Raw genomic sequence first — 55,781 nt, forward strand, 5'->3', positions numbered from 1 at the left:
CCTCACACACCGCCTTGCCGCGGGATGGAGCAGCCCGGTAGCTCGTCAGGCTCATAACCTGAAGGTCGCAGGTTCAAATCCTGCTCCCGCACCCACAAATACCTCACACCCGGACGTGAGGCTCTGATCGACACCAAGCCCCATGGCCTCCAGCCGTGGGGCTTTCTGCTTTCCGGGCCTGGCTCAGCGCCAGCAAGGTTCGGCACACTTCCATCTGCATCGCCTGGTGCAACTCGGCTAACCGCTATCGGCCTCGGCGGTGTCGGAGCGAAACCCAATCATGGACGCGGCGGCGTCGACCGCCAGTCGGGCTGGTTCTCGCTCCGACGAATCTTGCACGGGACCCTGTTCCGTCTCGATCGCAGGCGTACAGCCTCGACTGCGGCTCCATCACCGCGCCGGACAGGCCGCATTTTCGTGCGCCTACAACACCTCTTAACGGTGTTCAATCTAAAGTTATCACTTTAAAGAGGTGGGGCCGAACCATGAGGCGCTGCTTTTCTCTTCTGCCGTCAACCCGCGACCGGCGCGGGGTAGCCGCCATCGAGTTCGCCATGGTGGCGCCGCTGCTGATCCTGATGATGCTCGGCATGGTGCTGTACGGCGGCTGGTTCTGGATGGCCCACTCCGTCCAGTCACTGGCTTCCGAAGGCGCAAGGGCCGCCATCGCCGGCCTGGACCCGACCGAGAGAGAAGCCCTGGCCCGCGGCTTCGTCGGCGCTCAGGTCGGCGATCTCGGCTTGCACCCCGACCGCGCCTCGGTCGAGGTGCAAAGCACCGCCAGCGTGATCCGCGTTCACGTCGTCTATGACGCCAGCGACCATCCGCTGATGGCTCTGGCGGCCATCGTCCCCCCGCCGCCGCGCACGATTCGACGGACCGCCGTCGTCCGTCTGGGCGGGTACTGAGATGACGGCCCGGCGCTGGCTTGGCGATGAAAAGGGCGGCGTCGCCATCATGACGGCGGCCTTCGCCGGCTTGATATGCGTGCTCGCGGCCCTGGCGGTCGACCTGGGCTCCGTCTCGCTGAAGGCGCGGCAGATTCAAGGGACGGCGGACCTGTCCGCCCTGGCCGCCGCCCGCGATCTGGCCCGGGCCGAGACGGCCGCCCGCGCCACGGCCTCAGCCAATCTGACTGACTTGCAGGCCCTCACCGTGACCCGGGGCGGCTATGTCGCCGATGCCCGCATCAAGCCCGAGGACCGCTTCCGCCCCGGCGTCAGCGAGCCCAATGCCGCAAGGGTCGAGGTGACCGCGCCCGCCCCGCTCTTCTTCGGGCGCTGGATCCTGAACCGCCCCAACGTGACCGTGCGAAGGGCCGCGACCGCCGCCATCCCGGGCGGTCAGCCCCAGGCCATGTTCTCGATCGGCTCGCGGCTCGCCAGCCTGGACGGGGGCCTGGCCAACGCCCTGTTGTCGGGCCTGCTGGGCAGCAATGTCTCACTGACCGTGATGGACTACCGCGCCCTGGCCGGAGCCCAGGTCAACCTCCTGCAGTTCTCCGACGCTTTGGCGGCGGATCTGGGCGTGACGGCCGGCGACTACGACGCCCTGCTGCAACACGAGGTCACGGCGGGCCGGGCCCTGAAGGTGCTGGAGTCCATTGCAGGATCCGACACGAAATCAGTCCTCGGCAAACTGACCCGCACGCCCGTCGACGCCAGACTGAAGCTGAAAGACCTGATCGGAGTTGAGGCCGACGCCCGGCAGGGCCTGCGCGAGGCGCTGAACGCCGAGGTTTCCGCCCTGGACCTGATCATGGCCACGCTGGAGACCGCCAACGGCGACCGTCAGGTGGCGCTGGACCTGGGCGCCCGCGCAGGACTGGCCAGCGTGGACGTCATGCTGGCCATCGGCGAACGCCCGAACAAGTCCCCTTGGCTGACCATAACCGGCAAGGACGACCCCATCATCCGCACCGCTCAAGCCCGCGTCTATCTGAAAGCGACGACGGCCCAGGCCCTGTCCGGCCTGGCCCAGGTCAAGCTGCCGGTGCTGATCGAGGCGGCCGCGTCGGAGGCTCGCCTGAAACGCATCAATTGCGAGGGGGCGAGAACAGTCACCCTGGCGGTGCGCCCCGGCGTGGCGCGAGCGCGCATTGGAACCATCGACGAAGCGAAACTGAAAAATTTCAAGGCGCCGCTGGCCAGCTCGCCCGCGACCCTGGTGTCGGTTCTGGGTCTGGTCACGATCAAGGCCCAGGCCGATGTGGAGATCGCCGACCTCAGCTGGCAGGATGTCACGTTCAGCGCCTCGGACATCTCGCACCAGACGGTCAGGTCGGTACGCGCGCGCAGCTTCGTCAACGGCCTGATCGTCAGCCTGCTGCAAAGGCTGGACGTCGATGTCGACGTCATCGGCCTGGGTCTGGGGCTCGGCGATCTGGCCAAGGCGCTCGGCGCCCTGCTGACGCCGCTAGGACCCGCGCTCGACGGCCTGGTTCAGCCTCTGCTCGACCTGCTGGGGCTGAAGCTGGGCGAGGCCGATGTGCGGGTGCACGGCGTCCAGTGTCCGACCCAGGGTCGGACGCCGGTTCTGGTGGGGTGAAAGAGGGGCGCCCGCGCCCCTCGGCCTGTAAGCGTCAGCCCTCGACTGAACGCAGGCCCGAGACCGAGGCCTGCTGCACCACCGGGCGGCGCTGGCCCCCGGCGGCGATGATGCGATCGATGCGGGCCTTCTCGGCGCGGAAGGCGGCGAGATCAGCCCCCGCCAGGACGGTGCCTTCCTGGGTCTTGATGCCGGACGGATTGATCCGTTGGCCGTTGCGCCAGATCTCATAGTGAAGGTGCGGACCGGTCGAGGCGCCGGTCGAGCCGACGTAGGCGACGACCTGACCTTGTGACACGCGCTGGCCGGCGCGGATGCCCGAGCCGTAGCGCGACAGGTGGCCGTAGCCGCTTTCCAGGCCGTTGGCGTGACGGATACGCAGCCAGTTGCCGTAACCGCCCCAACGACGGGCCTCGACGACCACGCCGTCGGCGGGCGCCACGACGGGCGTGCCGGTGGTGGCGGCGAAGTCCATGCCCTGGTGCATCTTGCGATAACCCGAGATGGGGTGGGTGCGGACGCCGAAGTTGGAGCTGACGCGACGGAAGCTGGTCAGCGGGGTGCGCATCATGGCGGTGCGCGTATTCTTGCCGGTGGCGTCGAAATACTCCGCCGTCTTCGCGCCGGGGCGCTGATAGCGGTAGAAGGCGTGGCCCTTGAGCTCGGCGTAGAGCAGATCGCCGGTTTCCACCGTGCGGCCCGCCTCGGTCACCGAGCGGTCGAAGACCAGGGTGAATTCATCCGAGGCCTTCACGTCGCGCTGCATGTCGAACTTGTGCGCAAACAGCTGGCTGGCGCGACGGACGACCGCCGAGGTGGCGCCCAGTTCACGGGCGCTGGCTGACAGCGAACGCTGGACCTTGTCGTTGGCGACGACGGTTTCGTGCGTCACCTTTTCGTCGAGGGCGCGCAGACGCAGCGCGCCGTCGAAGCTGCGCGACACGGTCAGCTGGCTCGCCGGGCCGGTGCGCATGGTCAGGCCGATCAGGCGGGCGTCGCCCCGACCGCCGCGCGGCTTGGAGACGGCGGTCTCGAACTTCAGGCCGGCGCGCATGTCCTTGAGGTCGAAGGCGCTGGCGATGGTGGCGGCGACGGCGCTGGCTTCATCGGCGCCGATACCGGTGCGGCGCACGGCCTGCTCGAAGGTTTCGCCGCGGCGAATTTGCACGGGGATGGCCTCAGGGGCCGTCAGACCGGTCGGCGCGCCGGCGGCGGCGTAGGCCTGGGTCTCGAGATAGGCCATCTGTTCCGACGTCAGCGCGGGAACTTCCTCGGCGCGAACCGGTTCATAGGCTTGACCCGCCACAAGGGCGATGGCCACTGCGGCGGCGGTCGTCAGGAGATGCGGCGCAAGCCGCATCGGCTGGCGGCGCGGATCGAACTGAGCCATCGGTCCCCGGCAATCGACGACGCCCTACTGGCGCCAAACCATTCGAATCATGGATCGCGCCCCGGCAGCCCCGAAAACGCGAAGCGAGCGATATAGCCCGTCCGTCCCATCTTGGGAAGCGCGTAGGTTACAATTGGTTAACTTGGGCGAGGCGACGTCAAGTATTCCGCTGTTTTTCCTGAATCATCGGCGCAGAAGCGCCCTTTTCTCGCCTTGCTTGACTGAACAGTGACTGAAGCGCCACGCCCCAGTGTTGATGCGGCCACAACTGTTGTCCGCGAGCAATCTGTGGCGTTGTCACCCCATCCTTCCGCCGACGTACGCGAGCGCCTTTGACCGACGAAACGCCCGTCCTCCAGTCCGACCCCGCGCCGGGGTCCAAGCCGCCGACCCGCCGCCCGCGTTCGGCCGTCCGGACGGCGCTGATCATTCTGTTGATCGGCCTGCTGCTCCTAGTCGTTCTGGCCGCCGCCCTCTACCTGAACCGGCGCGCCGCCGCCCGCGAGCTTCTGACCGGCTGGCTGGACCGCAAGGGCATCGATGCGGATGTCGAGGTGGAGCGACTCGAAGTCGACGGCTTCGTCGGCAAGATCAGCTTAGGCGACCCGCGCGACCCCGACTTCAAGGTCGAACGGGTCGAGGTCGACTACGCCCTGGGCATGCCCTGGTCCCAGACCGGGCTGGGCGTCACCCCCAGCCGCATCCGCCTGGTTCGCCCCTTGGCGCGCGCCAGCTGGAAGGACGGCAAGTTTTCGCTCGGCTCGCTGGATCCTCTGATCGAAGAGTTCATGGCCAAGCCGCCGCGCCCGGATCAGCGCGCGCCCCTGGTCATCGTCGAGGGCGGCCGCGCTCGCATCGACACCGAATACGGCCCCCTGCAGGTTCTGGCCGACGCCTGCATCGACGACAGCAAGCTGATGCGGCTTAGCGCTCGCCTGCCCGCCGCTTCGTTGAAGAGCGGCGACACCGAAGCGCGCGGCCTGAGCGCCGTCGTCGACCTGACCACTGTCGGCGACCGCGTGGCGCTGAAGCTCGAAGCCGCCGCCGAACACTTCGCCGCGCAGGACACTGAAGGCGCCAATGCGCGCCTGAACCTGACCGGCGACCTGCCCTATCCCGACCTGAAAAGGCGTCGCGGCGACGGACGCGCCGTCATCGCCGCCAGCCTGAACGCCGACGTCCTGAAGGCGGGCGGCGTTGAGGGGCGCAAGACCGAGGCCGCGCTGGACTTCGACGGCCGGACCGAGGGCTGGATCGAGACCTTCCAGATCATCGGCAAGGGCCAGACGCGCGTGCGCGCCCGGCAAGTGACCGGCGAAGGCATGACGGCGCGCGGCGCCGACCTCGCCCTTGGCCGCGCCGACGTCACGGTCAAGCGCGGCCAGCGCGGACTGGAATGGCGCGTCGCCTCGCCCGTCGCGATCCGGCTGGACAGCGGCAAGGCGGCGGGAACCCGCCTGACCCAGGCCGTTCTGTCGTCGAACGGCCTGACGGCGGGCGGACGCGACGCGGCCTTCGAGGTGCAGGGGCCGCTGGCCCTGACGGCCGGACAGCTGTCCACCGGCGACCTCAGCCTGAACGAGGCGCGCGGACGGCTGGATCTGGATCTGGTGCGTGACGGCGTGACGCGCATGACCGCCGCCGGGGCACTGTCCGCCGCGCGCGCCGCCTGGCCTGGCCTCGGCTCCCCGGCGAAGGACGACCTGCCCGAGATGGCCGAGCTGAAGCGAGCCCTGGGCGCTTTCGCGCTCGACGCCCCGGGGGTCAGGCTGGCCGCCGGCAGCGCCGGGACCGAGCTGGTCCTGACGCGCCCGATCACGGCGCGCCCGGCCAACGGCGGCCTGCTGACCCTGAGCCCCGCCCAGACGCCCCTGTTCGCGGCTGAGGCCGGACAATCGGGCGGCGGCGCCCTGAGCATCACCTCTCAACGCGGCGGCGGCCTGCCCCAGGCCCGGATCGCCGTTTCGTCGTGGAGCCTGACGCCCGGGGGCTTCCGCGCCGCGCTGGACGGCCAGGCCGCGATGGACTTCGGCCCGGCGCGCGCCATCGCCCTGTCGACGAAGGGCGAGCTGGCCTCCAGCGGCGGCCGACTGACCTATATGGCGAGCGACTGCATCCCGCTCAGCGTCGGGCGGCTGGAGCTGGGCGAGAACGACGTGACCGACGTCGCCGGCCGTTTCTGCCCCGCAGACGCCCCGCTGATCACCGTCGCGAACGGGAGCTGGCGCGCGCAGGGCGCCCTGGCCGGCGTCGAGGCGACCGCGCCCTTCCTGGCCATGCGCTTCTCGGACGCCCAGGGCCGGCTGGTCGTGGACGGCAAGCCCGCCGGCCTGTCGATGACCGCCAGCGTGACGCGCGCCCAGGTCGCCGACGCCACCGCCCCGCAACGCTTCCTGCCGCTGACGGCGGTCGGCGAGGCGCGGCTCGCCGACGACGTCTGGAGCGGCGGCTTCGACCTGAACCGCCTGGAATACGCCGTCGGCCGCATCGAACTGCGCCACGACGGCAAGGCAGAGGCGGGCGGCGTGACCATCAGCGCGCCCAACCTGGCCTTCAGCCAGTACGGCCTGCAGCCCGACGACCTCAGCCCCCTGGCGGGCGACTACCTGAAGTCGCCGGTCGAGGGCGCGGCCGGGTTCGAGGGCCGCTTTGACTGGACCCCGACCACCACGTCCAGCTCCGGCGTCGCCACCATCACCGAGCTCGACTTCACCAGCCCGGCCGGCAAGGTGCAGGGCCTGAAGGGCCGCGTCGAGTTCACCAGCCTGACCCCGCTGATCACCGCCCCCGACCAGGTGCTGACGGTCGACCGGCTGGAGACGGTCACCCCGCTGACCGATCTGGTGCTGCGCTTCGCCCTGGACGAAAAGGCCCTGGCCCTGGCCGGCGGTCAGATTCAGGCGGCGGGCGGCCGCATCAGCATCGAGCCGTTCAGCATCCCCCTGACGCCCGGCGAGACCTGGGGCGGGGTGATCCTGGTCGAACAGGTGCAACTGAACGAGTTGATGAAGAGCGCCAACCTGCAGGACAAGGCCGAGCTGGACGCCGTGGTTTCAGGCCGCTTGCCCTTCACCTACGCCCCCGACCTCGGCTGGCGCGTCAGCGGCGGGGTTCTGAACGCGGTGCGACCGGGTCGGCTGTCGATCCAGCCCGAGGTCTTCGACGACCTGGCGGCCGGAGGCGCCGCCGCCGACGGCGCGGCCCTGCCGCCCAACACCATGCAAGACCTCGCCTATCAGGCCATGCAGGACCTGGCGATCAGCGACCTGACCGCCGAGGTCAATAGCCTGGACGAGGGCAGGCTGGGGGTCCGCTTCCGCATTAACGGCCGCCACGATCCGCCCGAGCGCGAACAACTGCGCCTCAGCTGGATGGAGCTGATCCGCCGCGACTTCCTCAACAAGAAGTTGAACCTGCCTTCGGACACGCCCATTGACCTGACGCTGGACACGACGTGGAACGCCAACCAGATCGTTTCGGACCTGATGGAATACGCCCGTCGCGGCGAAGCGCCGGAGATCAAGCCTTGAGATACGGCGCCGCTTTGTTCAGAACCCGTTCACGCACCGGGGCGTTAGATCGCCACGACTTCAACCGCCGCCCTCGGAGACCGGCCTCATGATCAGCAAGCGTCAGATCGCCCTGCTCGGCCTCGCCGCCGTCAGCGCCGCCGCGTGCGCGCCCACGGTGAACATCAAATTCAGCGAACCGCTGCAGATCTACGCCAAGCTGGACGCCGACATCCGCATCAAGCTCGACCAGGAACTGCAGAACCTCCTGCGCGAAAACCCCAACCTGTTCTGACCGGAAGAAAGGGGCTGAACATGATCAATCGCAAACTCTTCGTCGCCGTCGCCGCCGTCGCCGCCCTGGGCGCCGCCGCAGGCGCGGCCGTCGCCCAGACCGCCTCGCAAAAAGCCCTGGTCGATCAGGCCAAGGCCGCCGGCTCTGTGGGCGAGCAGGCCGATGGCTACCTGGGCGTCCGCACCTCGGTGAACGCCGACACCCAGGCCGCCGTCAGCGCCACCAACGCCGGCCGCCGTCAGGCCTACGCCCGCAGCGCCGCCGACGCCGGCACCTCGGCCGACGTGGCCGGGGCCCGGATGTTCGAAACTCAGCTGCTGCCGCGCATCAGCTCGGGCCAGTGGTACAAGAACGCCGCGGGCCAATGGGTCCAGCGCTGATCTGATGCAATGAAAACGCCCCGGGTCGAAGGTCGGACAGGACGGTTCCTGCTGGCCCTCGGCCTGGCGGTGGCGATCGCCGCCGTCGCCGTGCTCGGCCTGGCCGCCTACTGGCGACTGATCGGCGGCGGACCGATGTCCGTTCACGGCTGGATCGCCATGGGGCTCGGCGTGCTGTGCACCGTCGGCCTGGCCTGGTTGTTGATGAGCCTGGCTTTCCGCTCGGATCGCGAAGGCTGGGACGACCGGGTGGACAATCATCTGGACCCCGGCCGCGACAAGGCCGAAGACGACGATCTCACCTATTGATGCTCCCGGAGCCCGTCATGCGTTTCGCCCTGCTGTTCTCCGCCCTTTCCTGCGCCGCCGCCCTGACGGCCTGTTCCCAGCCCGCCGAGAAGGCTCCGCCCCCTGTGGCCGAGCCGCGCGCCCTGGCCGGGGTCGATCTGGACCAGCCGCTGCGGGTGCTGGGCACGGAACCCTTCTGGGCCGTCGAGATCACGCCGGCGGGCTTGATCTATTCGGGCGTCGACCGCCCCGAGCAGAAGGTCGCCAACCCCGGCCCGGTGCTGCAGGGCACGGTGGCGACCTGGACCGCCGAGACCGCGGCCAAGACCCCGCTGGTGGTCACCCTGATGGCCACTGACTGCTCTGACGGCATGAGCGACCGGACCTATCCCCTGACCGCCAAGGTCGAGATCGGCGGCGAGAGCCTGGCCGGCTGCGCCGCCGCCGTCGCGGCGATCGAGAAGGCTGGCGAATCCGGCCGCGTCGAATAGGGGGTCTGGCGCCGGAATTGCTGCACGGGCCCCGAGCCGCTTAACGCTTCCCAAAGCGGCGCTATCTCATGGTGGCCGCATGACCCCCGTCCAGACGCCTGTCGATCTTCGTCCGCTGACCGCCCTGCGGTTCATGGCGGCCCTGTGGGTCGCGCTCTACACCTTCTGGCCCAATCTAGACGTCGGCTTCCTGCCGAACCTGGCGGCCAAGGGCTATCTGGGCGTCGAGCTCTTCTTCGTCCTGTCGGGCTTCATCCTCAGCCACGTCTATCTGCACGCCTTCGCCGAGAAACGCTTTTCTTATCGCGGCTTCCTGTGGGCGCGGATCGCTCGGGTCTATCCGCTGCACGTCTTCACCCTTTTGGGCGTGATGGCGCTCGGGCTGGCGGCGGTGGCCGTGGGTCTGAGCATCGACGCCAGCATCCTCAGCTGGAAGAGCCTGCCCGCCCATCTGCTGATGCTGCACGCCTGGGGCTTCGCCGGCGAGGCGGGATGGAATCACCCCTCCTGGTCGATCTCGGCCGAGTGGTTCGCCTATCTGGCCTTCCCTCTGTTCGTCCTGGCGGCCTGGCCGCTGCGCAAGCGGCCGTGGGTGGCCACGGCAGGGGCGGCGGTCTTCCTGATGGGCCTCTATGCCGCCTTCGAGCAACTTGCCGGCTTCCCCCTGACCGAGGCCACCTTCCGCTGGGGGGCGCTGCGCATCGTGCCCTGTTTCGCCTACGGCTGCGCCCTCTATCTGGTCTATCGCCGCGCGCCCCTGCCTCGCGCCGGCCTGCTGGCCCTGAGCGCCGCCGTCGTCATGGTCGCCTCGGCCTCGGTCCTGGCCTGGGACGCCGTCACGGTTCTGGCCGCCGGCCTGCTGATCCTGGCCCTGGCCTCCATCCCTGAAGGTCAGGCCGGCTGGCTGGGCTCGAAGCCCGCCGTCTATCTCGGCGAGATCAGTTACTCGGTCTATATGGTCTGCGCGCCCTGGCAGATCCTGGCGGTCAACCTGGCCGCCCGGGCGACCGGCGCAGACGACAAGCGTCTTCACGTTCTTGTGTGGTTGGGGGTCATTCTGGGCCTGATCGTCGCGGCGGCCGCCACCTACCACCTGATTGAACGCCCGGCGCGCAAGGCTTTGCGCGGGATGGCCGACCGACGCCGCCCGCCTGTGGATCAGGCGACGAAACAGTCGGAAACGGTTCTTCAACCTTCGGACACTATCGTCTAAGGCTTGGTCCGCGTTTTGGTCGGGAGCACGCCAGATGATGAAACGGCTCACAGCCGCCGCAGTTGCGGCGACCCTTGGTTTCTTTGCGATCGGCCCTGCGCCGGCCAAGGCTGATGATCCCTACTGGCAGTGCGTGACCTTCGCCCGCATGTTCTCGGGCATCAATATCTTCGGCGACGCCTGGACCTGGTGGCGTCAGGCGGTCGACAAGTTCCGCACCGGCCGCGCCCCGGAAACCGGCTCGGTGCTGGTCTTCCAGCCCACCGGCCGCATGGACAAGGGCCATGTCGCCGTCGTCTCCGACATCCTGACCGACCGCGTCATCCGCGTGACCCACGCCAACTGGGGCGGCAGCCGCGGCAAGGTTGAAGAGAACGTCACCGTCGTGGATGTGTCGGCGGCCGGCGACTGGAGCCGGGTCAAGGTCTGGTACAACCCGATCAACGCCCTGGGCACCACCGTCTATCCGACCTACGGCTTCGTCTACAAAGGCGCCCGCGACGCCTTCGACAACGGTCGCCAGATGGCCGCTGCCGCAGCCAGCGAGCCCCGCGCCGCCAACTGACTTTTCCATCGCCTCCGGGCTGGCTCTTCGGGCCTGATGCGGCGATAGGTGGCGGATGACCGACGCAAGTAACGACATTCGCGGCCACGCTATCGAGGCCGCCAAGCACGAGCCGACCGGCATCACCTACGCCGGCTATCTATCGCTCGACGACCTGCTGAGCGCCCAACATCCGCGCTCGGACCAGCATGACGAGATGCTGTTCGTCATCATCCACCAGACCAAGGAACTGTGGCTCAAGCAGATCCTGCACGAGATGGCCCTGGCCCAGAGCCTTGTCCGCGCTGGCGATCTGGTGCCCGCCTACAAGAGCCTGGCCCGCGTCAGCCGCATCCAGTCGGTCATGACCCAGAGCTGGGACATCCTGGCCACCATGACCCCCTCCGACTATCTGAAGTTCCGCGGCGACCTGGGCGCCAGCTCGGGCTTCCAGAGCGACCAGTTCCGCCGCCTGGAGACCATGCTGGGCCTCAAGGACCCGCGCTTCCTGCGCTTCCATGTCGAACGGCCCGAGGCCCATGCGGCCCTGGTGGCGGCCATGGAGGCCCCCAGTCTCTATGACGACGCCCTGCGCCAATTGTCTCTGGCCGGCCTGCCGGTGCCCGCCGAGGTGCTGAACCGCGACGTCAGCCAGACCTATGAGCCGTCCGAGGGCGTCGAGGCCGCCTGGCTGGAGGTCTATCGCGACACCGAGCGCTGGTGGCCGCTGTACCAACTCGCCGAGAAGCTGGTTGATCTGGACGACGCCCTGCTGACCTGGCGCCACAAGCACGTGGTGACGGTCGAGCGCATCATTGGCCGTCGTCAGGGCACGGGCGGCACCGACGGCGTCGGCTATCTGGTCGAGACGCTGAAACGCCGCTGCTTCCCCGAACTCTGGTCGTTGCGCACCAAGCTTTAACCGAGCAACCTTCGCTGCTGGCGCGGGTTTCACCTGCGTCAGCCATGGAGGTTTCTGGTGAGCAGCCCCAACAGTCATGACATCAAGGTTTTGAACCATCTGGCCGTCGGTGTCGTCGACAGCGCCGACGGCTATGCCGAGGCGGCGGCCGAGACGGATGATCCCCGCTATCGCGACCTCTTCCTGCGCCGCAGCGACGAGCGGCGTCGGGTGGCGGCCGATCTGCAAGCGGCGGTGCGCGGCATGGGCGGCCAGTCCGAGGACGAGGGCTCCATCCTGGCCAAGGCGCAGCGCGCCTTCATGGACATCAGGCACGCTCTGATGCGCGACGAGGCCTCGGTCGTCGGCTCGATCGAAAGCAGCGAGGCTCATCTGCAGGCCCGCTTCGACCGCGCCCTCAGCGATGAGGCCCTGTCGGCCACGACCCGTGAAACTATCCGTCGCGCCCAGGCCGCCGTCCGGTCCGGCCACCAGGAAATGCATGTCCTGCGTCGTAGCCTCGAGGGCCAGCGCGACGCAGACAATCCCCTGCATCCGCAGTAGGACGTGGGAATCTCCCTCGCCATGAAGGGGAGGGGAAAGTCGCGCTCAAGCAGCGCGGCGTCGCGCGACGCGCGATAGCGCCCCAGGAATGACAAAAGGCCCCGGCGTTTCCGCCGGGGCCTCGATCTATCAGCACTGGGCCGAAGCTGGATTAAGCTTCGTCGCCCTTGTCGGCCGAACCGGTGACCGGAACGGTAGCGCCCTTGGCCGGACGGGTCGTCTGACGCTCGGCGATACGGGCCGACTTACCGCGACGGTCGCGCAGGTAGTAGAGCTTGGCGCGACGGACGACGCCGCGGCGCTTCACTTCGATGGACTCGACGTTCGGCGACAGGATCGGGAAGCGACGCTCCACGCCTTCACCGAAGGAAATCTTGCGGACCGTGAAGGTCTCGTTGATGCCGCCGCTGTCGCGGGCGATGCAGACGCCTTCAAACGCCTGGATGCGTTCGCGCTCGCCTTCCTTGATGCGCACGTTGACGCGCAGGGTGTCGCCCGGCTGGAAGTCGGGGATGGTCTTGCCTTCGAGCAGGCGGGCTTTTTCTTCGGCAGCGATCTGCTGGACGATGTTCATGTCTATTCTCCTCGGGCTTTAGCGCCCTTTGCCTTTGATTTGGCGGAGCCAGGCTCCGCAGCCGTCTTCGCCAGATGCGCCGCCCAGAGGTCCGGACGCCGTTCCCGCGTAGTCTCTTCCCGCTGCGCCTCTCGCCATTGCGCGATCTTCTTGTGATCGCCCGACAGCAGCACCTCGGGAATGTCGTGCCCCTCGAACGTTCGCGGTCGCGTGTACTGCGGGTGTTCCAGAAGGCCGTCCTCGAAGCTTTCGGACGACAGGCTTTCAGCCGCGCCGAGAACACCGGGAACCAGTCGTACGCACGCCTCGATCGCCACCATGGCCGCCGCCTCGCCACCGGCGAGGACCGCGTTTCCGACGGAAATCTCCTCGAACCCGCGGGCGTCGAGCACCCGCTGGTCCACCCCCTCGAAACGACCGCAAAGCACGACGATCCCGTCGGCCTTGGCCCATTCCTTCACTCGCGCCTGCGTCAGGGGTCGACCGCGTGCGCTCATGTACAAAAGCGGCCGGGGCGGGCCTTCCAGACTATCCAAAGCCCTGGCCACCACGTCCGCTTTAAGCACCTGACCGGGACCGCCACCCGCAGGGGTGTCGTCCAAGAATCCGCGCTTATCTTCGGAAAACGCCCGAATGTCCAGCGTCTGCAGATCCCACAGCCCCTTCTCACGCCAGGCGGTGCCGATCAGCGACACGCCGAGCGGCCCGGGAAAGGCTTCGGGGAACATGGTCAGGACGGTGGCGGTGAAGGGCATGGCGGCGGCTCATACAGGAAACCCGGCAATCCGGCGAGCCGGTGCATCGCGATGGAGCAACGCCAGGGCTGGTTGACTTACTCGTTCGACGCGTCCCAACTCAGAATTCAGGAATCTGCGAGACTCCATGCGCGCCCTTGTTTCCCTCCTTGCTCTGCTGAGCGCTTCCGCCTGTGCCGCGCCCTCCAAGGTCTACGAGGCACGAATGCCGCTGGAGGTCAGGCGCGCCGAAGGTCAGGCGCCGCGTATGGGCGACGTCGCACTGCGCGCGGGAGGGGACAGCAAGGGCGATCCGTTCTCGTTCACCCTCCGGTTCGACAGCGATGGCGAACATCTGGGGTCGCCGCATTCGGTAGGATGGACCGTAAAGTTCGGCGACTACTGCCGCGACCGCCCCAGTTGGGTTCAATCGGTTCTGATCGGGCCGAATGGTCAGGCTTGGCCGGGGTGGCGCGTCTTCGTACCCGCCGGTTTGGACAGAGGTCAGGATTGGTCCACCGGCTACGCCAGCGTCAACGAAGCCGACGCTGTAGCCGCGCCCAGATTTCTGGAAGCCCTCAAGAAAGGCGGCCGTTTCAAAATAGCCCTGGAAGACGACGAAGGCCGATACTGGCATGAAGCCGTCATCGATCTTCAATCGCCCTCCCGCTGGGAACAGTTGTTCGCCGCCAATCGCGACGCAGTCGGCGCGGCAGATCCGACATGCCCCTGAGAGGGGCGACACCACTTATCGCTGTGTATCAACCGCCATTTACGCCGCCGCCCCTGCCGCGCCCGTGTCCGTGACGACGAATATAGAATCCTAGTTCGGCGCCCCGCCGCCCGCTGCGATCCAGGCGTCGACCTGGTCCGCCAGCACGTCCAGCGGCACCGAGCCGGAGCCGAGGACCACGGCGTGGAAGTCCTTGATGTCGAAGCGCGGTCCCAGCGTCGTCTCGGCCTTGTGGCGCAGTTCCTCGATCTTCAGCTCGCCGATCTTGTAGCTGGTCGCCTGGCCGGGGTTGGTGATGTAGCGCTCGACCTCTTTCTGGATGTCGCGCTCCGACAGTAGGGAGTTCTGACGGAAGTAGTCCATCGCCTGTTCGCGGCTCCAGCGCTTGGCGTGCAGGCCGGTGTCGGTGACCAGACGCACCGCGCGCCACAGCTCGGTCGAGAGGCGGCCGAAGTCGGAATAGGGGTCCTGATAGAAGCCCATCTCCTTGCCCAGCTGTTCGGCGTAGAGCCCCCAGCCCTCGGCGTAGGCGCCGTAGCCGCCGAAGCGACGGAAGCGCGGCAGGCCCTCGATCTCCTGGGCGTAGGCGATCTGGAAGTGATGGCCCGGCGCGCCCTCGTGATAGCTGATGCCCTCGATCTGAGGCTTCAGCACCTGGGTCATGTCCGACAGGTTGACGTAGTAGATGCCGGGCCGCGAACCGTCGGGCGCAGGCGCATTGTAGAAGGCGATCGAGGCCGTGGCCTCGCGGAACGGCTCGACGGCGCGGACCTCCAGCGCCGCCTTGGGCAGGTTGGAGAACCATTGGGGCGCCACCGCCATGACCTGGGCGATGAAGGCGCGGGCGTCGGTCAGATACTGCTCCTTGCCCTCCGGCGTATTGGGATACTGGAAGCGCGGATCGGTCTTCAGGAAGACGAAGAAGTCCTGCAAGGAGCCGTCAAAGCCAACCTTGGCCTTGATAACCTCCATCTCGGCCTGAATGCGGGCCACCTCGTCCAGACCGATCTGATGGATCTGATCGGCGGTCAGGTCGGTCGTGGTCGAGAGCTGCAGGCGGGCGTTGTAATAGGCCTCGCCGTTCGGCAGCCGCCAGACGCCCGCGTCGCTGTCGGCCATCGGCCGGACCTCGCCCAGGGCCGTCAGGACGGTGTCGAAGCCGCGCTTGTAGGGGCCGGTCAGGGCGGCGCGGGCCGAGGCCAGCAGCCGGTCCTTGGTCGCCTGATCGGCGTCCAAGGCGGCGACCTTCTTCTGGAAATCGGCCCAGACCGGATTGTCAGCGCCGCTGTCGAAGGGGGCGCCGGTGATCACCGCGCGGGTGTTGGCGATCGAAGGTTCGAAGACGAAGCGCGGCGAGACCACGCCCTCGGCGGCGCGGGCCTTCAGCGTCGTCGCCACCTGCCCCATGTAGCGCTCGGCCTCGGTGATGCGCGAGACATAGGCCTCGGCGTCCGAGACGCTGCTGATGCGGTGGTTGTTGATCAGGAAGACCGGCAGGCCCGTCGTCGGATTGCCGTTGGCGGCGAACTGGAAGCCCCAGTCACGCCACTGGTTCGACAGGCGCGCCTGCTGCACGCCGTATTCGAACAGACGCCAGGACATCTTGCTCTGCGCGTTCAGCTTGGCCGGATCGAACTCGGCCTTCATGCGCGCCAGTTGAGATTCTTGCAGGGCCAGCGCGCGGGCCGAGGCGGCGTCTGAGACATCGTCCAGCTTGTCGTAGTCGGTCTTCAGGCCCAGGCCGGTCATCTGCTGCGGGCTGAGCGCGATGCGTTCCTGGAAGGCCTGATCAAAGAAGGCGTTGAGGCGGGCGTCCTCGCTCTGGGCCTGTGACGAAGCCGCAGCGGGCGCCGCCGTTTGGGCCATGACGGCGGGCGCGACGGCGCTAAACGCCAGAACGGCGGCGGATGAGATCAGAAAACGACGCATGAAACCCCCTCGAAACGACGAGGCGGCACTGTTCCCGCAATGGGGAAGCGACGCAAGTTTATCGGTCAGCCGTCGCGCAGGTCCGTGATCGTCCGACCCGGCGCGATCTGCTCGGCGTCGGTGATCAGGTGGATCAACGCCGGACGGCCGCCCGCCGCCGCTTCGCGCGCCGCCGCCAGGGCCGCCGGGAAGTCCGCGGTCGCCTCACAGCGCACGGCGAAGGCGTCGAAAGCCTCGGCGTACTTCACGAAGTCGGGGTTCTTCAGCTCAGTGGCGATGACGCGGGCGGGGTATTCCCGCTCCTGGTGCATGCGGATGGTGCCGAAGGTTCCATTGTCGACCACCACGACGATGACGCCGAGGCCGTACTGGGCGGCGGTGGCCATCTCATTGGCGCTCATCATGAAGTCGCCGTCGCCCGCGATGCAGACCACCTCGCGCGAGGGCTGTGTCGCCTTGGCGCCCAGGGCCGCATGATAGCCGTAACCCATGGCGCCCGAGGTCGGGGCCAGCTGGGTGCGACGGGCCTGATGGCGGTGGAAGCGGTGCAGCCAGGCGGCGAAGTTCCCCGCCCCATTGGTCAGGATGGCGTCTTCCGGCAGGACTTCGGCCAGATGGCCGACGACCTCGCTCATGTTCACCGCGCTCTTGACCTCGATGGGCGAGGAGAAGGCGATGAAGTCGGCGTGGGCGGCGGCGCCCTGTTTGCTCCAGTTCCGGCCCGGATCGATGGTCGACAGGGCCAGGGCCGCCAGCGAATTGTCAGAGGCGGCCGACAGGGCCGGCGCCCAGACGCGGCCCAGCTCCTCTGCCCCCGGATGGATATGGATCAGGGTGTCGACCGTCTTCGTCCGGTCCAGCAGGGTGTAGCCTTGGGTCGGATTTTCGCCCATGCGGGCGCCGATCACCAGCAGCAGGTCGGCCGCTTTGACCCGTGCGACCAGCTTGGGGTTCGGGCCCAGGCCGAGATCGCCCGCATAGCCCGGATGGTCGTTGCGGATAAGATCCTTGCGGCGGAAGGACAGGGCGACGGGCAGGCCCAGACGCTCGGCCCAGGCCGAAATCGCGTCGGTGGCGGCGTCGGTCCAGCCGGATCCGCCGAGGATCAGCAAGGGGCGTTCAGCCCGCGACAGGCGTTCGCGCACCTGCTCGACGAAGGCCGGGTCCGGCGCCGCCTTGGCGGGGACGACGGGGCGCACCGGGGCGGGGCCGCCGTGGTCGTGCAGGATGTTCTCGGGCAGGGCCACGACCACCGGGCCCATGCGGCCCTGCAGAGCCGTGGCGAAGGCGCGCTCGACGATCTCGACCGTGCGTTCCGGGCTTTCGATCTCGGTCGCCCACTTGGCCAGGCCGCCGAAGACCTCGCGGTAGTCGACCTCCTGGAAGGCGCCGCGCCCGCGGTCGGTCAGGGCGATCTGGCCGACGAACAGGATCATCGGCGTGGAGTCCTGATGCGCCGTGTGCACCCCGATCGAGGCGTGGGTCGCGCCCGGTCCGCGCGTGACCATGCAGACGCCCGGCTTACCGGTCAGCTTGCCATAAGCCTCGGCCATGTTGGCGGCGCCGGCCTCGTGACGGCAGACGATGACCTCGATCTGATCCCGCACGTCGGCCAGTGCGTCGAGCACGGCGAGATAGCTTTCGCCCGGCACGCAGAAGACCTTGTCGATCCCGTTCATCACGAGGGTGTCGACCAGACGGCGGGCGGCGGTGTCGAAAGCTTGCGTCATGGTTTCGCCGTTAGCAGATTGAAGGATGAATTGGCCATGCAACCTTATGGCCAAGCTTCACGTTGAAGCGCTCATTCGTCTCATCTTCGGGGAAATCATCATGCGCAAGCTCATCGTTCTCGGCGTCATCGCCGCCGCCTTGACCACCGCCGCCTGCAACACCGTCGCCGGCGTCGGCCGTGATCTGGAAGCCGCCGGCCAGGCCGTGACCTCGAGCTCCAACTCGGCCCGAAACTAGGGCCGACTCCCCGGCGGCGTTACGATCGTTTGCGATCCCGCCACAAAAGCGTAGCCTCGTCCCCTCAGACTGCCGACTTCAACCGGAGGACGACCATGGGACTTCTGGATAACGTGCTGGGCGGCCTCGGCGACGACGCCGCAGGCGGCCTGTCGGACCTGCTCAAGGGTCAGGGCGGCGTCGCCGGCCTGGCCGAGAAATTCGGTCAGAGCGGTCTCGGCGACGTGGCGGCCTCATGGATCGGCAAGGGCGGCAACGCCGCGATCTCACCGGAGCAGATCGCTTCTGTGCTCGGCTCGGGGCCCATCGCCGACTTCGCCGCCAGGCTGGGCGTCTCCCCGGAACAGGCCGGCGAGACCCTGGCGGGCCTGTTGCCGGAAGCCGTCGATCGCTTGACGCCGAACGGCTCGGCCGAGGGCGCCGACGACCTGCTGGGCGGCCTGTTGAACAACCTGCCGGGCGGCCTTGGCGACGCCCTGGGCGGCCTGTTCAAACGCTAGACCTAGGCCTCGGCCTCATAGGTGACGCCGGTCAGATAGAGCCCGTCTGACGGCGCCACTGGGCCGCAGCGCGCGCGGTCCTGCGCCGCCAGCGCCTCCGCCAGATCGGCCATGGCCCACCGCCCCAGCCCCACCTCGGCCAGACTGCCCGCCATTGAGCGCACCTGACGATGCAGGAAGCTGCGCGCCTCGAACACCAGATGCACTTCTTCGCCGACGCGGGTGACGCGGGCCACGTCCAGGGTCTTGACCGGGCTGGCCGACTGACACTGGGCGTCGCGGAAGGTGGTGAAGTCGTGCAGGCCGATCAGGCTCTGCGCCGCCGCATGCATGGCCTCGGCGTCCAGCGGCTTCTTGACGTGCCAGACCCGGCCCCGGTCCAGCGCTGGGCGGCCCGGGCGGTTGAGGATGCGGTACAGATATTTGCGCCCATTGGCGGTGAAGCGGGCGTGCCAGTCGTCGCTGACCGGGGCGCAGTCCAGCACCGCCACCGCCTCATGCATCAGATGGGCGTTAAGGGCGTTCATCACCGTCCGCGCCGGCCAGTCCCGCTCCAGATCGACATGGCAGGTCTGGCCCGTGGCGTGGACCCCGGTGTCGGTGCGCCCGGCGGCGGCGATGCGCACCGTCTGGCCGGAAAAGGCCGTCACCGCCGTCTCGATCGCGCCCTGCACCGTCGGCTGGCCCGCCTGGGCCTGAAAGCCGTTGTAGGCCGAGCCGTCGTACTCGACCGTGAAGCGGTAGCGGGGCATTACCCGAGCACAGTTCCAGCAGGGACCGCGAAGCCGCGCAGCATTTCCTCGGCGGATTGCGCCGCCTTGCCGGGGCGCTGCACGCGGGTCAGGCGCACCGCGCCGGTTCCGCAGGCCACCGTCAGGGCGTCGTCCAGCACCTGACCGGGCGAACCTTCACCCTCGGCCAGCCCCGACATCAGGGCCTTGATCCGCACCGGCTTGCCGTCGGCCTCGACCTCGAACCAGGCGCCCGGGAAGGGCGACAGGCCGCGGATATGGGCGTCCACCTCGGCGGCGGGGCGGGTCCAGTCGATCCGGGCCTCGGTGGGCGTGATCTTTTTGGCGTAGGTCGCTTCGCCGACCTGCTCGGTCTCGGTGAAGCCGCCGCGTTCGATGGCGGCGAGCGCCCGCGGCCACAGGGCGGCGCCGAGATGCGCCATGCGCTCGGTCAGGCTGGCGGCCGTGTCGTCGGGGTGGATGTCCATGACCTCGGACAGGATGATCGCGCCCTCGTCCAGGCCCTCGCTCATCCGCATGATCTGGGCGCCGGTCTGGCGATCCCCGGCCATGATGGCGCGCTGGATCGGGGCCGCACCGCGCCAGCGCGGCAGCAGCGAGCCGTGCAGGTTGAAGCAACCCAGACGCGGGGCCTCCAGCACTTCAGGCTTGAGGATCTGGCCGTAGGCGACGACGCAGGCGGCGTCGAGATCGAGGCTGCGGAACGTGTCGATAGCCTCGGCGGCCTTCATGCTCTCGGGCGTGAAGACAGGCAGGCCCATGGCCTCGGCGAAGGCGTGAACCGGCGACGGCGTCAGCTTCTGGCCCCGGCCCTTGGGGCGCGGCGGCTGCGAATAGACGGCGACGATCTCGTGTCCCGAGGCGATCAGCTCGGCCAGCGACGGCACGGCGAAGTCGGGGGTTCCCATGAAGGCTAGGCGCATGGCCACGCCTTTAGACCGTGGGGCGGATTACATCCAGCGCGTATAGACGCCGCCGCCCTCGTCCCACTCGCCGCCCGCGTCCAGAGCGTCGTCGAAATCGAGCAGACGGTCCAGCAGCAGGCCCGCCACCACGCCGACTGCGGCGACAGCGACGATGGTGGCCAGGCTGGCGGCGCCGACCTTCTGATTGCGGGTCATGCGGCGACGACCGCGGGGGTCGATGATCGTGGTCTTGCGGGCCATCAGGCGGCCAGCCTTGCGTTCTTCTTGACCTTGGCGACGGCCCGTTCGCGGCGCAGGCGCGACAGGTGGTCGATGAACAGGACGCCGTTCAGGTGATCCAGTTCGTGCTGGAAGCAGACGGCGTAGAGACCTTCGATCTCTTCCTCGATCTGCTCGCCGGCATAGTTCAGGTAGCGGACGCGGATGCGAGCGGGGCGTTCGACGGCGTCGAAATATTCCGGCACCGAGAGGCAGCCTTCCTCGTAGGAGAAGAGCTCGTCCGAGGCCCAGATCACTTCGGGGTTGACGAAGTAACGGGGGTTGCGGCGCGCCAGGGCGTCTTCCTCGGTTTCCGGTTCTTCCGGCTGCCCCTCAACGACCTTGTCGCCGAGGTCCATGACCACGACGCGTTTCAGCTCGCCGATCTGGGCGGCGGCCAGGCCGATGCCCGGCGCGGCGTACATGGTCTCCAGCATGTCGTCCATGAGGGCGCGCAGGTCGTCGGTCACGCCGCCCTCGACGGGCGGGGAGACGGCCTTGAGGATCGCCAGGTCGGCGGCGTTATCGATGGTCAGGATGCGACGAATAGCCATAGCCCGCAGGTAGGGTGCGGGCGGCCCAACGTCAAGAATTTCCGAGTGCGGCGCTTGGTCTTGCGCCGGACGAGAGAACTCAGCCGGCCGAGGCCGCCGCGATCCCGGCGACCTGCATGATCGTCCAGACCGCCCCGCCGATCGCAAGCAGACCCCCCGCGCCGGCCGCCTTCAGCCGCGCCCGGCACAGGCCTTCGAACCGCTCAGGATCGACCGCGCGCTCGATACGGCGCGCGGCGTGTCCCTTGCTGCGGATCACGCCGGTCTGGCGCGCCTTGAGCAACGGCAGAAGTTCCCGCAACATCAGGAACAACCCGCCGACAAAGGCCCCGATTCCCGCCAAGGTCCACATGTTCAACCTCCCAGCCTCGCCCGAGGCGCTGGCTGAACATTGTTACGCTTAGGCCTGGCTGTCCAGCACCGGCGGCAGCGGACGCGGCTTGCGGTCCGCGTCGATGGCCACATAGGTGAAGACGCCCTCGGTCACGCGCACCGAGCGGGCCTCGGCCTCGCCGCGCGAGCGCTTCCAGACCTCGACATGGACGCGGATCGAGGTGCGGCCCGTGTGGATCACCTTGGCGTAGGTCGAGACCTCGTCGCCGACCGAGACCGGCTGGTGGAAGACCATGCCGTCCAGGGCCACGGTGGCGCAGCGGCCGTTGGCGCGCTCGAAGGCCGGGGTGGCGCCGGCCAAGTCCATCTGGGCCAGAAGCCAGCCGCCGAAGATGTCGCCCTCGGGGTTGGTGTCGGCGGGCATGGCGATGACGCGGCCGACGGGCTGGCCTTCGGGCAGGAGGACGGGGGTCTGTTCAGCGTCGGTCACGATCGGGGCCTTGAAAGTCTTGGGGAGGAGAGCTTCTCCATGCGCCTCGTCTTGGACCGCATCAAGGCCCCTATCCGCGCGGCCGCAGCCGATCAAGCAGACCCTGAAGGCCGTGCCGTTCAGCCACCGGCGAGCGCCACAACTCGCCGGCCCGCGCCCGCTCGCGCGCGGCGTCGAACAAACGCTTCATCGTCGCCGTGTCGAAGCTCAGCATCCCGCCCTGATCCGGCGCGTCGGGAATGGAAGCGACGCTGATCGGCAGGCCCTGGGCTGCGCAGAAGGTCGTCGCCGTGCCCAGGGCCTGCCGATAGGAAAACCGCAGCATGGCGTCAAAGCTGCGGGTCAGGATGGCGGCCATGTTCGGCGCGGTGGTGCGCGGCTCGGGTTCCAGCACCGTATTGACCAGGACATAGGCCCGCCCGCCGTGCAGCCGCCGGCCCAGCCGGTTCCAGCGCAGCAGGCCCTCGGGCATCAGGAACAGGGGCGCGGCGACGCCGCCGTCGACGTGCATCTCCTCGAAGGTCTCGCCGTCGACCTCGCATCGGATGCGACGCGGCGGAAACAGGCCGGGCAGGCTGGCCGAGGCGGCCAGGACCTCGCGGAACAGGGCCACCGCCTTGTCGCCGCCATGCGCGGCGATCGCCCCCATGTCCCAGATGCAGGCCCGCTGGCTGTCCAGATCAGTCGTCGCCACCAGCAGTCGCCGTCCGCGCGCGTGCTCGGCCGCCACGGCGTCGATCAGGGCCTCGTCGACGAAGGGATGGATCAGGGCGTCCAGGGCCTCGCCCTGGAACAGGCCGCCGGTAAGGGTCGAAGCCAGTCGGCGCAGGCTCAGCAGATCGGCGGCGTGGCCCCCGACATAGGCGTCGGCCAGGCGCTCGTCCCAGGCGGGTCCCAGGAAGGCGAAGGGAGCGATCAGGGCGCCGGTGCTGACCCCGGTGACCAGGGCGAACGCGGGCCTTTGCCCGGCGTCCGTCAGCCCGACCAAGGCCCCCGCGCCATAAGCCCCGCCCGCGGCGCCGCCCGAAATGGCCAGCATGTCGAACCGCCCGGACGCCCAGCCGGAACGCGGCAACGACAGGCGGTCAGCGGCCGCCTCCAGCGAGGCCTCGGCCTGCTCAACGCTCAGACGGATGTCGGAAAACCCCTGGATCCTCCCGAGGCCGGGAGGCGGCGCGGGCAGGCGGCCTCTGCGCGGACGTCGAACGGGAGGAGGGGCGTCGCTCACGCCCCTTCATCGACCGCTGCGCCGTCGGCGTCAAACAACGGCGACCACGATCACGGTAGAGGCAATTTCACGGACTGGCGAAATGTGACGAAACTGTAGCGAAAAAGGCGCGCCCGAATGACAAATGAGGCATTCTCTCGTCAAAAATATTGCTGCTCGATGCGAGAGCGACGATGAAGCGGCCTAACCAACCGTTCACTCCTGAACGTTTGGGGGGAAATAGACCAATGAACATGAAGAAATCTCAGCTCATGGGCTCCACGCTGATCGCCGGCCTGACGGCCGCCGCCATGATCAGCGTCGCCCCTGGCGCCGCTGCTGCTCAGGAAGACCAAGCCACCAACCTCGGTGAAGTCGTCGTCACCGGTTCGCGCATCCGCCGCAACCCGACCAACTCGCCGACGCCCCTGATCCAGATCGGTCAGGAAGAACTGCTGCAGTCGGGCGAAGTCAACGTCATCGACTTCCTGGCCGACATCCCGGCTCTGTCCACCTCGCAGGTGCCGGAAGACACCACGGGTTCGAACCTGAACGACGGCGGCCTGTCGCTGCTGAGCCTGCGCGCCCTGGGCGCCGTGCGCACCCTGGTGCTGGTCGACGGTCGTCGCCACGTCGGCTCGAGCCCCGGTTCGCTGTCGGTGGACGTCGACACCATCCCGCGCCTGCTCGTCGCCAACACCGAAGTGATCACCGGCGGCGCCGCCGCCGTGTACGGCGCTGACGCCGTCTCGGGCGTGGTCAACTTCATCATGCGCAAGGACTTCGACGGCCTGGAGATCGACGCCTCGATCGCCGAGATCAACCAGGACCATCAGCTGAGCGAACGCCTCTCGGTCCTGTGGGGCCAGAACCTGATGGACGGCCGCCTGAACTACTACGTATCGGGTGAATTCCAGCGCAACGACGAAGTCCTGGATGCCGACGTTGATTGGCGTCGCGAGGGCTGGGCCCTGATCGGCAACGACGCCGACCCGTCCAGCGCCCCCTCGGACGGCGTACCGGACCAGATCCTGATCCGCGACGCCCGCACCTATATCCGCGGCACCAACTTCGGCGGCGTGACCATCCTGTCGACGGGCGTCAAGCCCAGCGCGGCCAACGACCCCGACGTTCCGTTCCAGACCTGCTCGGCCACGACCTTCTCGGCCAACTGCTTCTCGCTGGCCCCGTCGAACCGCTTGGACAACGCCTACCTCTATGATGACAAGGGCGTGTCGCGACCGGTCACCTTCGGTTCGATCCGCCAGGGCACGGGCTTCAGCCGCACCACCAGCAACGGCGGTGAAGGTCAGAATTCCAACACCGAACAAGGCCAGGCCAGCCGTCTGCCGGAATCGACCAACTATCGCTTCCAGACCGGCCTGAACTTCGACATCACGGACAACGTCCACCTGTTCGCCGAAGCCAAGTACGTCGAGGAAGAAACCTACGACGCCGGTCAACGCGTCTTCCACGACTTCAACATCCGCGCCCTGGCGCCCAACACCGTCGGCGCCATCACGGCCACCTCGGCCTTCGAGATCGGCCTGGACAACGCCTACCTGCCGTCGGACGTGCGTCTGGCGATCCAGAACAACCGCCGCGACATCTTCAACTCGGCCGGCGCCGTCACCAGCACGGTGGCCGACGCCCGCGCCCAGCACAAGCTGTACGGCCCGGCGCGTAACCAGCTGAACAACCGCGACCTGCAACGCTACGTCGTCGGCCTGCGCGGCGACCTGGGCGATGTGGCCTTCGTCAAGGACGTCAACTGGGAAGCCGGCTACACCTACGGCGAGATGAACAACTCGAACCGCGAACTGGGCGTGGACGTGGTCCGCTACCAGGCTGCGGCCGACGCCGTCATCGACGTCGCGGGCAAGGTCCACGGCAAGCCGGGCGAAGTCGTCTGCCGCATCCAGCTGATGAAGGCCAACGGCGTCGCCGTGCCGGACGCCGTGATCGGCGGAACCACCTACTCGCGTCAGGGCGCCGTCATCGACGACTGCTCGCCGGTCCGCGTCTTCGGTCCGAACGGCTTCACCCAGGAAGGCCTGGACTACCTGCAGGCCGCCGTCACGGTGACCGACCAAAACAAACAGCACGACTTCATGGCCTACACCTCGGGCAAGCTGTGGGACTTCTGGGGCGCCGGCCCGATCGGCGCGTCGATCGGCTATGAGTACCGCAAGGAAATCACCAGCGGCACGGGCCGTGACCGCGATACCGCCGGCCGCTTCCTGTTCCTGAACGCCGGACCGGACTTCGAAGAAGCCAGCTACGATACCAACGACGTCTTCGCTGAGGTCAGCATCCCGCTGTTCCGCGACAGCTTCCTGGGCCAGTCGGCCGAGATCAGCGGCGCCTACCGCTTCTCGGACTACTCCCACGTCGGCCAGCAAGAGACCTACAGCGCCCAGTTCCAGTGGCGCCCGGTCGACCAGTTCATGTTCCGCGCCACGACCGCCACGGCGATCCGTGTGCCGAACCTGGGCGAAACCAGCGAACCGCTGGGTCAGACCTTCGCCAACGGTTTCAGCGACCCCTGCTCGGCTACGGTCATCAACAACCTGGCCGACCGGTCGATCGCCAACAACCGCATCGCCAACTGCGGCGCTCTGGCCAAGGCGGCGGGCCTGAACCTGAACTTCGCCGATGCCTCGGCCTCCAACGCCTACCTGCCCAACTACGGCAGCGGCTCGGTGTCGGGCCTGGCCGGCGGCAACCCCTTCCTGAAGCCGGAAACCTCGGAAAGCTTCACCGTCGGCGGCGTTTGGACGCCGGACTACCTGCTGCCCAACTTCTCGCTGGTCATGGATTACTATGACATCGAGATCAACGACGCGATCGCCTCGGTGACCGCCCAGAACGCCGCCAACCAGTGCGTCAACGGCGACTCAGTCAACGTCGGCGCCTGCGCCACCCAAACCCGCGATCCGTCGAGCTTCCAGGTTACGAGCTTCATCCAGGGCTCGCTGAACTATGCGGCGCTGACGGCCAAGGGCGTGGACTTCACGGCCAGCTATCGCACCGACCTGCCCGAGTTCTTCGGCCGCAACTGGGGCTCGTTCAGCCACTCGATCCGTGGCAACTGGCTGATCGAGCAGCACGACTTCGTCAACATCGCCGATCCGTCGGACTCCAGTGACTTTGAAGACACCGTCGGCATGCCGCGCGTGCGCTTCCTGTCGACCGTCACCTGGGCGCCGATCGACACCCTGGCCTTCACCTGGGACTGGGACTGGCAGGCCAGCCAGGAAATCCTCGACGTGGATAACCTGGTCGCCAACCCCGACCTGTATGAAACCGCCAAGTACCTGGAAACGGGCGACTTCTCGCAGCATGACTTCTCGGTGCGCTGGGCCGCTCGCGACAACCTGACGGTCCGCGCCGGCGTCGTGAACGCCTTCGACGCAGAGCCGGCGCGCTGGCTGGGCAACACGACGGCCGACAACTTCGACCTGTTCGGACGCCGGTTCTTCCTGAGCCTCAACTACCGCCCGTTCTAAGCCTTACGGCTCAAACGGAGAGGGCGGCGGACTTCGGTCCGCCGCCCTTTTTCTTGTTCATCCGCATGCAAGCCGATCAAAGGCGCATGGCGCGATGGCTGCCCGCGACCCGGTCAACCCGGTGCTGAGGCGGGTCTGCATAAAGACCAAGGCATGTGGACCTCGCCTATCGCCGCTCTGTAACTGGGCTGGTTTGAACAAGGGCCCGCTGTGGGATGAAGGCGGCGAGAGTGGCGGCCGCGGAGGCTGTCGGGAAACGCGCGGCGAGGTGCTCGTCTCGGGCCATCATGACCAATCCGGCAAGGGCTACATGGCCTGGCGGGGGGCATGCCTTGTTCAAGAGAAGGCTGCCAGACATCGGCGCGGAGACGGCAGTGCGAACACAGGTCTGCAGCGTTTTCAACGATGATGGGAGAAGTGGCGCACCCGAAGAGATTCGAACTCCTGACCCCCAGATTCGTAGTCTGGTGCTCTATCCAGCTGAGCTACGGGTGCGCACTGCCTCGCGGGCAGGGCGGCTATCTAGCGGGTGGGCCGGGGGCTGGCAAGCGGCTTTTCTGAAAATACCGATAGAAAATGCAGGCTTGGACTCTGGGGCCCGGCGCACTAGGCATGAACCTCTCCCTGAACCCTGCAGGAGCCCCTTGGTGCGCGCCCATTCCATCCCTTCGTCGACGTCCCGGCGCAAGAATTCGCTCATTCTGGCCGGAGCGGCCCTCGGCGCATTTATGCTGGCGGGCTGCGTCACGACGCCGGTCGCGCAAGGAAATGACTCGGCGTCGGTCGCGGAGGCGGCGCAAGCGCCCGCGCGTGGGCCCTTCGTCTCGGCCGCCAATCCTCTGGCGGTCGACGCGGGGATGAAGGTTCTGGCGCGCGGCGGGTCGGCGGTGGATGCGGCGGTCGCCGTTCAGGCGGTGCTGGGCCTGGTCGAGCCGCAGTCGTCGGGTTTGGGCGGCGGCGCATTTATGATGTTCTACGACGCCGACACTGAGGCCATCACTGTCTATGACGGGCGCGAAACGGCCCCGGCCTCGGCCACGCCCGAGCTCTTCTATGAAAACGGAAAGCCGCTGCCCTTCGTCGATGCAGTGCTGAGCGGGCGTTCGACCGGCACGCCGGGCGCCGTGCCGATGCTGGCCCTGGCGCAGAAGCAGCACGGGGCGCTGCCCTGGTCCGAGCTGTTCGGCGACGCCGAAAAGCTGGCGCAGGACGGCTTTGTCGTCAGCCCCCGACTGGCGGGCATGATCAACGGCAATGCGCCCCAGGCCAAGACCCGCTGGGCGACCGCCTATTTCACCAAGCCGGACGGCGCGCGCTATGTCGCGGGCGATGTGCTGAAGAACCCGGCCTATGCCGAGACGGTGCGGACCCTGGCGCGCGAAGGCGCGGCGGGCTTGCAGACCGGGCCTCTGGCCGAGGCCATCGCCGCCGCCGTGGCCGAGGGGCCGCGTCCGGGCGGACTGACGACCGCCGACATCGCCGCCTATCGCCCCGTTGTGCGTGAGGCCGTTTGCGGTCCCTACAAGGTCTATGTCGTCTGCGTGCCGCCGCCGCCGTCCAGCGGCGCCTCCATTTTGCAGCTGCTGGCCATGGGCGAAACGACGCCGGACCTCGACAAGGGGGCGCAGAGCCCCGAGGCCTGGGCCGCCTTAGGTCAGTTGCAGCGGCTGATGTATGCTGATCGCGACCGCTACTTCGGCGATCCGGCCTTTGTGTCGGTGCCGGTCGCCGGTTTGCTGGATCCGGCCTATGCCGCCGAACGCGCGGCCCTGGCCCCAGCCCTGCGCGGAGCCGCGCCGTTCGGGACCCCGGCAGGCGCGCCGCGCCTGGGCGCCGATGCTACGCGGGAGCCGGCCGGCACTTCGCATTTCGTCGTGGTGGACGCGAGGGGCAACGCCGTCAGCATGACCACGACGGTCGAGAGTCTGTTCGGCTCAGGCCGGATGGCGGGCGGCTTTTTCCTCAACAACCAACTGACCGATTTCTCCCTGGTTCCGACGGCGGCTGACGGAACGCCGGCGGCCAATGCCGTGGCGGCAGGCAAGCGCCCGCGCTCGTCCATGTCGCCGGTCATCGTGCTGGATCGCGAGGGGCGACTGGTCGGGGCTCTGGGCTCGCCCGGCGGCTCATCCATCCTGGCCTATAACGCCAAGGCCCTGATCGGCGCCCTGGGGTGGGGCCTGCCGCTGCAGGAGGCCTTCGATCTGCCGAACCTGGTAGCCAAGGGCGACGGTTTCGGCGCGGACACCGAGGGCTTCCCCGCCGCCGTGCGCGACGGTATGGCGGCGCGCGGCGTGGTGCTGCGGCCGAACACCACCGAAACCTCGGGTCTGCACGGCGGCCTGTGGCGCGATGGTCGATGGGACGGAGCGGCGGATACACGCCGTGAGGGCGTCTCCCGGACCCAGTAAGGTCTATTCGCGGGGGCGGATTGTCAGTTGGAAGGCCACCAGGCCTTCCGACACATCGGTCTTGATGCCGTTGTAGGCGCGGATGCCGTTGGCCTCGATCTCGCGATAGACGACGCCGAACGAGCTCTGCACCGCCCCTCGGCGATAGGCCACGCCCACCGAGGCGTCGCCCAGGAAGGCGCCTTCATCGTGGCTCATGCCCGAGCGTGCGAAGTCGCCGTCGCGGGTGCGGGCGAAGTTGTAGCCGACCGCCCGCTTGGACCCGGCCGCATAGACGTACCAGCGCGCGCGTTCGCCGAAGGCTTCGTCGCCGTCGGGGGCCAGGCGGTCCAGTCCCTCGCCGATCTTCAGGGTGGCGCCGGCCTCGGCGCTCGTGCCGTCGCTGCCGAAGCCCACCCCGGCGTGGGGCGTCAGCGAGACTTCCAGGCCCGAGGCCGTGCGGCCCTGGGCCGCGACCCAGCCGCGCGTGTAGGTGACGTCGTAGCCTTCCCCGTCAAAGGCGCGGGCGTCCAGGGCTCGCGGGGGCACCGGGGCGCCGTCTGCGCGGCGAGGTTCGCCTCGTGTCGTGACCTGCAGCCGGTCGGTGAAGCCATCGCCGTTGAACCAGGCCTCGCTGCGGGCGGTGGTGAAGGCGTCCCGTCCCGCAGGCGAGCCGGACAGGCCCAAGGGCGCGCCGAAGGGCGTGTCCGCGGCGGTGACGGCGATCTCGTCGCCCAGCCGGGCGGCGGCGTCCTCGAACTGGACGGCGTCGCTGTTGCGCACGGCCACGGCTCCAGTGAACGCGCCGTTCGCTTGCGCGCTCGCCGTCATGGGCAGGCCCACAATGATCAAAACCCCAGCGAGGCAAGCCTCCGCGCGCACCAACGGTCCCTCCCAAAGCCGTTAACAGTCTCACTCTGCACTAACGCGGGGGAACTGCAACGGACTCTTTCAAGCCACAATCCTGTTCCGTTCAAACGAAACCGCCCGGAAGACGGTTCCTCCGGGCGGTGAGATCAGCAGTTCGAGATGCGACGGGCGGCTATTGGCAGGCCAGGCACTCGTCATAGTCGGTGCGAGCCGCCGAGAAGAGGTCCGGCTGGTTCGGGTCGATCTCTTCTTCCTTCTTGTCCTCGGCGCCGGCGAAGGCGGCGCGCTGCACCGACTTGGAGCGCAGATAGTACAGCGACTTCACGCCGCGCTCCCAGGCGGACCAGTGCAGCATGTGCAGGTCCCACTTGTTCACGTCGCCGGGGATGAAGAGGTTCAGCGACTGGGCCTGGCAGATTTCCGGGGCGCGGTCGGCGGCCAGTTCGACCACCCAGCGCTGGTCCAGCTCGAAGGCGGTCTTGAAGACGCCCTTTTCATCGTCCGACAGGGCGTCGAGGTGCTGAACCGAACCTTCGTGTTCGAGGATCGAGTTCCACACCGCCTCGGTGTCGATGCCCTTCTCGCCCAGAAGCTTCTGCAGATAGGGGTTCTTGACCGCGAACGAGCCCGACAGGGTCTTGTGCGTGTAGATGTTGGCCGGGATCGGCTCGATGCCTGCCGAGGTGCCGCCGCAGATGATCGAGATCGAGGCGGTCGGGGCGATGGCCAGCTTGTGCGAGAAACGTTCCATGACCCCGCGCTCGGCGGCGTCGAGGCAGGCGCCCTTTTCCTCGGCCAGCAGGCGGCTGGCCTTGTCGGCCTCGCGGCGCAGATGCTTGAACAGGCGCATGTTCCACGACTTGGCCATGGCCGACTCGAAAGCCACGCCCTGCGATTGCAGGAAGGAGTGGAAGCCCATCAGGCCCAGACCCACCGAACGTTCGCGCCTGGCCGAGTAGACGGCCGCCGCCATGGCGGGGGGCGCGCGGTGGATGAAGTCCTCCAGGACATTGTCCAGGAAGCGCATGATGTCTTCGATGAATTTCGGCTCTTCGCGCCATTCCAGGAAGGTTTCGGCGTTCACCGACGACAGGCAGCAGACGGCGGTGCGCTCGGCGCCCAGGTGGTCGCGACCGGTGTGCAGCATGATTTCAGCGCACAGGTTCGACTGCTTGACCTTCAGGCCCAGCTCGCGCTGGTGCGGGGCCATCTGGCGGTTCACCGTGTCCGAGAAGATCAGATAGGGCTCGCCCGTCTGCATGCGGATGTCGAGCAGCTTGGTCCACAGCGAACGGGCGTCGACGGTCTTCATGACCTCGCCGTTCTTCGGCGACTTCAGGTCGAAGGTGGAGCCGGTCTTCACCGCCTCCATGAACTCGTCGGTGATGTTGATGCCGTGGTGCAGGTTCAGGGACTTGCGGTTGAAGTCGCCCGAGGGTTTGCGGATCTCGAGGAACTCCTCGATCTCGGGGTGGTGGATGTCCAGATAGACGGCGGCCGATCCGCGGCGCAGCGAGCCCTGCGAGATCGCCAGGGTCATGGAGTCCATCACGCGGATGAAGGGGATGATGCCGCTGGTCTTGCCGGCGCCCTTGACCTTCTCGCCGATGGAGCGAACGCCGCCCCAGTAGGTGCCGATGCCGCCGCCGTTCGAGGCCAGGGCCACGTTTTCATTCCAGACGTTCTGGATGCCGTCCAGGCTGTCGCCCACGGCGTTCAAGAAGCAGCTGATGGGCAGGCCGCGGTTGGCGCCGCCGTTCGACAGGACCGGCGTGGCGGGCATGAACCACAGCTTGGACATGTAGTCGTAGATGCGCTGGGCGTGCTCGGCGTCGTCGGCGTAGGCCGTCGAGACGCGGGCGAACATATCCTGATAGCTCTCGCCCGCCAGCAGGTAGCGATCTTCGAGGGTCTTCTTGCCGAAGTCGGTCAGAACGGCGTCGCGCGAACGGTCCAGCTTCAGGCCCGAGACCACCTTCAGCTGCGGCTTGCCCTCGAGCGGCGGCGCAGAAACCGTCGTGAATTCCGTCGTCTGCAGAGCTTCGCCGCCAGCCATGTTGATCCTTGCCCCGATCAAAATCGTATGAAGACCGTGCCGGTTTGAAACACTAGATATGGTGTCTCTGTTCCCGTGCTCGGCTAGATGTATGGGCGCATATCGCTAATGTCAGGTAAAGACTTGATCTTGGTCGGGCGATGTGGGGTCCACAGATTCACCGGGCGGGCCCTGTGGAAAAGTCGGAAAAGACAACCGTCAAGCCGCTCGGCTCGCGCGATCACAAACGCGTGATGTCAGGTTCGCGGGAACGTGCGTCCAGCTTGACCGTTAGCGGTCCCATGGCCCCCCATCCGACCGCCTTCCTGACCCGCGCGCTGCGCGTGGCCCGCACCGAAATCGCCGCCGTCGCCGCCCTGCTGGTGCTCGCCCTGGGCACGCTCACATTCATCGAAGTGGCCGACGACATGCGCGAGGCCGACGGCCAGGCCTTCGACCAGGCGGTGCTGCAGGCGGTGCGCCCCTTCGCCGACGATCCGGGCCGCCCCTGGGGGCCGTGGTGGCTGCACGAGGCGGCGGCCGACCTGACCTCTCTGGGCGGGATTTCGGTTCTGACCCTGTTCGCCGCGGTGGTCCTGGGCTTCCTGCTGATTCAGGGCAAGCGGCTGTCGGCCCTGCTGCTGGTCTTCGGCCTGGCGGGCGGGGTGGCGCTGAGCGAAGGTCTCAAGGCCCTGTTCGAGCGCGAACGTCCGCCGCTGGAGTTTCAGGCGGTGGAGACCCTGAACGCCAGCTTCCCCTCGGGCCACGCCCTGTTGTCGACCGTCTTCTATCTGACGCTCGGGGTCATGCTGACCCGCGCCTTCCCCCGAAAGCGGCTCAAGGCCTATGTCCTGGGATGCGCGGTGCTGATCGCCCTGCTGATCGGTCTGACACGGATCTATCTGGGCGCGCACTGGGCCTCGGACGTCTTCGCCGGATGGAGCGTGGGCGCGGCCTGGGCGATGATGCTGTGGCTCGCCGCCTATGCGGTTGAACGCCGCCAGCGGCTGCACCACGCTCCGTTGCAGGACGCGCCTTCGACCAATGTCTAGCGGTCGGGACGCGCCGGGCGCCGGATAACGGGTCGAAGAGAGCCGAACGGCCGTTCGAGGAAACGCCATGACCGATCACGCTACGCACTACGCCCAGCGCCTGACCACGCCTGCCGCCGCCGCCGCCCTGATTCCTTCCGGCGCCAAGGTGGCCATGGCGCTTGGCGTCGGCCAGCCGCCGGCCCTGTTGAAGGCCCTGGCCGACCGGGCCGAGGCGAGAGAGGTCGGCGACGTCAACATCTACTACCTGCTGTCCACCGCCATCGCGGGCGAGACGGTGCTGCGCTACGAACTGACCGACCGCCTGCGCCCCCACAGCCTGTTCCACGGCGCCATCGAGCGGAAGCTGGAGGCGCGGGGGGTGGAGGAAGGGCGGCAAGCCGTCTGGTTCGTGCCGACCGGATTTCAGCAGACGCCCCGGGTTCTGACGCGCGAGATCGGGGTCGATACCCTGCTGGCCACGGTCTCGCCCATGGACGCCGAGGGCTATTTCAGCTTCGGCACCAACACGGACTACGCCCTGGCGGCGTCGAAGACGGCAGCGCGGGTGATCCTGGAGGTCAATCCCCACATGCCGAGGGTCTTCGGCGACTGCCGGGTCCATGTCTCCCAGGTGACTGCCCTGGTGGAGCACGCCGCGCCCCTGCTGGAGGCCGGCAAGGCCCCGCAGCAACCGCAGGACCTGGTCATCGGCGGCCTCATCGCCGGCCTGATCGAGAACGGCTCGACGCTGCAGATGGGCATCGGCGCCTTGCCGGACGCGGTCTGCGCCGCCCTGCATGACCATGTCGACCTGGGCATCCACACCGAGCTGCTGACGCCGGGCCTGGTCGAACTGATGCGCGCCGGGGTCGTGACCAATGCGAAGAAGACCCTGCATCCGGGCAAGACGGTCTTCACCTTCGCCATGGGCGATCGCTCGACCTATGAATTCCTGAACGAGAATCCGGCGCTGGAGGCCCGCCCGGTCGACTATGTGAACGACCCCGCCGTCATCGCCCGCAACGACAAGATGGTCTCGGTCAACGCCACTCTGCAGATCGACCTCTTCGGGGCCTGCTGCTCGGAATATCTGAACGGTCGGCAATATACGGCGGCGGGCGGTCAGCTGGACTTCGTGCGCGGCGCCTCGGCGTCCCAGGGCGGCCAGTCCATCATCGCCTGTCACTCAACGGCGGCCAGGGGGACGGCTTCGCGCATCGTCGCCCGACTGGACGGTCCGGTGACCACGCCGCGCAACGACACCCAGATCGTCGTCACCGAGCATGGTTGGGTCAATCTGCGTGGCCTGACCGTCGATCAGCGCGCGCGGGCCCTGATCGGTCTGGCCGCTCCGCAGTTCCGCGAGGGGCTGGAGGCCGAGGCTCAGGCGATGGGGTTGATCTGAATCTAGGGAAACCGACGTAATCTTACGGGCAGGATTTGTTTACACTTGCACCGCAGGGTTGAGGTGAACCACGAGGGGAGGCGGGGGGAATGAGCGGACGCTGGCGAGCCTTTCGTCATGAGGCGGGCCAAGAGGCCGGACCCCATTCCGCTGTCTATGTCCTTCTGTTCGCGCTTTGTCTGCTGTTGGGCCACTGGAGCGCGACCACCTTCCAGGCGGTGATCGCCTGGCCCGCCAACGGGGTGATGCTGGCGGCCTTTCTGCAGCTGCCGCGACGACGCGCGGCGCTGGTCCTGGCCCTCTGTTTCGGACTGAACCTGATCAGCGCGGCGGTGCGCGGCGACGTTGCGCCCTTCGTCTGGATGAATCCGCTGCTGAACCTGGTTCAGGTCCTGACAGCGGGCGTTCTGGCGCGACGCCTGTGCGGCGCGGCGCTGGATATGCGGCGGCCCCGGCGGGTCGTGCTGTTCGTACTGGGCGCTGCGGCGCCGGCCGTGGCCCTGACCTCCACCATCGGCGTCGTCGTGGCCTTGACCGTACGGGACTATTCCCTGGTCCGGGCCGTCTTCGCCTGGCGCCATCTGTTCGCCATGGAATTGCTGGGACTCGTCATCGTCACGCCCAGTCTATTGCTGCTGGCCCGGGCGCATCGATTCCGTCAGGCGTCGCAGTCGCCGGTGGAGATCGCCGCCGTGCTTGGGCTGGTGACCGTCACGGCGCTCTGGATTTTCACCCAGTCCGCACCCTTCCTCTTCCTGATGTTTCCGCCGCTGATGCTGGCGGCCTTTCGTCTGTCGCCGCCATGGATGGCCGTCGCCCTGATTCTGACGACGGCGATCAGCGGCTTGATGACCCTGACCGGTCATGGGCCGATCAGTGCTTCGTCCGTACCCTATGTGAACGAACTGGCCGGTCTCTCGGAGAGGATGCGGCAGATGCCGCTCTATTACGGCTTCCTGCTGGTAGCGGCGATGACGGCCCTGCCGATCAGCGCCATGATCGCCGAGCGCCGCTCCTTCATCGCCCGCCTGGCGCGTCGCACGGCGACCGCCCTGGAGCAGCGGCGGCGCGCCGAGGCGGCCGATGCGGTCAAGTCCCGCTTCCTCGCCCTGATGAGCCACGAGATGCGCACCCCGCTGAACGGGGTCAGCGGCTACGCCGACCTGCTGTCTCGTCGGGGCGACCTTTCGCCTGAGGCGAAGGTCCAGGTCGCAGCCATACGGTCCTCCGGCGAGTCCATGCTGACCCTCATAGACGATGTTCTGGATCTGTCGCGCGGCGACGAGCCCCTGTGTCAGGAGCCGTTCGATCTGGTCGCGCTCATTCATGACGCGGTGGCGCTGGAGGCCGATGCGGCGCGCGCCAAGGGGGTGGTTTTTCACGTCGAGCTGGACTTGCAGCCGGGCGGCCGCGTGGTCGGCGACGGACGGCGTTTGCGCGGGGCCTTGCGACACCTGGCGTCCAACGCCGTGAAGTTCACCGATCAGGGCGAGGTGCGGGTTCGCGCGACGCACGTCGGCGACACGCTGAAGGTCGAGGTGTCGGATACGGGCTGCGGCGTGGCCGAGGCCTTTATTCCGCGTCTTTTCGAACCCTTCGCCCAGAGCGACGATTCCCTGCGTCGGCGCCACGGCGGGGCGGGGGTGGGGCTGCCTGCGGCGAAGCGTCATGCGCGCCGCCTGGGCGGCGACGTGGTGCTGGGTTCGACCTCGTCGGCCGGCTCGGTCTTCATTCTGACGGCGCGCCTGGAGCCGCTGGAGCCGACGGTCGCGGACGTCCCTGCCGACCCGTCAGTTCTGCGGGCCCTGATCGTCGACGACCATGCCGTCAATCGGCAGATGTTGCGGCTGATGATTGAGGCGGCGGGGTGTGCTGCGGTTGAGGCGACCGACGGCCTTGAGGCGCTGGAAAAGGTGCAGGCCGAGACGTTTGATCTGGTTTTGATGGATGTGCGCATGCCGCGGCTGGACGGACTGGAGGCCACGCGGCGCATCCGGGCTCTGACGTCAACGGCGAGCGAAACGCCCATCCTGGCGGTGACGGCCGACGCCATGCCCGAGGACGCCGCGCGTTGCCTGGCGGCGGGGATGGACGCTCACCTGGCCAAGCCGGTCACCTATGAGCGGCTCTACGCCGCCATCGATCAGACCTTCCGCGCCGCCGCCGATCGCGAGCAGGTCCACGCCGCCTAGGCGTCGTCGGTGAACGGAAAACGCTTGCTCCAGAAGGACTGCAATTCCGGCAAGGCGTCGACCCGACGCACCACCTCGGCCATGCGCGGGGCCTCGGCGTAGAAGCGCGGTCGACGCGGCGTCCAGCGGCTGGCGACGGCGACATAGAGATCCAGAACGCTCAGGTCTTCGCCCAGGAGGAAGCGTCCCGGCGTGATCTGGCTGTCCATGAGGCCCCAGCACTTGGCGATCCGCTCGGCAGTGCGCTGCCGGACCTGTTCCTGCGCCGCCGCGTCGTCGCCGACCAGCCGTGACGGCTCGTCCCGCACCCAGAACATCGAATAAATGGACGCCGGGATGAAGCTCATCCAGCGCAGGAACTGCGCCCGTCGCGGATCGTCCAGCCCCGGCCCAAGCCGCGCCTCGGGATGGCTGTCGGCCAGCCAGATCAGGATGGCCGCGCTTTCGGTGATAGTCTCGCCGTTCGGCAGGATCAGGGCCGGGATCTGGCGCATGGGATTGACGAAGGCGACCTTGTCGCGCTCCGCTTCGCCCTCCCAGGTCACGGCCTCGACGACGCGATAGTCCAGCCCGATCAGGGTCATGGCCGCCTCGACTGGGACCGATCCCGAGCCGGCGGCGCCGTAAAGCGTATAGGTCATCCCCAGGCTTCTCCCCATCTGATTCGTCTCTAGCCACCATATCTAGCGGTCAGGTGAAAATGTGATCGCAAGATAGGCGTATTCCGACTTGGCGCCGCGCGCATCGGGACGCATGGTGAAACCCGCTTCTCCCGGATTCGCTTCAGGTCATTTTGATGAACGCCCACTCCTCGATCATCCGTCCCGGAACGGCCGGACTGCTGACGCCCTCGGCCGCCTACAAGCCCTTCCGCTACCCCTGGGCCTTCGACATGTGGAAGAAGCAGCAGCAGGTCCACTGGATGCCCGAGGAGGTGCCGCTGGGCGAGGACGTCAAGGACTGGGCCACCAGCCTGACCGACAGCGAGCGCAACCTGCTGACGCAGATCTTCCGCTTCTTCACCCAGGCCGACATCGAGGTCCAGGACAACTACATGGAGCGCTACGGCCGGGTGTTCAAACCGACCGAAGTGAAGATGATGCTGGCCTCGTTCGCCAATATGGAGACGATCCATATCGCGGCCTACGCCCTGCTGCTCGAGACCATCGGCATGCCCGAGAGCGAGTTCGGCGCCTTCATGGAATACGAGGCCATGCGCGACAAGCATGACTTCATGGGCCAGTTCGGGGTCGAGACCGACGCCGACATCTGCCGCACCCTGGCCATGTTCGGCGGCTTCTCCGAGGGTCTGCAGCTGTTCGCCAGCTTCGCCATGCTGATGAACTTCCCGCGCCAGTCGAAGATGAAGGGCATGGGCCAGATCGTCAGCTGGTCGGTGCGCGACGAGAGCCTGCACTGTGAAGGCATCATCAAGCTGTACCACGCCTTCAACAAGGAGACGGGCGCCGTCACCAAGGCCGTGGCCGACGACATCGTCGACTGCTGCAGGACGGTGGTCGAGATGGAAGACAAGTTCATCGACCTGGCCTTCGAAATGGGCCCGGTGAACGGCATGACGCCGGACGACATCAAGCAGTACATCCGCTTCATCGCTGACTGGCGTCTGCGGCAACTGCAACTGCCGGAGGTTTACGGCGTGACGGAAAACCCGCTGCCCTGGCTGCAGTCGCTGCTGTCGGGCGTCGAGCACGCCAACTTCTTCGAGGCCCGCGCCACCGAATATTCCAAGGCGGCGACCCAAGGCTCGTGGCACGGCGCCGACGGCGTCTGGGACAGCTTCGACGCCATGATGAAGCGCCGCGAGACCGCCGAGGGCTGATCCGGCCTCAGGAGACCGCAGGAAGGGCGTCCCGACACAGGTCGGCGGCGCCCTTTTCGCATTCAGGGGTCAGTTGGGCGACTGCCGACCGGCGTTGCAGCGCGCCCGATCGCCGCGCTCGCAGGCGGCGACTGTTGCGCGCCAGTCGGCCATGCGTCGCTCATAGGCGGCCTGGGCCTCGGCGGCGGCGCGCAGGTCGGCTTCATGGCGGTCGCGCGCCGCGCGGGCGGCGGCGTCGGCCTGCTCCAGTTCGGCCTGATACTGGGCCTGAGCCTTGACATGGGCGGCGGCGTTGGCGCGGTCCTCGTTTTCCGCCAGATCATTCTGGGCGACGATTTCGTCGTTCAGGGCCTGGGTGCGGCGCAGTTCCTCGGGGTTCTGGGCCGCGTCCGGCGCGCGATGATAGCGCTCGCCCTGACGCAGCAGATCGCCGACGGGGTCGGTCGGCGCGACTGAGGCGGAAACCGCCGGCTTGGCGGGCTGCCTGGCGGGCGTTTGGGCCAGGGCGGCTGGCGCGACCAGGGCGACGGCCAGGGCCGCGATGGCGGGGCGAAGCAGGCGGTGACTCATGGCGGCGTCCTTGAGGCGTGATGAAGGCGTGACCTTCGGGTGTTGACTACACCAAGGCTTCCAGGCGGCCTATGGTTGCAACTCCTACGCGTCCGACCGCGCCCGGCTCCGCAGGCGTCGGCGGGCGGAGCGCGCGTCTGGGCGAGCAGGGCGGCCAGCAGCATGGGCCTTCATCGGGCAAGACGTCAGGCCGGCAGGCGCAGCTCGAAGGTCGTGCCCTCGGGGCCGGTGTCCAGCAGGCGCAGTTCGCCGCCATGGTTGGCCGCCAGCTCGCGCGAGATGGTCAGGCCGAGGCCCGTGCCCTCAGAGGCGCGGCCGCTGACGAAGGGCTCGAACAGCCGTCCGGCCAGACGCTCGGGAATGCCCGGTCCGTCGTCGGTGATGCGGATGGCGACGACGCCGTCGCGGGTCTCGGCGCGGACGGTGATGCGGCCCTTCCGGTCGCGGGCGGGATCGCTTTCGATGGCCTGACGGGCGTTGCGCATCAGATTGACCAGAATGCGGTGCAGCTGGTCGCTGTCGGCCCTGACGGTCAGGCGGGCGGGCAGGTCGCGGATCAGGCGCACCCTGTCTTCTTCCAGTCCTGCGTCCTCGGCGGCGACGGCGACCACGCGGGCCAGCAGCATCTTTTGCAGTTGCGGCGCGGCTTCTTCGGACTTGCCGTATTCCAGCACGTTGCGGGCCAGGGCGGCGGCGCGGCCGAGCGCCCGCTCCAGCCGGGGCAGGGCCTTGGCCACCAGGGGGTCGGACGAGCTGGACAGGCGCTCGGACGCCATCTGGGCCGAGGTCAGCATGTTGCGCAGGTCGTGGTTGATCTTGGCCACTGCCTCGCCCAGGGCCACCAGGCGGGCGCGCGAACGCAGGGACTGGCGCACTTCTTCCTGCATCCGCGCCAGTTCGCGTTCGACCCGGCCGATCTCGTCCTTGCGGTCCGAGGGCGTCTCGGCGGGGCTTTCGGGATCGGCGGCGAAGCGCTCGATCGAGCGCGTCACCCGGCGCAGCGGGGCCAGGACCAGGAAGGACAGGCTGGCGTAGAGCAGGCCGCCGGCGACCACGGCGATCAGCAGCGACATGGTCAGGCTGTTCAGCAGGAAGGTTTTAAGCTCGACCTTCAGCGGCTGGGCCGGGGCCAGGATTTCGATGAAGTCGCCCGAGCGATAGCGCGGCTTGGCCTGAACCCGCAGCGAGCGGTCGGGGTGGCCGAACAGGGTCTTCCACGGGTCCAGAAGTCGGGCGCCGACATTGCGCTGGCGCAGGTCGATCAGGTCGGGCGTGCGCGGCAGGTTAGGCGCCTGCAGCAGCAGACGACGCACGCCCTGCTCGCCGACGACGACGGACTGCACCCCGCCGATGCTGAGCAGCTGTTCGGCGGTAGAGTCCTCGACGGCGGAATAGGGCAGGGCCTCGACGCCCACCGAGGCCAGTTCGGCGGCCTGCAGCCGGTCCATCAGCCACCGCTCCTGGAAGGAGGCGGCGCTGGGCACGATGATCAGGGCGGCGACCGCCAGGGTGAAGGCCACGGTCAGCAGCAGCAGGCGGCTGGACAGGCCGTCCGGCGCGCGCGGCGTCAGGCGCTCACGCCAGACTTCAGGCAGGCGTCCCGGTAGGCGCGCCGCCTGCAGGCGCGCCATCAGCCCCGTCTCGTCGCGGGGGCGCGTGGGCAGTCGAGTCTCGATCGCGTTCCGTTCCGTCATGCGGCGTCCATGCCGTGCCGAGCCCGCCATTTCTGCACTAATTTGAGCGCCAGGGGCAGCAGCATCGACAGGAAGGCGACGCCCAGCAGCGGCCACATGAACTCGGCGAACAGGCTCTGCAGGTTCGGGTCGGGATCATCGACCAGAATGTCGTTCAGCCCCGCGCCGATCCAGCAATAGATGATGTGGGCCGGCAGCAGGCCGATGAAGGTGGCGATCATATAGGGGCGCAGAGGGGCCGCCATGACGCCCGCCGCCACATTGATCAGGTGGAAGGGCACCGAGACCACCAGCCGCGCCACCAGGACGTACCAGAAGGTGTTGCGGTCCACGCCCTCGCAGACTTTTCTCAGCAAGCCGGTGTCCTGGGCCGCGCGACGACGCAGGGATTCGCCCAGGGCGGTGCGGCCCACATAATAAACGGCCAGGGCGCCGATGGTGGCGGCGAAGGCCGTGGCCACGCCGCCGACCCAGGCGCCGAACAGATAGCCGGCCGTCACGGTGATGAAGACCACGCCCGGCACCACGCTGGCCGTCAGCAGGGCGAAGACCAGCATCAGGGCCAGAAGCGTCAGGACATAGTGCTCGTCCGCCAGGGCCTGAAAGGCCGCGCCGTGCTCGCGCAGGGTGTCCAGCGACAGGTAGCGGTTCCAGCCCATGCCGAAGATCAGGGCGATCGCCGCCAGCAGGACGGCGAGGGGCAGAAATCGTTTGACCCGGTTCATTCCTGCTCCGTAACCGACGCTGTCCAGCTTCCCTAGCAGTTTCAGGCCGTTTGCAACGCGTCGGATCGCTTGTCGGCGTTGACTCGTCCGTCGTCGCCGCTTATACGCCCGCCTCCTGCAGCGGATGACTGTTGTCCGTTGTGCAACCTTGTAGCCCTGGAGCCGAACGTGAAGCGGACCTATCAGCCGTCGCGACTCGTGCGCAAGCGCCGTCACGGCTTCCGTTCGCGGATGGCCACCAAGAACGGTCAAAAGATTGTTGCGCGTCGCCGCGCCAAAGGCCGTAAGCGCCTGACGGCCTAACGTCACGCGCCCATTACCCTTCAGGGCGGGCGCATGACCGATCCGATGAAAATCGATCGCCTGACACGGCGGCCCCAGTTTCTGGCGGCCGCCAAAGGTGTTTCTCAGGCCCGCGGCGCCGTGGTGGTCCAGCAACTGGACCGTCAGGACGGACAGACCGTGATCCGACTGGGATTCACCGCCACTCGCAAGGTGGGCGGAGCGGTGGTGCGCAACCGTTGCAAACGCCGCCTGCGCGAGGCTGCGCGCCTTCTGGCGCCCCTGCACGGGCGTCCCGGCTGCGACTATGTGTTCATCGCCCGCATGGGCACGGCGGACCGTGACTGGGACCGTCTGCTTGACGATGTGAAATCGGCCCTTACAAGGCTCGCAACCCCGCGTGCGGCTCCCGATATGGGAGATGCGGCGAAATCGACCGCCCGCGCCTCTGACGATTCGCGCCCCTCCGGCCAGGACCGCTGACCCGATGCAGAACGAGAATTCGCGCAACACCATCATCTTCTTCGTGTGCGCGGCCCTGATCATGGGCGTGTACTACTTCATGGTGATGCGCCCGCAGGCCGAGATGCGCCGCCAGCAGCAGGTCGCCGCCGCCGAGGAGAAGGCCGCCACGGCGACCGACGCCGGCCTGACGCCGGGCTCGGCCGCTCCGACCGCCTTCGTCGCCGACCGCGCCCAGGCCCTGGGCACGGCGGCGCGCGTGCCGATCCAGACGCCCAAGCTCAAGGGCTCGCTGTCGCTGCAGGGCGCGCGCATCGACGACCTGTACCTGACGGACTACAAGGAAACGCTGGACAGGAATTCGCCGCCGGTCGAGCTGTTCCGCCCGCAGGGCATGGAGCACGCCTACTTCGCCCAGTTCGGTTGGAGCGGCCCCAATGTCCCCGGCGGCGTCCCCGGTCCGAACACGCCCTGGACCCTGACCAAGGGCGCGACCCTGACGCCGACCACCCCCGTCGAGCTGACCTGGGACAACGGCGCCGGCCTGCGCTTCACGCGCGTTATCGCCATCGACGCCCAGTACCTCTTCACCGTCACCGACACCGTCGCCAACCTGAGCGGCCAGCCCATCACCATCGCTCCCTATGGCCGCGTCGAGCGCCAGGGCGTGCCGGCCGATCTGGGCAAGCAGATGATCCTGCATGAAGGCGCCATCGGGGTCTTCGGCGCCGACGGCAAGTTCGCCACCGAACAGGTCAAGTACAAGGATTGGGCCAAGAAGCCGCGCATCGAGAACCAGTCGACCGGCGGCTGGCTGGGCATCACCGACAAATACTGGATGGCCGCCCTCATCCCGGACCAGAAGGAAACCATCGAGGGTCGCTTCGCCGTCCGCGACGCCACCGGCCTGAACGTCCACGAAGCCGCCATGCTGGGCGCGACCCGCACCATCCAGCCGGGCCGCCAGATCGAGGAGACCCAGCGTCTGTTCGCCGGCGCCAAGCGCAACGAGATCCTGGCCGGCTATGAAAAGAGCCAGGACCTGCCGCGCTTTGTCTACGCCATCGACTGGGGCATGTTCTGGTTCCTGACGCGCCCGATCTTCATGGTCGTGGAGTTCTTCTACGGCCTGCTGGGCAACTTCGGTCTGGCCATCCTGGCCCTGACCGTCGTGGTCAAGCTGATCATGTTCCCGCTGGCCAACAAGTCCTACGAGAGCCTGTCCAAGATGCGGACCCTCCAGCCCAAGATGGAGGAGATCAAGAAGAAGCACGGCTCCGATCCGCAGAAGCAGCAGCAGGAGATGATGGCGCTGTATCAGCGGGAGAAGATCAATCCCCTGGCGGGCTGCCTGCCCATCCTGGTGCAGATCCCGGTCTTCTACGCCCTGTACAAGGTGCTGTTCGTCACCATCGAAATGCGCCACGCGCCCTTCTTCGGCTGGATCCGCGACCTGTCGGCGCGCGACCCGTCGACGATCTGGAACCTGTTCGGCGCCGTTCCCTGGGACCCGGCCACCCTGCCGCTGCTGGGCAGCATCCTGAACGGACCGCTGCACCTCGGCGTCCTGCCGATCGTCTACGGCCTGACCATGTGGCTGCAGCAGTCGATGAACCCGCCGGCCCAGGATCCGATGCAGCGTCAGATCTTCGCCTTCCTGCCCTTCATCTTCACCTTCATCATGGCCCCGTTCGCGGCCGGCCTGCTGATCTACTGGGCCTGGAACAACATCCTCTCGATCGCGCAGCAGTACGTCATCATGCACCGCTTCAAGGCCGAGAACCCGATCGACACCTTCCTCGCGCGTTTCAAGAAAGTCTGACCCCTTGGACCAACCGTCGGACGAGCCCAAGGTCGGAGAATATTCGGACGCCGAGATCGAGGCGGCCCGCGTGCTGTTTGCGCGTCAGGCCACCTTCGTTCTGGGTTGCGCCAAGATCGAGCAACTGCCTGATCCCGACCTGCCGGAAATCTCGTTCGCCGGTCGTTCGAACGTCGGCAAGTCCAGCCTGATCAACGCCCTGGTCGGCATGCACAAGCTGGCCCGCGCCTCGAACGAGCCGGGCCGCACGCGCGAGGTGAACTTCTTCGATCTGGACGGCCGGATGCGTCTGGTCGACCTGCCCGGCTACGGCTGGGCCAAGGCGTCCAAGACCACGGTGAAGAAGTTCCAGGACCTGGGCCGCGACTATCTGCGCGGCCGGGTGACGCTGAAGCGGGTCTATCTCCTGATTGACGCCCGCCACGGCCTGAAGAAGGTCGATGACGAGGCGCTGGATGCGCTGGACCTGGCCGCCGTCAGCTATCAGATCGTCCTGACCAAGGCCGACAAGCTGAAGAAGGGCGAGGCCGAGAAGGTCCAGGCGGCGACGCTGAAGGCCATCTCCAAGCGCCCCGCCGCCTATCCGGCGGTGCTGGTGACGTCGTCCGAGAAGGGCTTCGGCATCCCCGAACTGCGCGCCGAGATCATGCGCACCACGGGCGTGACGCTGGACTGATCGTCGTCCCCCCTATGGCGCCGCTGACTTGCGGCCCCATATCGCTCGGATGATCCCGCTTTCCATTCTCGATCTCGCGCCGGTGCCCGAGGGTTCCGACGTCTCGCAGTCTCTGGCCAACACCCTCGACCTGGCTCGCCATGCCGAGCGTTTGGGTTACAGGCGTTACTGGCTGGCCGAGCACCACAACATGCCCGGCATCGCCAGCGCCGCGACCTCCGTGGTCATCGGTGCTGTGGCGGCGGCGACCAAGACCATCCGCGTGGGCGCGGGCGGGGTCATGCTGCCCAATCACGCCCCCTTGGTCATCGCCGAGCAGTTCGGCACCCTGAACGGCCTGCACCCCGGCCGCATCGATCTGGGCCTGGGCCGCGCGCCAGGTTCGGATCAGGCCACGGCGCGGGCGCTGCGCCGCACGCTTCAGGGCGACGTCGACGCCTTCCCGCAGGATGTGATGGAGCTGATGCAGTGGTTCGCGCCCGCGACGCCCGATCAGCGCATCATCGCCAATCCCGGCGAGGGTCAGGCCGTGCCGATATGGATCCTGGGCTCCTCGACCTACGGGTCGCAGCTGGCGGCTCATCTGGGCTTGCCCTACGCCTTCGCCAGCCACTTCGCGCCGGGCGAGATGATGCGGGCGCTGGACGTCTATCGCCAGACCTTCCGGCCGTCCGAGCACCTGGACCAGCCTTACGCCATGCTGGGCTACAATGTCTTCGCCGCCGAGACGGACGAGGCCGCGCGCCTGCTGTTCACCTCTGTCCAGCAGGCCTTCGTCAATCTGAGGACCGGCCGCCCTGGCAAGCTGCCCGCTCCGGTCGAAGGCTATTATGAGCGTCTGGATGGCGCCGCGCGTGGCATGATCGACGCCGCCCTTGCCTGTTCGGCGGTCGGCTCCCCCCAGACCGTGCGGGCGGCCATGGACGCCTTTATCGCTCGCACGGGCGCGGACGAACTGATGGTCACCAGTCAGATCTGGGATCCTGCGGCGCGGTTGCGTTCGATCGAACTTCTCGCCCAGGCGGCCGGTCAGGTCTGAGGCTCAGCTTTCGTCCGGCGGAAGGAAGTGAAGCGGTTCAAGCGTCGCTTGGTCATAGATTGCGTCCTCGACCAGACGTCGCCAGGCTTCACCCAGGCGAATGGAGTCAGCCAGATCCTGCGGCGTGATGGCGGCCCTTTGGGTCAGACGCTGGCGCAGGCCGCGGCAGGCCGCCAGCAAGGCTGAGGCCTGACGCACGGCGGGAAAATCGGAGTGGGCGCCCAGGGCTTCATGGGCCGCGTAGCGCCAGCGCGCCCCTTCGGGCGCGCCGTTGATCAGGGCCCATTTTTCTGCTGGCGAGAGTGCGTCGCCCAGGGGTTCCCAGGCGTCGCTGTCCGCAGGGCGTCGATAGTGGCCTGGGCTCTGCGGCAGGCCATGGCGGCCATAGACCTCGGCCGCCGCCGTCTCGATCGCCCGCAGCAAGCAGAGCACATCGTCTTCGGCGGCCTTGCGCTCGGTCTGGTCGTCCGCGCGCGCCGACAGGGTTTCTGACCGACGACGCCCCAGACGACCAAACATGGCCCTAGTCGACGTTCAGGGCGCTCGTGACCGAGACGTCGTAGATCACACGGGTGATCGACTGAACGAACTCGAAGAACTTGCGCGCTTCCGCCGAGTCCGAACGCGGCGCATAGAGCACGTCGTCAGGCTGGATCATGAAGTTGTTGGCGACGAAGAAGCCCTGACCTTCAGCCAGATTCACGCGATAGACCACAGGCACGCCGCGCGGCGTGGGGGCCTGGGTCAGGCCGAGCGCCTGAGCGACTTCGGGGCGTTCGAAGCGGAACACCATGACCGTGCGGTGATTGGCGGACTGGGTGTCCAGACCGCGCGTCCGCGCCAGTGCGGCGGTCAGGCTGAGCGGGCCTTGGCCCATGTCCTGTTCGCTGACCGCGCCGACCGCGCCGAAGGCGGTGAAACGACGAGGCTTGTAGGTCAGGTTGACCTGGTCGCCGCGGCGCAGACGGACGTTCTCGCCGAATTCGGTGGAGACGAGCGTCAGCGGAGCCGAAAAAGTCTCGTTGCCGCGACGAACATTGACGATCAGGTCTTCGGCCGGGCGCGTCGGCCCCCCGGCGGCGGCGATGACGTCCAGGATGCGGTCGGTGTTGACCGAAAGCGCGGCGCGACCGGGGTTGCGCACGTCGCCCAGAACGGTGATCGAGTTCGACGGGTTCTGGGCGATATAGGCGACGACCTGCGGATTGCCGACCTTACCGCGCAGGGCATGCTTGATAGCGTCGGCGGCCTCGGGGGCCGTCAGGCCGTTGACCTGAACGCGGCCAGCGAAGGGCACGTTGACCGCACCGGAGCGATCGACCACCAGAGGCGGCAGCGCCTGGGTGCCCGTCTGAATGTCGCGCGACATGTTGCGCGTGCCGAACAGGGCGCCGCTCGGCTCGTAGATGGAGACGGCCAGAGCGTCGCCGATGCCGAGGACGTCCACCGGGCTATCCGCGCCGCCCGCGGCCAGGCTGCCGCCGAAGCGCGGCGGCACGGCCTTGATGACCTCGCCGACCGTGAAGTCGACGTCGACCATGGCGTAGTTGACGGCTTTCAGGTCGTGACCGGCGTTGTCGGCGACCGTGCGCCCGGACGGGCCGTCGCCGGGCAGGGTCGAGCAGCCGCCGACAAGGGCGAGGGCCATCAGGGGCAGAAGGGATCGCTTCATGGCGGCTCCGAAGATCAGGCGGTTCAACACCGTGATTACTTGGCTTTGCGGCTGCGGACCAGAGGGATGCGTTCTGACCCTTGATCCGTTCTCATGCCGGACTGGCGAGACAAGCATCCATGCTCTGGTCCAGGCCCAGTCGTGCTTCAACCGTCGCGAAGTGGCCAGGCCAGGTCGGCGGGGCGTAGGCGGTCGCGATCGGACGTTTCAGCGTCGCCGTCTCGAGCGCCGCCAGCCAACCCAAACCATCCAGCGGGTCGATCAGGGTCGCCTGGGCCACCAGTTCGCGGTGGGCCGGAATGTCGGAGGCGATCAGCGGCACGCCGAGGGCGCAGGCTTCCACTGCCGGCAGGTCGAAGCCCTCGACGGACGAGGGAGCCAGCACGGCCTGGGCGCCGCTCATGAGGTCCGCCAGGGCCGTATCGGGCAGGTTTTCGACCTGATGCACCAGACCCTGCAGATTGGGCGAGCGCTGCAGGTGATCCAGCACGGCTTCATTCTCCCAGCCGTAGCGGCCGATCAGCACCAGGCGGGGGGCCTGATCGCCCATCTTTTCCTGCAGACGACGCCAGATCGTCAGCAGGAAGGCCAGATTCTTGCGCGCTTCGATGGTGCCGACGTGGACGAAGTAGGGACGCCGCGCACCGCTCGGCTCGGCCTTCATGAAGACGGGCTCCAGGCCCAGGTGCGCGACGTCGATCGGCGGAGCAGCCAGCTTCTCCCGGTCGGCGAAGGCCAGCAGTTCATGCGCCGTATAGTGGGAGTTGACCACGATCCGCGAGGCGTGGCGCAGGGCCGTCAGGACGCGGCGGCGATGCTTCGCCCCGTCGCCGGGCCGGCAGAACTCGGGATGGGTGATCGGAATCAGGTCGTGCAGCATGACGACGCGATCGATCCCCTGGCTTCCCAGGCTGGCGAGGATGTCCGGCGTGTTCAGGCTTGTGTGCCCGACATTGAAATAGAGCTTGGCCGGTGGCGGCGCGGCGATCCGGCGCGAACGGAAGTACTGCTTCCAGACGCGGCTCTTCTTCTTCGTCTTGGGCTGATGCGGGTCGGGCGCCTCGCCGATCACCGAGGCGGTCGGGCGGTCCGCTTCAAGGGCGGCGAACAACCGGCGCTCGTTGGTGTTAAGGGCGCGGGCGTCGGAGCCGCCGGTCCAGCGTTGGCGTAGTTCGACCATGCAGTCGCGGAACCAGGCGTCGTCCACCGCAGCCAGTTGATCGTGGCGAGACCGGACCGGCACCATGCGGTAGTCAGGATGATCGACCAGCCATTCAGCATAGGCCAGGCAGACGCGGTCCACGCCTGTCGGCGCGCTTCGGTCCGTGCGGCTCAGCAGGCGGCTGGCGTCGAAAAGAATGTCCTGTGTCATCAGGAAACGTAGCCGGCCTGCATCAGTTCAGCGATATGGATGATGGCGACGGGCCGTTCGTTCTCGACCACGAACAGGTTGGCGATCTTGTTGGCGCTCAGCAGGTCGACCACGTCGCTCATGCGGGCGTCGGGATCCACCGTGATGGGGGTGCGGCTCATGATGTCCTCGGCGCGCAGGGCCGAGATGTCGCTGGTGAAGGCGCGGCGGATGTCGCCGTCGGTGATCATGCCCGCCAGGCTGCCGTCGGAATGCAGGACCGCAACGGCGCCCTTGCGGCCGGCGGACACGGCCGAGACCACGGCGCTGAAGTCGGCGTCCATCGGCACGCTGGCCGGGGTGGCGGCGTTGTCGCCCATCCATTCACGCACGCTCTGCAGGCTCATGCCCAGGGCGCCGCCGGGGTGGTGCAGGCCGAAGTCTTCCCTTGTGAAACCGCGGCGGTCCATCAGCACCATGGCCAGGGCGTCGCCGATGGCCAGGGTCATCAGGGTCGAGGTGGTCGGCGCCAGGCCGTTGGGGCAGGCTTCGGCCACCTTGGGCATGGTCAGGCTGACCGCCGAGTGGCGGCCCAGGAAGCTGCCGGCGCGCTGGGTGATGCCGATGACCGGAATGTCGTTGCGCTGGCAATAGAGCAGGGGATCGCGCAGTTCGCGGCTCTCGCCCGAGTTGGAGATGGCCAGAAGCGTGGTGTCGGGGCGCAGCATGCCCAGGTCGCCGTGGCTCATCTCCGCCGGGTGGACGAAGAAGGAGTTGGTGCCGGTCGAGGCCAGGGTGGCGGCGATCTTGCCGCCGATGTGGCCCGACTTGCCCATGCCTGTCACGACCAGATAGCCGGGACGCGACAGGATGATGTCGCAGGCGCGAGCGATCGAGACGTCGATAGAGCGCTCCAGCGCTTCCAGGGCCTCGATGTTCAGACGCACGACCTCGCGCGCTCGATCCGTCATCGCAGCAATCTGCTCGGGCGACGAGTGAAGCGTGTTGGGCATGGGCATCGGCTCCTGAGACGCCGGACCGCTGCGGCGGTTCTTCATGGCGCATCCGCGAATTGCCCCATCTGGATTGTTCGCACAATGGCGGGGCTGCGACGGAATTGTCACCTTGGCGGACAACCTTCCCGGTCCCGGCGCGTTCCCAACTGTCTCGACAACAGCATCGAAACGAGTCCGGACCTTATGTCGTCTGCCTCCGGGGCGATCGCCTCATGCCTGCCCAAGCCGCCTCTCGTACTGAAGAAGCCCGCGCTCTTTCTGGATCTCGACGGGGTGCTGGCGCCCCTGGCGCCGACGCCGGACGAGGTGGGACCGGACGCCCGGCGCACCGAGGTGCTGAGCCGACTGACCGATCGGATGGAGGGCCGGGTCGCCATCGTCAGTGGGCGAACCCTGGGCGAGATCGACCGCATCAGCGACGGCGCGGCGCGGGCGGCGTCCGGCGTGCACGGCCTGCAAAGGCGTCGCGGCGACGGATCCTTCGCCAATAGAGCGCCCGACCCCGCCGTGCGCCGGGCGGTGGCAGCCTTCGACGCCTTCGCCGCAGACCGCCCCGGCGTCATCGTCGAGGACAAGACCTTGGCGGCGGGTCTGCATTACCGCCAGGCGCCGGGCGTCTCGGAAGAGGCGCTCGCTCTGGCCGCGTCTTTAGCTGAGGAGACCGGCCTGGCGCTGCAGCCCGGCTCCATGGTCCTGGAGCTGAAGACCCCCGGCACGGACAAGGGCGCGGCCCTGACCGCCTTCATGGCCGAGGCGCCGTTTACGGGGGCGCTGCCCATCATGGTCGGCGACGACCTGACCGACGAACACGGCTTTGAAGCGGCCGAGGCGCTGGGCGGATTCGGCGTTCTGGTGGGGCCTGAGCGGCCGACGGCGGCCCGCTATCGGCTGGAGGACGTCGCCGCCGTGCTCGACTGGCTGGATCAGATTGAAGGAGGCGCCGAATGAGTCGTCCCAACCTCGACCTCGCCCCGATCGGCAACTGCTCGGTCAGCGCCCTGATCGACCGGAGCGGCCGCTTCGTCTGGGCCTGCGCTCCGCGCGTGGATGGCGACCCGGTCTTTTCCGCCTTGATGGACGGCGATGATCCCGAACACGGCTTCTGGGCCATCGAACTGGCGGACATGGTTTCGATCGAGCAGGCCTATGTGCGCAACACCGCCGTCCTGCGCACGGTGATGACCGACGAACGCGGGGCCTCGGTCGAGATCCTGGATTTCGCGCCGCGCCATCTGAAGCACTCGCGCATCTATCGGCCCATCGCCTTCGCGCGCGTGGTGCGGCCGCTGTCGGGGGCTCCGCGCATCACCGTGCGGCTGCGACCCTCGGCGGAATGGGGCGCACGCCGAGCGGAAGAGACCTCGGGCTCCAACCACATCCGCTATCTGTGTACGGACCTGACTCTGCGGCTAACCACCAACTGCCCCGTCACCCATGTTCAGAACGAGCGGACCTTCCGGCTTGAAGGCGAGCTCGCCTTCTTCCTCGGCCCGGACGAGGGCTATGATCAGTCGGTCATGGCGGGGGTTTCGGCGGCCCTGGATCAGACCATCCAGCACTGGAAGCTATGGACCCGGACCCTCTATGTGCCGCTGGACTGGCAAGAGGCGGTGATCCGCGCCGCCATCACCCTGAAGCTCTGTGTCTATGAAGAGACCGGGGCCATCGTCGCGGCCATGACCACCTCCGTGCCCGAGTTCCCCGAGAGCGGGCGCAACTGGGACTATCGTTTCTGCTGGGTGCGCGACGCCTATTACACGGTGCGGGCGCTGAACCGGCTGGGGGCGGTGGACATCCTCGAGAACTACCTCGGCTATCTGCGCAATCTGGTGGACGACGCCAAGGGCGGCCATGTCCAGCCCGTCTATGGCGTGGGCCTTGAGGCGGGCATCGGCGAGCGCGTGGTCGAGAGCGTCGCGGGCTATCGCGGCATGAAGCCGGTGCGCGTCGGCAATCAGGCGCACGAGCACCTGCAGCACGACGTCTATGGCCAGATCGTCCTGCCCCTGGTCCAGGCCTTCTTTGACGAGCGGATGTTGAGGCCCGGCACGATCGACGATTTCCATGCGCTCGAGAAGGTCGGCGACCGCGCCTTCTCCATGCACGACCAGACGGACGCCGGTCTGTGGGAGTTCCGCACCATCGCCCGGGTCCACACCTATTCCTCGGTCATGTGCTGGGCCGCCTGCGACCGGCTGGCCAAGGCGGCGCGGCATCTGGGTCTGGCTGAGCGCGGCGAGCTGTGGGACGAGCGGGCCCGTCTGATCCGGGCGCGCATCGAGGCCGAGGCCTATCTGCCGGACGAGGGCCGCTTCGCCGCCAGCTTCGGCGGGACAGAGCTGGACGCGTCTCTCTTGCAGATGACCGATCTGGGCTTCCTCGACCCCCGCGACCCGCGTCAGGTGAAGACCTTCGAGGCGGTGGAGCGGGACCTGAAGCGCGGCCCCTATCTGTTCCGCTACATCCACCCTGACGACTTCGGCGAGCCGGAGACGGCCTTCAACTTCTGCACCTTCTGGTTCATCGAGGCCCTGCATTTGAACGGCCGAACCGAGGAGGCGCGGGCCATCTTCGACGAGATGCTGAGCCGGCGCACCCATGCCGGTCTGCTCAGCGAGGACATCGCGCTTCAGGACGGCGAGCTGTGGGGCAACTATCCGCAGACCTATTCCCTGGTCGGGATCATCAACTGCGCGGTTCTGCTCAGTCGTTCGTGGCAGGACGCACGATGAGCCGTCTTATTGTCGTTTCGAACCGCGTCTCGGCGCCCAAGGACCCGGCCTCGGGCTCGGTCGGCGGTTTGGCCATGGCCCTATCGGCGGCGCTGAGCAAATACGACGGCCTGTGGTTCGGCTGGTCCGGCGAGACGGTCGAGCAGTTCACCGGCGAGCTGAACATCGAGGACCGCGCGGGCGTCACCGTCGCCACCGTCGATCTGGAGCCGCAGGACGTCGACGAATATTACAACGGCTACGCCAACAAGACCCTGTGGCCCCTGTTCCATCACCGGGTCGATCTGACGGCCTATGAGCGGTCCTACGGCGAGGGCTATGAGCGGACCAACCGCCGCTTCGCCGAGGTTCTGCAGCCGCTGATCCAGCCCGACGACATCATCTGGATCCACGACTATCACATGATCCCGATGGCGCGGGACCTGCGCCGTCTGGGGGTGAAGAACCGGATTGGCTTCTTCCTGCACACGCCCTGGCCGGCGCGTCAGCTGCTGGTGACGCTGCCGCATCATCGGCGGCTGGTGGAGTCGATGTTCTATTTCGACCTGATCGGCTTCCACACCCATGAATGGCTCGGCCTGTTCGAGCGCTACGTCGAGGTCGAGGCGCGGGGGCGGGTGTCGCCCGACCATGTGATCGAGGCCTTCGGCCGTCGGGTTCAATGCGGGGTCTTCCCCATCGGCATCGACGTGGACGGTTTTCTGGCCGCGCGCGATTCCGTGCTGGGCGGCAAGACCTATGACCGGATGGCGGCATCGGCGGCCTTCCGCTCCATGATCGTCGGCGTTGATCGGCTCGACTACTCCAAGGGGCTCGAGCAGCGGATGCTGGGCTTCGAGCAGTTCCTCGAGGACAACCCCGCCATGCGCGGCGAGGTCTTCCTGTTGCAGGTGACGCCGATCTCGCGTGACGACGTGGATACCTATCAGGACATACGCGGGCGGCTGGACGCCCTGGCCGGGCGAATCAACGGCGCCTATGCCGACATGGACTGGCAGCCGATCCGCTACCTGAACCGCACCTTCCGTCGGGACCAGCTGGCGGGCCTCTATCGCGCGGCCAAGGTCGGTCTGGTCACCCCCCTGCGCGACGGCATGAACCTGGTGGCCAAGGAATATGTCGCGGCCCAAAATCCCGACGATCCCGGCGTGCTGATCCTGTCGCGTTTCGCCGGCGCCGCCGAGCAGATGGGCGAGGCCCTGCTGGTCAATCCCTTCAGCCGTGAAGAGCTGTCGGAAGCCATCAAGAAGGCCCTGACCATGCCGCTGGAGGAGCGCATCCGTAAATGGAAGGCGCTGATGCAGGTGGTGCGCGACACCGACGTGGGGATATGGCGCGACAGCTATGTCGGGGCGCTCAGGAAGGTCGCGATCCGCGCCGACGACGAGGTGGTCGCCGACGCGGCTGAACCTGCGGCCTAACTGGCCTCGGCGAACTGCGGCGGGGCGCCGTCCCGGGTGATGGCGCGGGCATGGGCCGGGCGCGCCGCCAGTCGCTCGACATAGGCGTCCAGAAGCGGGCTGTCCGGCAGGTGTTCGCGCGCCCAGGCCACGGTGCTGCCGATCAGGACGTCGGCCACGGTGAAGCGGTCGCCCATCAGCCAGGGGCCTTCCCACAGGGCTTCCAGCAACCGGGTGACGGCGGCGTCGTAGCGGGCCTTGGCGTAGGGATCGGCGTCCACCGCTCCGGTCACCTTGTTCCACAGCGACGGCTCCAGCTCGCCCGAGGCCCAGAACATCCAGGTCAGCAGCGGCCCGCGCTGCGGCGAGTCCGGCGGAAAGCCCAGACCGGCTTCGGGATGCAGGCCCGTCAGGTAGAGGGCGACCGCCGCCGATTCGGTGATCAAGGCGCCGTCGTGCAGCAGGGCCGGGACCTTGCCGTCGGGGTGCGGGTTCTTCGGGTCGGCGGCGCCCGTGCCGTCCATGCGGCGAATGTCGCAATACTCGATGCGGCAGTCGGCCCCCAGCTCCTCGACCAGCCAGACCAGGCGAGAGGAACGGGACCAGGGGGCGTGGAACAGGGTCAGCATCGATAATCCTCCCAGATATCGGGCCGCGACGGGGCGTCGGCGGCGGTCCGTCTTGACTACTGACAACCTGCTGCCACCATGCTGTCAGCAGTCTTCGGCGAGGGTGGGGACATGAGACGCGCCGACCGACTGTTCCAGATCATCCAGGTGCTGCGCCGGGCCTCGCGTCCGGTGACGGCCGACGCCATCGCGGCTGAGCTGGAGACCTCCAAACGCACCATCTATCGCGACATCGCCGCCCTGCTGGGTCAGCGGGTGCCGATCCGGGGCGAGGCGGGGCTGGGCTATGTGCTGGACGGGGGCTTCGACCTGCCGCCGCTGATGCTGACCTCGGACGAGATCGAGGCGGCGGTGCTGGGGGCGCAGTGGGTGGCGGCGCGCGGCGATCCGGCTCTGGCGCGGGCCGCGCGCGACCTGACGACCAAGATCGCCGCCATCGTCCCGGAGCGTCTGCGGCCGGTGGTGCTGGAGCCTTCAGTGGCCACGCCGCCGCCGTGGGAGCAGAAGATCGAGACCGTGGATCTGGCGCGGGTGCGCGCCTGGATCCACGCCGGGCGCAAACTGCGGCTCTATTACGCCGACGAGCAGGGGCGCGAGACGACGCGGGTCATCTGGCCCTTCCTGATCGGCTATCATGAGAGGGCGCGGTTGCTGCTGGCCTGGTGCGAGACGCGCGAGGACTTCCGCAGCTTCCGCGCCGACCGGGTGGTCGACGCCGAGTTCCTGGACGATCGCTATCCCGGCCGACCCGCCGTCCTGCGCCAGCGCTGGTTCGCGGCGATGGAGGCGCGGCGGGCCGCCGAGTGCGGGCCGCCGGACTGACCGTCTTCGTCACCCTCGGGCTTGTCCCGAGGGTCTATCGTTCCGCAACACGCCTCGCCATGACGAAGGGGCGCTCCGAGCGGCGCAGCGCGGTTTCTGAGGCTGCCATGGGCCCTCGGTACAAGCCCGAGGGTGACGGTTTGAGACTGTGCTCTAGTAGATCTCGAACAGGCCCGCCGCGCCCATGCCCCCGCCGATGCACATGGTGACGACGCCGTACTTGGCCCCGCGCCGCTTGCCCTCGATCAGGACGTGGCCGGTCATCCGCGCCCCCGACATGCCATAGGGGTGGCCGATGGAGACGGCGCCGCCCGAGACGTTGAGCCGGTCATTGGGGATGCCCAACTTGTCGCGGCAATAGAGGACCTGCACCGCGAAGGCCTCGTTCAGCTCCCAGATGCCGATGTCGTCCACGGTCAGGCCGTGGCGCTTCAGCAGCCTGGGCACGGCGAAGACGGGGCCGATGCCCATTTCGTCCGGCTCGCAGCCGGCCACCGCCATGCCGCGGTAGGCGCCGAGCGGTTGCAGGTTGCG

The 55,781-nt window shown here is 67.8% G+C and carries 53 protein-coding genes and 2 tRNA genes (1 of these 55 running past the window's edge); 30 read left to right on the forward strand and 25 right to left on the reverse strand.

The genetic code is table 11. From position 1 onward, the window contains the following. The first annotated feature begins 18 nt into the window (after positions 1-18). The 3 genes from ACFYLW_RS00005 (at position 19) to ACFYLW_RS00015 (ending at position 2,547) form a co-directional block, all read left to right on the forward strand. Positions 19-95: transfer RNA gene (locus ACFYLW_RS00005), tRNA-Met, on the forward strand. A 390-nt stretch (positions 96-485) separates the two neighbouring features. After that, the gene (locus ACFYLW_RS00010) at positions 486-908 is read left to right on the forward strand and encodes a TadE/TadG family type IV pilus assembly protein (RefSeq protein WP_312064816.1); all 423 of its coding nucleotides are present in this window, start codon (positions 486-488) and stop codon (positions 906-908) included. 1 nt (position 909) lies between these two features. Continuing rightward, positions 910-2,547, forward strand: coding sequence for a TadG family pilus assembly protein (locus ACFYLW_RS00015; RefSeq protein WP_312064814.1), 1,638 nt, complete (start codon positions 910-912; stop codon positions 2,545-2,547). Between the two features lie 34 nt (positions 2,548-2,581). Here ACFYLW_RS00015 and ACFYLW_RS00020 read toward each other — a convergent pair whose 3' ends face one another. Next, positions 2,582-3,937 carry a peptidoglycan DD-metalloendopeptidase family protein gene (locus tag ACFYLW_RS00020; protein ID WP_312064813.1) on the reverse strand — a complete coding sequence of 452 codons (1,356 nt, stop codon included), beginning with the start codon at positions 3,935-3,937 and terminating at the stop codon, positions 2,582-2,584. A 332-nt stretch (positions 3,938-4,269) separates the two neighbouring features. Here ACFYLW_RS00020 and ACFYLW_RS00025 point away from each other — a divergent pair, with 332 nt between their 5' ends. From ACFYLW_RS00025 to ACFYLW_RS00065, 9 genes are all read left to right on the forward strand, one after another. Further along, the gene (locus ACFYLW_RS00025; RefSeq protein ID WP_312064811.1) at positions 4,270-7,467 is read left to right on the forward strand and encodes a YdbH domain-containing protein; all 3,198 of its coding nucleotides are present in this window, start codon (positions 4,270-4,272) and stop codon (positions 7,465-7,467) included. Positions 7,468-7,555: 88 nt separating this feature from the next. Next, a complete protein-coding gene (locus tag ACFYLW_RS00030; RefSeq protein ID WP_292083840.1) occupies positions 7,556-7,741 on the forward strand; it encodes a YnbE family lipoprotein in 186 nt (61 codons plus the stop codon). Positions 7,742-7,761: 20 nt separating this feature from the next. After that, positions 7,762-8,121, forward strand: a complete 360-nt coding sequence (locus ACFYLW_RS00035) for a YdbL family protein (RefSeq protein ID WP_292083841.1) — start codon at positions 7,762-7,764, stop codon at positions 8,119-8,121. Between the two features lie 9 nt (positions 8,122-8,130). Further along, positions 8,131-8,430: a hypothetical protein gene (locus ACFYLW_RS00040; protein ID WP_312064809.1), complete on the forward strand. Its 300-nt coding sequence runs from the start codon at positions 8,131-8,133 to the stop codon at positions 8,428-8,430. 17 nt (positions 8,431-8,447) lie between these two features. After that, positions 8,448-8,900, forward strand: coding sequence for a hypothetical protein (locus tag ACFYLW_RS00045; RefSeq protein ID WP_312064808.1), 453 nt, complete (start codon positions 8,448-8,450; stop codon positions 8,898-8,900). A 79-nt stretch (positions 8,901-8,979) separates the two neighbouring features. After that, positions 8,980-10,113 (forward strand): acyltransferase, encoded by a 1,134-nt coding sequence (locus tag ACFYLW_RS00050; RefSeq protein WP_312064807.1) that lies wholly within the window; start codon positions 8,980-8,982, stop codon positions 10,111-10,113. A 34-nt stretch (positions 10,114-10,147) separates the two neighbouring features. Next, a complete protein-coding gene (locus ACFYLW_RS00055) occupies positions 10,148-10,678 on the forward strand; it encodes a CHAP domain-containing protein (protein WP_312064806.1) in 531 nt (176 codons plus the stop codon). Positions 10,679-10,733: 55 nt separating this feature from the next. Further along, positions 10,734-11,579, forward strand: coding sequence for a tryptophan 2,3-dioxygenase (locus ACFYLW_RS00060; RefSeq protein WP_312064805.1), 846 nt, complete (start codon positions 10,734-10,736; stop codon positions 11,577-11,579). A gap of 57 nt (positions 11,580-11,636) precedes the next feature. After that, positions 11,637-12,122: a PA2169 family four-helix-bundle protein gene (locus tag ACFYLW_RS00065; RefSeq protein WP_312064804.1), complete on the forward strand. Its 486-nt coding sequence runs from the start codon at positions 11,637-11,639 to the stop codon at positions 12,120-12,122. Between the two features lie 151 nt (positions 12,123-12,273). Here the strand turns inward: ACFYLW_RS00065 and rplS are convergent, their stop codons facing one another. Beyond that, positions 12,274-12,696 (reverse strand): 50S ribosomal protein L19, encoded by a 423-nt coding sequence (gene rplS / locus ACFYLW_RS00070; RefSeq protein ID WP_292083849.1) that lies wholly within the window; start codon positions 12,694-12,696, stop codon positions 12,274-12,276. Positions 12,697-12,698: 2 nt separating this feature from the next. Continuing rightward, positions 12,699-13,451 carry a tRNA (guanosine(37)-N1)-methyltransferase TrmD gene (gene trmD, locus ACFYLW_RS00075; RefSeq protein ID WP_292036485.1) on the reverse strand — a complete coding sequence of 251 codons (753 nt, stop codon included), beginning with the start codon at positions 13,449-13,451 and terminating at the stop codon, positions 12,699-12,701. Between the two features lie 127 nt (positions 13,452-13,578). Here trmD and ACFYLW_RS00080 point away from each other — a divergent pair, with 127 nt between their 5' ends. Continuing rightward, positions 13,579-14,163, forward strand: coding sequence for a hypothetical protein (locus ACFYLW_RS00080; protein WP_390182349.1), 585 nt, complete (start codon positions 13,579-13,581; stop codon positions 14,161-14,163). A gap of 90 nt (positions 14,164-14,253) precedes the next feature. Here the strand turns inward: ACFYLW_RS00080 and ACFYLW_RS00085 are convergent, their stop codons facing one another. After that, on the reverse strand, positions 14,254-16,092 hold the full coding sequence (locus tag ACFYLW_RS00085; protein ID WP_390182350.1) for a DUF885 domain-containing protein: 1,839 nt from the start codon (positions 16,090-16,092) through the stop codon (positions 14,254-14,256). A gap of 65 nt (positions 16,093-16,157) precedes the next feature. Then, positions 16,158-17,822: a thiamine pyrophosphate-binding protein gene (locus tag ACFYLW_RS00090; protein WP_390182351.1), complete on the reverse strand. Its 1,665-nt coding sequence runs from the start codon at positions 17,820-17,822 to the stop codon at positions 16,158-16,160. A gap of 100 nt (positions 17,823-17,922) precedes the next feature. On the opposite strand from ACFYLW_RS00090, the gene ACFYLW_RS00095 reads away from it, so the two are divergent. Next, positions 17,923-18,060 (forward strand): entericidin A/B family lipoprotein, encoded by a 138-nt coding sequence (locus ACFYLW_RS00095; RefSeq protein ID WP_105563734.1) that lies wholly within the window; start codon positions 17,923-17,925, stop codon positions 18,058-18,060. 29 nt (positions 18,061-18,089) lie between these two features. Then, entirely contained in the window at positions 18,090-18,560 is a 471-nt protein-coding gene (locus tag ACFYLW_RS00100; RefSeq protein WP_390182352.1) for a YidB family protein, read from the forward strand. Positions 18,561-18,562: 2 nt separating this feature from the next. Here ACFYLW_RS00100 and truA read toward each other — a convergent pair whose 3' ends face one another. The 7 genes from truA to ACFYLW_RS00135 form a co-directional block, all read right to left on the reverse strand. Continuing rightward, entirely contained in the window at positions 18,563-19,312 is a 750-nt protein-coding gene (gene truA / locus ACFYLW_RS00105; protein WP_390182353.1) for a tRNA pseudouridine(38-40) synthase TruA, read from the reverse strand. Beyond that, positions 19,312-20,235: a methionyl-tRNA formyltransferase gene (fmt, locus tag ACFYLW_RS00110; protein ID WP_390182354.1), complete on the reverse strand. Its 924-nt coding sequence runs from the start codon at positions 20,233-20,235 to the stop codon at positions 19,312-19,314. Before fmt ends, truA begins: the two co-directional genes overlap by 1 nt. Positions 20,236-20,262: 27 nt before the next feature. Next, complete coding sequence (locus tag ACFYLW_RS00115) at positions 20,263-20,478, reverse strand: hypothetical protein (protein ID WP_292083856.1); 216 nt, start codon at positions 20,476-20,478, stop codon at positions 20,263-20,265. Then, positions 20,478-21,050, reverse strand: a complete 573-nt coding sequence (def, locus tag ACFYLW_RS00120) for a peptide deformylase (protein ID WP_390182355.1) — start codon at positions 21,048-21,050, stop codon at positions 20,478-20,480. Before def ends, ACFYLW_RS00115 begins: the two co-directional genes overlap by 1 nt. Positions 21,051-21,129: 79 nt before the next feature. Further along, positions 21,130-21,402: a hypothetical protein gene (locus ACFYLW_RS00125; RefSeq protein ID WP_390182356.1), complete on the reverse strand. Its 273-nt coding sequence runs from the start codon at positions 21,400-21,402 to the stop codon at positions 21,130-21,132. Between the two features lie 48 nt (positions 21,403-21,450). Next, the gene (locus ACFYLW_RS00130) at positions 21,451-21,807 is read right to left on the reverse strand and encodes an acyl-CoA thioesterase (RefSeq protein ID WP_390182866.1); all 357 of its coding nucleotides are present in this window, start codon (positions 21,805-21,807) and stop codon (positions 21,451-21,453) included. 136 nt (positions 21,808-21,943) lie between these two features. Then, entirely contained in the window at positions 21,944-23,101 is a 1,158-nt protein-coding gene (locus tag ACFYLW_RS00135) for a patatin-like phospholipase family protein (protein ID WP_390182357.1), read from the reverse strand. A 233-nt stretch (positions 23,102-23,334) separates the two neighbouring features. On the opposite strand from ACFYLW_RS00135, the gene ACFYLW_RS00140 reads away from it, so the two are divergent. Continuing rightward, positions 23,335-26,589 carry a TonB-dependent receptor domain-containing protein gene (locus ACFYLW_RS00140; RefSeq protein WP_390182358.1) on the forward strand — a complete coding sequence of 1,085 codons (3,255 nt, stop codon included), beginning with the start codon at positions 23,335-23,337 and terminating at the stop codon, positions 26,587-26,589. A gap of 418 nt (positions 26,590-27,007) precedes the next feature. Here ACFYLW_RS00140 and ACFYLW_RS00145 read toward each other — a convergent pair. Continuing rightward, positions 27,008-27,084, reverse strand: a tRNA-Arg gene (locus ACFYLW_RS00145). Between the two features lie 152 nt (positions 27,085-27,236). Between ACFYLW_RS00145 and ACFYLW_RS00150 the strand changes: the two genes are divergently transcribed. Further along, on the forward strand, positions 27,237-29,000 hold the full coding sequence (locus ACFYLW_RS00150) for a gamma-glutamyltransferase family protein (RefSeq protein ID WP_390182359.1): 1,764 nt from the start codon (positions 27,237-27,239) through the stop codon (positions 28,998-29,000). Between the two features lie 3 nt (positions 29,001-29,003). Here the strand turns inward: ACFYLW_RS00150 and ACFYLW_RS00155 are convergent, their stop codons facing one another. Next, entirely contained in the window at positions 29,004-29,762 is a 759-nt protein-coding gene (locus ACFYLW_RS00155) for a lipid A-modifier LpxR family protein (protein WP_390182360.1), read from the reverse strand. Positions 29,763-30,021: 259 nt separating this feature from the next. Beyond that, complete coding sequence (locus tag ACFYLW_RS00160; protein ID WP_390182867.1) at positions 30,022-31,911, reverse strand: ribonucleoside-diphosphate reductase subunit alpha; 1,890 nt, start codon at positions 31,909-31,911, stop codon at positions 30,022-30,024. 275 nt (positions 31,912-32,186) lie between these two features. Here ACFYLW_RS00160 and ACFYLW_RS00165 point away from each other — a divergent pair, with 275 nt between their 5' ends. The 3 genes from ACFYLW_RS00165 (at position 32,187) to ACFYLW_RS00175 (ending at position 36,515) form a co-directional block, all read left to right on the forward strand. Continuing rightward, on the forward strand, positions 32,187-32,936 hold the full coding sequence (locus ACFYLW_RS00165) for a phosphatase PAP2 family protein (protein WP_390182361.1): 750 nt from the start codon (positions 32,187-32,189) through the stop codon (positions 32,934-32,936). Positions 32,937-33,003: 67 nt separating this feature from the next. Next, positions 33,004-34,323, forward strand: coding sequence for an acetyl-CoA hydrolase/transferase family protein (locus ACFYLW_RS00170; RefSeq protein ID WP_390182362.1), 1,320 nt, complete (start codon positions 33,004-33,006; stop codon positions 34,321-34,323). 89 nt (positions 34,324-34,412) lie between these two features. Next, the gene (locus tag ACFYLW_RS00175) at positions 34,413-36,515 is read left to right on the forward strand and encodes a response regulator (RefSeq protein ID WP_390182363.1); all 2,103 of its coding nucleotides are present in this window, start codon (positions 34,413-34,415) and stop codon (positions 36,513-36,515) included. Here ACFYLW_RS00175 and ACFYLW_RS00180 read toward each other — a convergent pair. Then, on the reverse strand, positions 36,512-37,156 hold the full coding sequence (locus ACFYLW_RS00180; protein ID WP_390182364.1) for a glutathione S-transferase family protein: 645 nt from the start codon (positions 37,154-37,156) through the stop codon (positions 36,512-36,514). The two genes, ACFYLW_RS00175 and ACFYLW_RS00180, sit on opposite strands and share 4 nt — an antisense overlap. Before the next feature lie 155 nt (positions 37,157-37,311). Here ACFYLW_RS00180 and ACFYLW_RS00185 point away from each other — a divergent pair, with 155 nt between their 5' ends. Further along, the gene (locus tag ACFYLW_RS00185; protein ID WP_390182365.1) at positions 37,312-38,355 is read left to right on the forward strand and encodes a ribonucleotide-diphosphate reductase subunit beta; all 1,044 of its coding nucleotides are present in this window, start codon (positions 37,312-37,314) and stop codon (positions 38,353-38,355) included. A 69-nt stretch (positions 38,356-38,424) separates the two neighbouring features. Here ACFYLW_RS00185 and ACFYLW_RS00190 read toward each other — a convergent pair whose 3' ends face one another. From ACFYLW_RS00190 to ACFYLW_RS00200, 3 genes are all read right to left on the reverse strand, one after another. Further along, entirely contained in the window at positions 38,425-38,925 is a 501-nt protein-coding gene (locus tag ACFYLW_RS00190) for a cell wall hydrolase (protein WP_390182366.1), read from the reverse strand. Between the two features lie 185 nt (positions 38,926-39,110). Next, positions 39,111-40,619 (reverse strand): sensor histidine kinase, encoded by a 1,509-nt coding sequence (locus ACFYLW_RS00195; RefSeq protein ID WP_292084529.1) that lies wholly within the window; start codon positions 40,617-40,619, stop codon positions 39,111-39,113. Further along, positions 40,616-41,344, reverse strand: coding sequence for a TVP38/TMEM64 family protein (locus tag ACFYLW_RS00200; RefSeq protein WP_390182367.1), 729 nt, complete (start codon positions 41,342-41,344; stop codon positions 40,616-40,618). Before ACFYLW_RS00200 ends, ACFYLW_RS00195 begins: the two co-directional genes overlap by 4 nt. A 168-nt stretch (positions 41,345-41,512) precedes the next feature. Here ACFYLW_RS00200 and rpmH point away from each other — a divergent pair, with 168 nt between their 5' ends. Genes rpmH through ACFYLW_RS00225 form a run of 5 tightly spaced genes read left to right on the forward strand, consistent with a single transcriptional unit; the run spans position 41,513 to position 45,625 of the window. Further along, complete coding sequence (rpmH, locus tag ACFYLW_RS00205; protein WP_003164000.1) at positions 41,513-41,647, forward strand: 50S ribosomal protein L34; 135 nt, start codon at positions 41,513-41,515, stop codon at positions 41,645-41,647. A gap of 33 nt (positions 41,648-41,680) precedes the next feature. Further along, positions 41,681-42,109: a ribonuclease P protein component gene (gene rnpA, locus ACFYLW_RS00210; protein ID WP_312064592.1), complete on the forward strand. Its 429-nt coding sequence runs from the start codon at positions 41,681-41,683 to the stop codon at positions 42,107-42,109. A 4-nt stretch (positions 42,110-42,113) separates the two neighbouring features. After that, positions 42,114-43,910, forward strand: coding sequence for a membrane protein insertase YidC (gene yidC, locus ACFYLW_RS00215; protein ID WP_390182368.1), 1,797 nt, complete (start codon positions 42,114-42,116; stop codon positions 43,908-43,910). A 4-nt stretch (positions 43,911-43,914) separates the two neighbouring features. After that, positions 43,915-44,586 (forward strand): ribosome biogenesis GTP-binding protein YihA/YsxC, encoded by a 672-nt coding sequence (yihA, locus tag ACFYLW_RS00220; protein ID WP_312064594.1) that lies wholly within the window; start codon positions 43,915-43,917, stop codon positions 44,584-44,586. Between the two features lie 49 nt (positions 44,587-44,635). Beyond that, entirely contained in the window at positions 44,636-45,625 is a 990-nt protein-coding gene (locus ACFYLW_RS00225) for an LLM class flavin-dependent oxidoreductase (protein ID WP_390182369.1), read from the forward strand. Between the two features lie 3 nt (positions 45,626-45,628). Here the strand turns inward: ACFYLW_RS00225 and ACFYLW_RS00230 are convergent, their stop codons facing one another. The 4 genes from ACFYLW_RS00230 to ACFYLW_RS00245 form a co-directional block, all read right to left on the reverse strand. Continuing rightward, complete coding sequence (locus ACFYLW_RS00230) at positions 45,629-46,144, reverse strand: hypothetical protein (RefSeq protein ID WP_390182370.1); 516 nt, start codon at positions 46,142-46,144, stop codon at positions 45,629-45,631. Between the two features lie 4 nt (positions 46,145-46,148). Continuing rightward, the gene (locus ACFYLW_RS00235) at positions 46,149-47,297 is read right to left on the reverse strand and encodes a polysaccharide biosynthesis/export family protein (RefSeq protein WP_390182371.1); all 1,149 of its coding nucleotides are present in this window, start codon (positions 47,295-47,297) and stop codon (positions 46,149-46,151) included. 91 nt (positions 47,298-47,388) lie between these two features. Then, positions 47,389-48,669, reverse strand: coding sequence for a glycosyltransferase family 4 protein (locus ACFYLW_RS00240; RefSeq protein WP_390182372.1), 1,281 nt, complete (start codon positions 48,667-48,669; stop codon positions 47,389-47,391). Continuing rightward, a complete protein-coding gene (locus ACFYLW_RS00245; protein ID WP_312064604.1) occupies positions 48,669-49,661 on the reverse strand; it encodes a KpsF/GutQ family sugar-phosphate isomerase in 993 nt (330 codons plus the stop codon). Before ACFYLW_RS00245 ends, ACFYLW_RS00240 begins: the two co-directional genes overlap by 1 nt. 186 nt (positions 49,662-49,847) lie before the next feature. On the opposite strand from ACFYLW_RS00245, the gene otsB reads away from it, so the two are divergent. From otsB to ACFYLW_RS00260, 3 genes are read left to right on the forward strand one after another with little or no spacing between them, the layout of a single operon-like run. Beyond that, positions 49,848-50,612, forward strand: a complete 765-nt coding sequence (otsB, locus tag ACFYLW_RS00250) for a trehalose-phosphatase (RefSeq protein WP_390182373.1) — start codon at positions 49,848-49,850, stop codon at positions 50,610-50,612. After that, a complete protein-coding gene (locus tag ACFYLW_RS00255) occupies positions 50,609-52,396 on the forward strand; it encodes a glycoside hydrolase family 15 protein (protein ID WP_390182374.1) in 1,788 nt (595 codons plus the stop codon). Before otsB ends, ACFYLW_RS00255 begins: the two co-directional genes overlap by 4 nt. Further along, positions 52,393-53,817 carry a trehalose-6-phosphate synthase gene (locus tag ACFYLW_RS00260; RefSeq protein ID WP_390182375.1) on the forward strand — a complete coding sequence of 475 codons (1,425 nt, stop codon included), beginning with the start codon at positions 52,393-52,395 and terminating at the stop codon, positions 53,815-53,817. The genes ACFYLW_RS00255 and ACFYLW_RS00260 overlap by 4 nt, the downstream gene beginning before the upstream one ends. Here ACFYLW_RS00260 and ACFYLW_RS00265 read toward each other — a convergent pair. After that, positions 53,814-54,425 (reverse strand): glutathione S-transferase family protein, encoded by a 612-nt coding sequence (locus ACFYLW_RS00265; protein ID WP_390182376.1) that lies wholly within the window; start codon positions 54,423-54,425, stop codon positions 53,814-53,816. The two genes, ACFYLW_RS00260 and ACFYLW_RS00265, sit on opposite strands and share 4 nt — an antisense overlap. Positions 54,426-54,536: 111 nt before the next feature. On the opposite strand from ACFYLW_RS00265, the gene ACFYLW_RS00270 reads away from it, so the two are divergent. Then, the gene (locus tag ACFYLW_RS00270) at positions 54,537-55,247 is read left to right on the forward strand and encodes a helix-turn-helix transcriptional regulator (RefSeq protein WP_390182377.1); all 711 of its coding nucleotides are present in this window, start codon (positions 54,537-54,539) and stop codon (positions 55,245-55,247) included. Positions 55,248-55,400: 153 nt separating this feature from the next. On the opposite strand, the gene ACFYLW_RS00275 is transcribed toward ACFYLW_RS00270, so the two are convergent. Further along, a protein-coding gene (locus tag ACFYLW_RS00275; protein ID WP_390182378.1) for an acetyl-CoA C-acyltransferase crosses the window boundary here: on the reverse strand, positions 55,401-55,781 show its end. It continues 822 nt past the right edge of the window; the window shows 381 of its 1,203 coding nt (coding positions 823-1,203); its start codon lies off the right edge, out of view; the stop codon is at positions 55,401-55,403.

It is taken from the genome of Brevundimonas sp. NPDC007368, assembly GCF_042869015.1.
Taxonomy (GTDB): domain Bacteria; phylum Pseudomonadota; class Alphaproteobacteria; order Caulobacterales; family Caulobacteraceae; genus Brevundimonas.

Bases quoted from the DNA above. Each gene is read 5' to 3' on its own strand.
- ACFYLW_RS00085 (WP_390182350.1), bottom strand. From the start codon at position 16,092: ATGCGTCGTTTTCTGATCTCATCCGCCGCCGTTCTGGCGTTTAGCGCC.
- otsB (WP_390182373.1), top strand. From the start codon at position 49,848: ATGTCGTCTGCCTCCGGGGCGATCGCCTCATGCCTGCCCAAGCCGCCT.
- ACFYLW_RS00080 (WP_390182349.1), top strand. From the start codon at position 13,579: ATGCGCGCCCTTGTTTCCCTCCTTGCTCTGCTGAGCGCTTCCGCCTGT.
- ACFYLW_RS00200 (WP_390182367.1), bottom strand. From the start codon at position 41,344: ATGAACCGGGTCAAACGATTTCTGCCCCTCGCCGTCCTGCTGGCGGCG.
- ACFYLW_RS00185 (WP_390182365.1), top strand. From the start codon at position 37,312: ATGAACGCCCACTCCTCGATCATCCGTCCCGGAACGGCCGGACTGCTG.
- ACFYLW_RS00190 (WP_390182366.1), bottom strand. From the start codon at position 38,925: ATGAGTCACCGCCTGCTTCGCCCCGCCATCGCGGCCCTGGCCGTCGCC.
- ACFYLW_RS00040 (WP_312064809.1), top strand. From the start codon at position 8,131: ATGAAAACGCCCCGGGTCGAAGGTCGGACAGGACGGTTCCTGCTGGCC.
- ACFYLW_RS00230 (WP_390182370.1), bottom strand. From the start codon at position 46,144: ATGTTTGGTCGTCTGGGGCGTCGTCGGTCAGAAACCCTGTCGGCGCGC.
- ACFYLW_RS00225 (WP_390182369.1), top strand. From the start codon at position 44,636: ATGATCCCGCTTTCCATTCTCGATCTCGCGCCGGTGCCCGAGGGTTCC.
- ACFYLW_RS00265 (WP_390182376.1), bottom strand. From the start codon at position 54,425: ATGCTGACCCTGTTCCACGCCCCCTGGTCCCGTTCCTCTCGCCTGGTC.
- ACFYLW_RS00165 (WP_390182361.1), top strand. From the start codon at position 32,187: ATGGCCCCCCATCCGACCGCCTTCCTGACCCGCGCGCTGCGCGTGGCC.
- ACFYLW_RS00140 (WP_390182358.1), top strand. From the start codon at position 23,335: ATGAAGAAATCTCAGCTCATGGGCTCCACGCTGATCGCCGGCCTGACG.
- yidC (WP_390182368.1), top strand. From the start codon at position 42,114: ATGCAGAACGAGAATTCGCGCAACACCATCATCTTCTTCGTGTGCGCG.
- rnpA (WP_312064592.1), top strand. From the start codon at position 41,681: ATGACCGATCCGATGAAAATCGATCGCCTGACACGGCGGCCCCAGTTT.
- rplS (WP_292083849.1), bottom strand. From the start codon at position 12,696: ATGAACATCGTCCAGCAGATCGCTGCCGAAGAAAAAGCCCGCCTGCTC.
- ACFYLW_RS00060 (WP_312064805.1), top strand. From the start codon at position 10,734: ATGACCGACGCAAGTAACGACATTCGCGGCCACGCTATCGAGGCCGCC.
- ACFYLW_RS00035 (WP_292083841.1), top strand. From the start codon at position 7,762: ATGATCAATCGCAAACTCTTCGTCGCCGTCGCCGCCGTCGCCGCCCTG.
- ACFYLW_RS00245 (WP_312064604.1), bottom strand. From the start codon at position 49,661: ATGCCCAACACGCTTCACTCGTCGCCCGAGCAGATTGCTGCGATGACG.
- ACFYLW_RS00235 (WP_390182371.1), bottom strand. From the start codon at position 47,297: ATGAAGCGATCCCTTCTGCCCCTGATGGCCCTCGCCCTTGTCGGCGGC.
- ACFYLW_RS00270 (WP_390182377.1), top strand. From the start codon at position 54,537: ATGAGACGCGCCGACCGACTGTTCCAGATCATCCAGGTGCTGCGCCGG.
- ACFYLW_RS00095 (WP_105563734.1), top strand. From the start codon at position 17,923: ATGCGCAAGCTCATCGTTCTCGGCGTCATCGCCGCCGCCTTGACCACC.
- ACFYLW_RS00090 (WP_390182351.1), bottom strand. From the start codon at position 17,822: ATGACGCAAGCTTTCGACACCGCCGCCCGCCGTCTGGTCGACACCCTC.
- ACFYLW_RS00015 (WP_312064814.1), top strand. From the start codon at position 910: ATGACGGCCCGGCGCTGGCTTGGCGATGAAAAGGGCGGCGTCGCCATC.
- ACFYLW_RS00255 (WP_390182374.1), top strand. From the start codon at position 50,609: ATGAGTCGTCCCAACCTCGACCTCGCCCCGATCGGCAACTGCTCGGTC.
- ACFYLW_RS00045 (WP_312064808.1), top strand. From the start codon at position 8,448: ATGCGTTTCGCCCTGCTGTTCTCCGCCCTTTCCTGCGCCGCCGCCCTG.
- ACFYLW_RS00050 (WP_312064807.1), top strand. From the start codon at position 8,980: ATGACCCCCGTCCAGACGCCTGTCGATCTTCGTCCGCTGACCGCCCTG.
- trmD (WP_292036485.1), bottom strand. From the start codon at position 13,451: ATGCCCTTCACCGCCACCGTCCTGACCATGTTCCCCGAAGCCTTTCCC.
- ACFYLW_RS00030 (WP_292083840.1), top strand. From the start codon at position 7,556: ATGATCAGCAAGCGTCAGATCGCCCTGCTCGGCCTCGCCGCCGTCAGC.
- ACFYLW_RS00125 (WP_390182356.1), bottom strand. From the start codon at position 21,402: ATGTGGACCTTGGCGGGAATCGGGGCCTTTGTCGGCGGGTTGTTCCTG.
- fmt (WP_390182354.1), bottom strand. From the start codon at position 20,235: ATGCGCCTAGCCTTCATGGGAACCCCCGACTTCGCCGTGCCGTCGCTG.
- ACFYLW_RS00115 (WP_292083856.1), bottom strand. From the start codon at position 20,478: ATGGCCCGCAAGACCACGATCATCGACCCCCGCGGTCGTCGCCGCATG.
- ACFYLW_RS00175 (WP_390182363.1), top strand. From the start codon at position 34,413: ATGAGCGGACGCTGGCGAGCCTTTCGTCATGAGGCGGGCCAAGAGGCC.
- ACFYLW_RS00195 (WP_292084529.1), bottom strand. From the start codon at position 40,619: ATGACGGAACGGAACGCGATCGAGACTCGACTGCCCACGCGCCCCCGC.
- def (WP_390182355.1), bottom strand. From the start codon at position 21,050: ATGGCTATTCGTCGCATCCTGACCATCGATAACGCCGCCGACCTGGCG.
- ACFYLW_RS00010 (WP_312064816.1), top strand. From the start codon at position 486: ATGAGGCGCTGCTTTTCTCTTCTGCCGTCAACCCGCGACCGGCGCGGG.
- ACFYLW_RS00260 (WP_390182375.1), top strand. From the start codon at position 52,393: ATGAGCCGTCTTATTGTCGTTTCGAACCGCGTCTCGGCGCCCAAGGAC.
- truA (WP_390182353.1), bottom strand. From the start codon at position 19,312: ATGCCCCGCTACCGCTTCACGGTCGAGTACGACGGCTCGGCCTACAAC.
- ACFYLW_RS00170 (WP_390182362.1), top strand. From the start codon at position 33,004: ATGACCGATCACGCTACGCACTACGCCCAGCGCCTGACCACGCCTGCC.
- ACFYLW_RS00055 (WP_312064806.1), top strand. From the start codon at position 10,148: ATGATGAAACGGCTCACAGCCGCCGCAGTTGCGGCGACCCTTGGTTTC.
- ACFYLW_RS00180 (WP_390182364.1), bottom strand. From the start codon at position 37,156: ATGACCTATACGCTTTACGGCGCCGCCGGCTCGGGATCGGTCCCAGTC.
- ACFYLW_RS00240 (WP_390182372.1), bottom strand. From the start codon at position 48,669: ATGACACAGGACATTCTTTTCGACGCCAGCCGCCTGCTGAGCCGCACG.
- ACFYLW_RS00130 (WP_390182866.1), bottom strand. From the start codon at position 21,807: ATGCCCGCCGACACCAACCCCGAGGGCGACATCTTCGGCGGCTGGCTT.
- ACFYLW_RS00020 (WP_312064813.1), bottom strand. From the start codon at position 3,937: ATGGCTCAGTTCGATCCGCGCCGCCAGCCGATGCGGCTTGCGCCGCAT.